This is a genomic window from Kitasatospora sp. NPDC005748, from assembly GCF_040630735.1.
GTDB lineage: Bacteria > Actinomycetota > Actinomycetes > Streptomycetales > Streptomycetaceae > Kitasatospora.
Genome location: NZ_JBEXYD010000045.1, coordinates 1 through 56,841, shown reverse-complemented (window position 1 = coordinate 56,841; position 56,841 = coordinate 1). Strand labels below are relative to the sequence as shown.

Below are 56,841 nucleotides of genomic sequence, written 5' to 3'. Positions count from 1 at the left end.
AAGCGGTGCTCGGCGAGCTGGTGCCGGAGGCGGCAGAGGCGGTGGTGCTACCGGTGGTGGTACCGGCCGTGGTGGAGCCGGTGGGGCGGGCTGACGCGGCAGTGGTGGTGGTCGTGGCGACGGCGAGTTGTTGGGTCACGGGTCATACGATCTTCCGTCCGACAACCTGGTACCAGAGTGTGCTTATCCAGGTATCAGAAGTACCTGGCACCCGGCTCCCGCATGGCGCATGCTGAGTCCATGAGCCTGACCACCGCGTCCGTCCGAAGCACCACCGCGTCCGCCGGGTCGACCGCGACCGCGAGCCCCGCAGCCGCTCCGTCGACCCCGCTCGCCGCCGAGGCCCGACGGCACGAGCTGGCGGCGTTCCTGCGCAGCCGCCGCGAGCGGATCGCACCGGAGCAGGTGGGCCTGCCGACGACCGGCCGCCGCCGGACGCCGGGGCTGCGCCGCGAGGAGCTCGCGCAGCTCGCCGCCGTGGGGGTCACCTGGTACACGTGGCTGGAGCAGGGCCGGGACATCCAGGTCTCCACCCAGGTACTGGACGCCGTCGCCCGTGCACTGCGGCTCGATCCGGCCGAGCGGTCGCACCTGTTCGCCCTGGCGGCCGCCGAGGACCCCGCTCCGGTGCTGGAGTGCCCGACGGTGACCCCGGCGGTGCGGCTGGTGCTGGAGCAGATGGCGCCGATGCCGGCGGCGGTGATCAACGCCCGGTACGACATCCTGGCGCACAACCCCTCCTACACCCACCTGGTCGGGAACGTCGACGAGTTGCCGTTCGAGGAGCGGAACCTGGTCTGGATGGCGTTCACACCGTCGCGCTTCCGGGACGTGCTGGTGAACCACGAGCAGGAGCGCGAGGGAATGGTGGCCCGGTTCCGGTCGGGCATGGCGGACCACACCGCCGAACCGGCCTGGAAGGCACTGCTCGCCCGGCTGCGCAAGGCCTCGCCGGACTTCGAGGCGGCCTGGCAGCGGCACGACGTCCAGCGGCCCGGCAACGGACTCAAGCAGTTCCTCATCCCGGGGGTCGGGCTGCTGCACTGCGACTACACGAGCTTCTGGCTCGGGCCCCGCCCCAGCACCCGCCTGATCGCCTACACCCCCAGGGACGAGGAGACCCGGGCACGGATGGCCCTCATGGCGGACGGCCTCTGACCCGGACGGCCGTCGGACCACCCGTCGTACCGCCCGTCGGGCCCGGCCGCCGCCGAGCCGGCCCGTCGCGCCCGGTACCGGCCCCGACACCGGCTCGGCAGCCGCCGCGCCCCGACCGAGCGCCAGGCAGAGGACGGCCAGCGGCAGCTCGACACCGCAGGCCATCACCAGGGCGGCGAGCAGCGGCAGCCCGCGTCCGGCGGTGCCGACGTCGGCCAGGGCGTCGCCCGCGAGCAGCAGCGCCACCACGCAGGCGGGCCCGAGCGCGGCCGGACTGCGGCGGCGCAGCAGCGCGTCCAGCCAGAGCAGGGCGCTCAGCTCGCCCAGGTCGAGGACGACCCAGACGGTCTCGTGGCAGAGCACCAGCACGGCCAGCCAGGGCAGCAGGGCCAGCGCCGCCAGGGCGGGCACCTGCGGAGCCCAGCCGGGCAGCGCCGGGGCGGTCGGCCGGCTCGGCCGGATGCGCGGAGCCGGCCAGGTGAACGACGTCGGCCAGGCTCCCGGCAGGACAGCGGCGCTCACCGTGCGCTCCGGCCGGGCGTGCGGACCCGCTCCAGCGACCGCCGCACCCGGCCGGTCGGGTGCTCCACCAGGACGCCGCCGAACGGGCCCCGCGCCCAGGCGAGCCAGAACTCCCCGGCCACCGTGACCACCTCGGTTGCCTCGACCACCCCGGCCCGCCGCACCGCCCGGCGCAGCCGCCCGGCGGTGAAGCCCACGGCGGGCACCGGGCCGCCCTGCGGCAGCCGGCCCCAGACCAGCCCGTACGACTCCCGCGCGCCGATGGCCGGGCACCGCCGGGCGCCGCGCAGCAGCTCCGGGGCGAGCCGGGCCGCGACCACGACGTCGACCAACTCGCCGTGCTCGTACACCTCCAGCGCGGCCCGCCCCCGGGACGCCGGGACGCCCCGCACCGACCAGGGCCCGAGCAGCCCGAGCGGGCCCGCCGACCCGAGCGGGCCGACCGGCCGCGCCCACGCGGCGCCGGCGTCGCCGAGACCGGCGGCGGGCCGCAGGTGCGGCGCGGTGGTGGAGTGCGAAGGAGTGCTCGTCATGCCGTCAAGACTTCCGTGGACGGCGCTCGCTGTCGGTAGTGCACCACACCGAATCAGGGGTGTACCCAGCTACACCCCAGGTCTCCACTCCCCTTCATGGCGGCCGTCGATCTTCGCGCCCTACGCTGTCCGTCATGCCCTCCACCCCGCTGCGCCGTGCGCTCGCCAGGAGCGTCGGGCGGCCGCTGTGGGCGGCCGTCTGGCGCGACACCCGGTTCATAGCCGCCGGCGTCCCACTGGCCGCGCCGATCTGGCTGGCCGTCCTCTACCTCAAGGTGTTCCTGCTGGTCCTCGGCCTGAGCCTGGCCGGCATGCGCCTGCTGACGACGGCCCAGCGCGGCCGGTTGCGCGCCCTGCGCGGGGTCGAGGTGCCGCCGCTGCTCCGTCCGGTCCGGACCTCGGCCGGTCCGCTGACCGGGCTGCGCACGGGGGTGAGCTGGCGTCAGGTCGGCTACCACCTGCTCGCGGGCCCGCTGCTCGCGCTCGGCGCCGTCGGGCTGCTCTACGCCTGGGGCGCGGGCCTGGTGATGGCCACCGTCTACGGCTGGACGTGGCTGATGCCGTCGTCGAGCCCGGTCCGCGGGCAGCTGGTCACGCTGGACGTCGCGGTCACCGTGGGCGGCGTGCTGCTGCTCCTCGTCCTGCCGTGGGCGACGGTCCTGCTGGCCCGGCTGGAGGAGTGGACGGCCCTGCGGCTGCTCGGCCCCGGCCGGGCGGAGGCCCTGGAGCGCCGGGTCGAGGAGATCGCCGAGAGCCGGGCCGGCCTGGTCGACGCCGTCGACGCCGAGCGCCGCCGGATCGAGCGCGACCTGCACGACGGCGCCCAGCAGCGGCTCACCTCGCTGGCGATGAACCTGGGCCTGGCCCGGCGCACCCTCAAACACGCCCCGCCCGAGGTCATGCAGGTGATAGTGGACGCGCACGAGGAGGCCCAGGCCGCCATCGACGAACTGCGGGACCTCGTGCGCGGCCTGCACCCCGCCGTTCTGGAGGACCGCGGCCTGGACGCGGCGCTGTCCGGCATCGCCGCCCGCTCGCCGCTGCCGGTGCGCGTCGACGTCGCCCTGACCGAGCCGGTCGCCCCGACCGTCGAGGCGGTCGCCTACTTCACCGTCTCCGAGGCGCTGACCAACGTCGCCAAGCACGCCCGTGCCTCCCGGGTCGACCTCTCGGTGCGGACGGCGGGCGGCCGGCTGCGCCTGGTCGTCAGCGACGACGGTGTCGGCGGCGCGGACGCCGCGCGCGGCACCGGCCTGACCGGGCTGCGCAAGCGCGCCGCCTCGGTCGACGGCACGCTGTCCGTTCTGAGCCCCCTCGGGGGCCCCACCACCATCACCGTGGAGTTGCCGTGCGTGCTGTGATCGCCGAGGACTCGGTCCTGCTGAGGGTCGGTCTGGTCAAGGTCCTGGAGGCCGTGGGCTTCGAGGTGGCGGCCGCGGTCGGGGACGCCGAGGCGCTGCTCGCCGCCGTCGAGGAGCACCGTCCGGCGGTGGTGGTGGCGGACGTCCGGATGCCGCCCGACTACACCGACGAGGGCGTCCGGGCCGCACTGATGATCCGCCGGCAGTGGCCGGAGGTCGCGGTGCTGCTGCTCTCGCAGTACGTCGAGGAGCGGTACGCGGCCGATCTGCTGGCCACGAACACCAGTGGGGTGGGCTACCTGCTCAAGCAGCGGGTGGCCAACGTGGACGACTTCGTGGACGCCCTCCAGCGGGTGGCCGAGGGCGGCACCGCGCTGGACCCGGAGGTGGTCGCCCAGCTGCTGGTCCGCCGCCACCGCGATCCGCTGGAGAAGCTGACCCCGCGCGAGCGGGACGTGCTCGGCCTGATGGCGGAGGGCCGCTCCAACGCGGCGATCGCCGCCGCCCTGGTGGTCAGCGACAGCGCCGTGGCGAAGCACATCAACTCGATCTTCACCAAGCTCGAACTGCCGCCGGCCGACAACAGCCACCGCCGGGTGCTCGCGGTGCTGCGGTTCCTGGAGGTCGGGTAGCCGTGGGCGCACGTCGGGCCTGGCAGATCACCGGGACGCTCACGCTGGCCTTCGCCATGCTGTTCGGCGCCGTGCAGACCTGGGCGGTGGTGGTGCAGCAGAAGGCGGTGTCCGAGCACTCCTACCAGGTCGCGGTGACCAGGGTGGAGCTGGACACCGGGACGGCGGAGGTCCGGATCAAGCCGGGCGTCCCCGGACGGGTGACGATGAGGCAGTACCTGGACTGGACGGTCCGCAAGCCCACGGTCTCGGCGATCTTCCAGGGGGATGTCCTCACCGTCCGGATGCGCTGCAACCAGCTGCTGCCGGCGGTGGACGTCGGCTGCGGCGCCTCGATCGATCTGGAGGTACCGGCCGCGGCCTCGGTGTCCGGCGGGGGGACGTCCGGTGCCCTGGAGGTCCGGGACCTCACCGGGGACGTCCGGCTCACCGCGACCTCGGGCGCGATCCGGCTGACCGGGCTCTCCGGACAGCTGTACGCACGCACCACCTCCGGGGAGCTGAAGGCCGCCGGCCTCGGGTCGCCGCGGGTGGAGGTGAGGGCCTTCTCCGGGGAGATCGACCTGGGCTTCGTGCGGCCGCCGCAGCTGGTGGACGCCGGTGCCACCTCCGGGTCGGTGGCGATCGGACTCCCGAAGGGCTCCCGGTACGCCTTCGACTTCAGCGGCGCCGCCGGTCCGGGCGACCGCCACATCGACCCCGAGCTGGCCGACTCCACCAGCTCCGACACCGTCCGGGTGGTGACTACGTCGGGTTCGGTGCGCATCGTCACCGCGGCGGGCTGACGGACAAGGGCCGACGGACGTGGGCCAACGGACAAGGGCCAATGGACGCGGGCCAACGGACAAGGGCCGACGGAGGCGGGCCCACGGACGAAGGCCAACGGCCAAAGGCCCACCGCCCGGCCCCCGGAAGGGCCCGGTGAGCAGCGCCGACCGGCCCCGGCGCGCGGTGGGGGACAATGAAGAGTCCCGAGCCCCCGTCCACGAGGTCAGCCGCGCATGACAGCCACGCTCGACACCACCGCGTCCGCCCCGGCATCCGCGCCCGCGCCCGCCACGGCACCCGCCGCCGCGAACGCGGCCGCCGGCGAGCCCGCGGCCGCCCCCGCGCCCGCGACCAGCTCCGAGTTCGCGCCGCTGACGATCGGCCCGATGCGGGTGTGGCCGCCGGTCGTCCTGGCACCCATGGCCGGCATCACCAACGCGCCCTTCCGCACCCTCTGCCGCGAGCAGAGCGGCGGCAAGGGCCTGTACGTGAGCGAGATGATCACCACCCGGGCCCTGGTCGAGCGCAACGCCAAGACCATGCAGCTGATCAAGTTCGACGCGAGCGAGAAGCCGCGCTCGATCCAGCTGTACGGAGTGGACCCGGTGACCGTCGGCAAGGCCGCCCGGATGATCGCCGACGAGGGCCTGGCCGACCACATCGACCTCAACTTCGGCTGCCCCGTCCCCAAGGTGACCCGCAAGGGCGGCGGCTCGGCGCTGCCGTACAAGCGCAACCTGCTCCGCGAGCTGTTGCGCGAGGCCGTGGCGAACGCGGGGGACCTCCCGGTCACCATGAAGATGCGCAAGGGCATCGACGACGACCACCTCACCTACCTGGACGCGGGCCGGATCGGCGCCGAGGAGGGCGTGGCCGCCATCGCCCTGCACGGGCGCACCGCCGCCCAGCACTACGGGGGCACGGCGGACTGGTCGGCGATCGCCCGGCTGCGCGAGTCCGTCCCGGCGCACATCCCGGTGCTCGGCAACGGCGACATCTGGTCGGCGGACGACGCGGTGCGGATGATGCGCGAGACCGGCTGCGACGGGGTGGTGGTCGGGCGCGGCTGCCTCGGCCGGCCGTGGCTGTTCAAGGACCTGGTCTCGATCTTCGAGGGCGAGGTCGACTACGCCCGCCCGAGCTTCGCCGACGTGGCGCGGGCGATGGTGCGCCACGCGCAGCTGCTCGGGGAGTGGCTGGGGGACGAGACCCGCGGCGTGATCGACTTCCGCAAGCACGTCGCCTGGTACACCAAGGGCTTCTCGGTCGGCTCCGAGCTGCGGGTGAAGCTGGCGAACTCCTCCTCCTTGGCCGAATTGGCCGAAACCCTGTCCATGGTGGAGCAGTCGCAGCTCTGGCCGGCCGGCGCGGACGGGCCGCGCGGGCGTACGAGCGGCAACAACCGGGTGGTTCTCCCGGAAGGCTGGTTGGACGATCCGTATGACTGCGCTCTTCCCAGTGCAGACGCCGAATCGGACACCTCTGGCGGTTGATCTGGCCGCTTCGGCAAAAATGGCGCTCAGCGACCCCTTGCCACCGCGTCCCAGCCCTCTTGTCCCATCTGGACAAGAGGGCTCCTTTTTGGTGTACGAGTATCACGGAAAGAGCACGAATCCGGACGCAGTGCGACGATCGGCCGAGGAGACCTACGCCCGACGGGCGAGATGCGTCCGTGACGCTTGCCACATACGGTGGCGACTGACGGCCCTTCAGGTGACGAAATGGACAGGTCGGCAGGGAATCGCTTCCCGAAGGGGGTGGCGCGGGATCGGGTGCTCGGGGTGCAGGAAATCAAGCCGGGGCAACGCGCTGGACCGTCGACCGCTACCCTGCGTCCCTCTCGTGTGATCTTCCTGTTTCCTTGAGTTCAAGACTTGAAGGAATGCTCGCGTCATCCGGACGATTTCACCAACAGAGGTGAACGCCTTTACGTGCATTCGATCTGTTGGGTTACCACTGGGTACCGGCCTCATACGGCCTATTGGCGGCGCAGAAGCGCCTTCGAAATGGGTATGTTCTCCGGCGTCAGGGCAACCGTGTGCGAGGAGACCGACCCGTGCCGTCCCAGCAGAAGTTTGTTTACTCCTTCACCGAAGGAAACAAGGACCTCAAGGATCTTCTCGGCGGCAAGGGCGCGAACCTGGCCGAGATGACCAACCTGGGCCTCCCCGTCCCTCCGGGGTTCACCATCACCACCGAGGCCTGCAAGGTCTTCCTGGAGACCGGCAGCGAGCCCGCCTCCCTCCACAAGGAGATCAGCGCCCACCTGGACGCCCTTGAGCAGGAGATGGGCAAGCAGCTCGGTCAGGCCGACGACCCGCTGCTGGTCTCGGTCCGGTCCGGGGCCAAGTTCTCCATGCCCGGCATGATGGACACCGTCCTGAACATCGGCCTCTCCGACACCTCGGTGGTCGGTCTGGTCGCGCAGTCCGGCAACGAGCGTTTCGCCTGGGACTCCTACCGCCGCCTGGTCCAGATGTTCGGCAAGACCGTGCTGGGCGTCGACGGCGAGCTGTTCGAGGAGGCCCTGGACGAGGCCAAGCACGCCAAGGGCACTGTCAACGACCTGGACCTGGACGCTTCCGACCTCCAGGAACTGGTCGAGGTGTTCAAGGGCATCGTCCAGCGCGAGACCGGCCGGGCCTTCCCGCAGGACCCGCGCGAGCAGATGGACCTCGCCATCCACGCCGTCTTCCACTCCTGGAACGGCGACCGCGCGCGGCTCTACCGCCGCCAGGAGCGCATCCCGAACGACCTGGGCACCGCCGTCAACGTCTGTTCCATGGTGTTCGGCAACCTCGGCGAGGACTCCGGCACCGGTGTCGCCTTCACCCGCGACCCCTCCACGGGCGCCGTCGGCGTCTACGGCGACTACCTCTCCAACGCCCAGGGCGAGGACGTCGTCGCCGGCATCCGCAACACCCTGCCGCTCGCCGATCTCGAACAGCTCGACAAGAAGTCGTACGACGAGCTGATGACGATCATGCAGAAGCTCGAGAACCACTACCGCGACCTCTGCGACATCGAGTTCACCATCGAGCGCGGCAAGCTCTGGATGCTCCAGACCCGGGTCGGCAAGCGCACCGCCGCCGCCGCCTTCCGGATCGCCGTCCAGCTGGTCGACCAGGGCCTGATCGACCTGGACGAGGCCCTGATGCGGGTCACCGGCGGTCAGCTCTCCCAGCTGATGTTCCCGCGCTTCGCGCCGAACGCCGAGTCCAAGCAGATCGCCTGGGGCCTGGCCGCCTCGCCCGGCGCCGCGATCGGCAAGGTGGTCTTCGACTCCTACACCGCCGTCAAGTGGTCCCGGTCCGGCGAGAAGGTCATCCTGGTCCGCCGCGAGACCAACCCGGACGACCTGGACGGCATGATCGCCGCCGAGGGCATCCTCACCTCGCGCGGCGGCAAGACCTCGCACGCCGCCGTCGTCGCCCGCGGCATGGGCAAGACCTGTGTCTGCGGTGCCGAGGAGCTGGAGGTCGACACCAAGCGCCGCCGGATGACCACCTCCGACGGCCTGGTGCTGGAAGAGGGCGACATCGTCTCCATCGACGGTGCGAGCGGCAAGGTCTACCTGGGCGAGGTACCCGTCCTGCCGTCCCCGGTGGTCGAGTACTTCGAGGGCACCCTGCACGCCGGCGCCGACGTCCAGGGCGGTCTCGTCCAGGCCGTGCACCGGCTGATGTCGCACGCCGACGGCCGCCGCCGGCTGGCCGTGCGGGCCAACGCCGACAACTCCGAGGACGGCGGCCGCGCCCGTCGCTACGGCGCCCAGGGCATCGGCCTCTGCCGCACCGAGCACATGTTCCTCGGCGAGGAGCGCCGCAAGGAGGTCGAGCACCTGATCCTGGCGGACAACGACAAGGACCGCGAGACCGCGCTCTCCACCCTGCTGCCGCTGCAGAAGGGCGACTTCCTGGAGCTCTTCCAGGCGATGGACGGGCTGCCCGTCACCGTTCGCCTGCTCGACCCGCCGCTGCACGAGTTCCTGCCGGACATCACCGAGCTCTCGGTGCGCGTCGCCCTCGCCGAGGCCCGCAAGGACCCGAACGAGAACGACCTGCGACTGCTCCAGGCGGTGCACAAGCTGCACGAGCAGAACCCGATGCTCGGCCTGCGCGGCGTCCGCCTCGGCCTGGTCATCCCCGGCCTGTTCGGCATGCAGGTGCGGGCCATCGCCGAGGCCGCCGCCGAGCGCAAGCTGGCCGGCGGGGACCCCCGCCCCGAGGTGATGATCCCGCTGGTCGGCACCGTCCAGGAGCTGGAGCTGGTTCGCGACGAGTGCGATCGCGTGCTGGCCGAGGTCGCCCAGTCCACCGGCGTCCAGCTGGACATCAAGCTCGGCACCATGATCGAGCTGCCCCGGGCCGCCCTGACGGCCGGCCAGATCGCCGAGGCCGCCGAGTTCTTCTCCTTCGGCACCAACGACCTCACCCAGACGGTCTGGGGCTTCTCCCGGGACGACGTGGAGGCCTCGTTCTTCACGGCCTACCTGGAGAAGGGCATCTTCGGGGTCTCCCCGTTCGAGACCATCGACCGCGACGGTGTCGGCGCGCTGGTCAAGCACGCCGTCGAGGCCGGCCGGGCCACCCGCCCCGACCTCAAGCTGGGCGTCTGCGGCGAGCACGGCGGCGACCCGGAGTCGGTGCACTTCTTCCACGAGGTGGGGCTGGACTACGTCTCCTGCTCCCCCTTCCGGATCCCGGTGGCGCGCCTGGAGGCAGGCCGCGCCGCCATCGAGACGGCGGGCAGCGACTCGCGCTGACGCGGAGCCCCGGCCAGGCATCGGCCGGGGCGCCGCCGACGCGGTCGCTGACCGCACCCCCTCCCACCGGGGAGGGCGTACACCGGAGCTCGGCGCAGGAGAACCGGCGTACGTAACGCGAGCGGGGCGGGAACGGACAATGGCGTCCGTTCCCGCCCCGCTCGTCTGTCTGTGCGGAAGACCCGCGGGGAACGGCGGGCAACGGCGGGCAACCGCGGGGACTCTGCCCGAAGGTCTGCCCGCCCGGCCGCCCGGGTCTGCCCGTCCGGTCCGCCATGCCGTTCCTCTGCCCACCCGCGCCGCCCACCCGCGCCGCCCGCCCGTCGCACCCGACGGGCGGCCGCGGGTGTGGCCGCGGCCACGCGTGTGGCTGGCCGGCCACGGCCCGGCCGGCTGCCAAGCTGGAGCGCATGACCAGCAAGAACCGCCTGTTCACCCTGGTGGCCGTCCTCCTCTGCGCGCTCGCCGCGCTCGCCGGGTGCCAGCTCTCGAACGACGGGGCGGACAGCCCGAAAGCCACCGCCGCCGCCTCCACCGGAGCGAGCGCCACCGGCCCGAAGCCCTCCGCTCCGAAGTCCTCCCCGCCCGCCGGCACCACTCCGCCCCCGGCCGGCGGCTGGGTGCCCACCGACGCCGCGCTGGCCGACGTCTGCCGCACCAAGCTGCCCGCCCAGGCCGTCGACACCCTCGGCCTGATCGCCAAGGGCGGCCCCTACCCGTACCGCTCGGACGGCATCGTCTTCGAGAACCGGGAGAACCGCCTCCCGCGCAAGGCCTCCGGCTACTACCACGAGTACACCGTCGTGACCCCGGGCTCCGGCGACCGCGGCGCCCGACGCGTCGTCACCGGCGGTACCGGGGAGCAGTACTGGACGGCCGACCACTACGGCTCCTTCCTGGAGATCGACGCCCGCTGCTGAGTCATCGGCCCTCGAAAGTACTTTCCACATCGGAAAGTAGATGCCATAGTGGAAGTACCAGCCACGCCGGGGCGCCCACGGGGGCCCCGGGCACTCCAGGGGGATCCATGAACGCCGCCGAACCCGCCGACCCGTCCGCCGCCGACCTGCCCGCCGCCGAGGCGCTGCGCCTGGCCGACCGGGCCAGGGCCGCCGCCCAGGCACCGGGCCGCCTTCCCGGCTGGTACGGACCGGCCTTCGCGGTGGCGTTCACCGTCTACGGCACCGGCGTCGGACAGGCGATCGGAGCCGGGATGGGCTGGCTGGGCGGGCTGTTCGGGGCGCTCTTCGCCGCCCTGACGGGCGCGCTGGCCCGGGTCGCCGTGAACCAGGGCGGCATCGTGCACCGCATGGCGCCCGGCATCGGTCGGCCAGTGGTCCTGGCCGTCCTCGCGGTGATCCTGGTGGGCCTGGCCGCCCTGCTGCTCGCCTGGCTGGCGGGCGGCGGTGCGCGCTGGATGGGCGCGGCGGCGGGCTTGGCGGCGGGCGCGGCCTTCTGGGTGGCCACGGACCGGCTCACCGCGTCGATCCGCCGGATGCCGGCGGCCCGCTGATGCCGGCCGCGCTCGACCCGCTGCTCCAGCACCCGACCCGGCTGATCGTGCTGGCCTTCCTGAGCGCCTGCACCGAGGCCGAGTTCGCCACCGTCCGGGACCACTGCGAGGTCTCCGACTCGACGCTCAGCAAGGCGGCAGCCGCCCTGGAGGACGCCGGATACGTGGTGGTGAAGAAGGGGTACGTCGGCAAGCGTCCGCGGACCTGGCTCGGCGCCACCAAGGCCGGCCGCAAGGCGCTGGCCGCCCACCTCGCCGAACTCCAGCGGCTGGTGGCCGCGGCCGAGTCCGCCGGCGCCGCCCAGGACCCGGCCTGAGCCCACGCGCCGACCGGACCGCGCCCGCCCACCGGTACGCCCGCAAGTCGCTACGCCCGCACACCGCCGCCCCCGCAGGCCCGCCGCCCTACCGGGCCCGCCGCCAGCCGATCCGCGCGTGCGGCCCGTGCGGGCCGGTGGCGAGCAGGGTCCGCAGCTCCCGCAGCACGGGCTCCGGCTCCCGCCGCAGCTGCACCGGCGTGGCGCGGACGACCGGGAGTCCGGCGGCGGTGAGGCGGTTGGCCCGCGCCAGCCCGCGCTCGTGGTCGGCCGGGCGCAGGTGCCAGGCCCGGGAGTCGATCTCCAGTGCCACGCAGGCCTGCGGCCAGTAGGCGTCGGGGACGGCGAGGAAGCGCCCGTCCAGGAACAGCACCGGGTTCCAGAGCGGCTCCGGCAGGCCGGCCCCGCGGACCAGCTCACGGGCCTCGCCCTCGACGACCGAGCGCACCCCGGCGGTGAGGTCCTCCACCACCTGGGCGACCTGCGGCAGTGCGAGCGCCCCCGGCCGGGTGAGCAACTGGTCCAGCAGCTCGCCGAGATCGCAGTGCCGCCGCTGGACCGCCTCCGCGCAGAGCGCCCGGAACCGGCGCCGACCGCCCTCCCGCGGTACGAGGTCGGCCAGGGCCCGGGCGACCGTCGTGCTCCAGAGCCCGTCGTCCCGCTCGAACCCGCCCGGCAGTGGCCCGGCGGCCCGGTGGATCCGGACGAAGCCCCGGTCCGAGACCCGGCGCGGGCCCGCGATCAGCACGTCGACGTCCCCGAGGTCCGCCGGGTGCCCGGCGGACGGCAGCCCGGCCGAGGCCAGGACCGCCTCCCCGGTCAGCAGCACCTCGCCGGGCCGCGCCGACCGCCCCTTCGGCGCCGCGTACGCGAGCGCCGCGCGCAACCGCTGATGCGGGGTCAGCCGCCCGCTCTGCAGGCAGATCACCCGGGGCAGCACCTGCTGCCAGGGCCCGCCGGGCCGCAGCCGGTGCGCGATGGTGCCGGACGGCACCCCGAGCCGGCGCAGCTGTGCCCGGGTGACGATGTGCTGCTGGTCGGCGCCGAGCAGCAGCAGGGGGTCGAGGAGGTCCGTGCGGGTCAAGCCGGGGTGCTTCCCGCCCGGGTCGGGGGTATGCGAAACATCGCCCGTCGGGGGAGCGGGCCGCCAATCGGGTTGACGCGGCGCCGGCCGGCCGGGTGGGCTTGGCCGCGATGACTTCCCTCCACGCCGGCCCCGGGCTGCTGGCCCGGGCTGCTGGGGCACGCCGCGACCGGCGGGCCGCCGGTCAGGCGGTGATCAGCTGCCCAGCACTGCCGCCGTGTCTAAGGCACTCCTGGTTGATCGCGCGTTCCGGGGCGCTCGGCGAGGTGGCGGCGGCGATCCGCAGCTCGATGATGTCCCGCACGGCGGGCCACTCGGAGTCGAGGATCGAGTAGAACGCGGTGGAGCGCACCACCCCGTCCAGCCCGCGCGAGTGTGCCCGGCGGACGCCCTCGGACGTCGCGCCCAGGCGCTCGATCGCGGCCCGGGAGCGCAGGTTGCGGGCGTCCGCGCGCATCGAGATCCGCTGCACCCGCCACTCCTCGAAGGCGTACCGCAGCATCAGCAGCTTCGCCTCGGCGTTGACGCCGGTGCCCTGGGCACGCGGGGAGAGCCAGGTGTTGCCGATCTCGGCGGCGTCCGGGACGGCCGTGGCCGGATCGCCGAACGGCACGCCGGGCACCGGCGGCCAGACGACCGGGCCCTGCCAGTAGTCGAGTTCGAGGAACCGGGTGGAGCCGACCACCCGGCCGTCCGCGAGGTTCACCGTCGCGAACGGCAGCGCCCGGCCCGCGGCCCGGTCGGCGAGGGCGCGCGCGATGTAGTCGCGGGCCGCCTCCAGGCCGTGCGGGACGGGGGTGAAGGCGTAGGTCGTACGGTCCTCGGCGCCGGCCTCGGCGATGGCCTCGGCATGGTGCGCGGCAAGGGGCTCCAGCCGCACGGTGCGGCCGGTGAGGATGACAGGTACGGGCACGGAACCATCGGTCCTTCATCGGTCGGAGGGCGCGTCCCGCGCCTGGGTGCGGCTCGGGCTGCGTGGACGTTCGCCCCGGCCCCGGAATCCGCCCGCCCGGGACCGCGCACGCCGGAGGACCGGTCGGACGGGGTGGGGGCGGCGGCCCGGAGGCGGGCAGCGCGGTGCCGGAACGGACACGGGTCGACGGACCGGTCCGGCGGGATGAGCGAGGGGACAGTGTGCGTCCGCGAGATGGCCGAAGAGGAAACGTGAGCGCGAAGGGGAGCAGGCGGCCAGATGAAGGCAAGATGCGTCGTGGGTGACTGGCCGAGCACCGGGCCGGGACGTGATCGACGGCGTTACGGACGACGTGACGACGACGCGGCGATGCGAGGCAGCGAGAGGACGATACCCGCCAGAAGGCGGTGCGTCACCTCGCAGCACACGAATGGGCGCGCGGGCCTTCCGGACGCACGCCCGGGAGGGGCTTCGGGCACCCGTGACCAGCGGGTTTGCCGCCGGGTGCGATCATGGTCCGGAGGGCATCGCGGCGCGCCGCCGGGGCACCCCGGCGGGTCGCCGGGCGTTCCCCGGGGAAGCGGCCGCGCGACGGCCGCGGCCGGCGGGAATTCCGGCGGCGTCCGGCACGCTGGAGACGACGACAAGCCGGTACCGGTCGACGAGTAGAGAACGGGGTGTGGGTGCGCGGTGCGTGATCCCCAGGAGCTGTACGAGCTGGATCAGCAGGGCGTGGCCGCCGTGGCCGCGGCGAAGGCCGCGCTGGCCGACACCGGCGCGGGCCTGGTGCTGCTCCACCACTTCGAGGGCTTCATGGACGCCGGCGAGGCTGGCGGCCAGGTGGTCGCCCACCTGCTGGAGGAGGGCGAGCCGCAGGTGGTGGCCCGCTTCGACCACGACCGCCTGGTGGACTACCGGGCCCGCCGCCCCGCGATGCTGTTCGACCGCGAGCACTGGGCCTCCTACGCGCCGCCGGAGATCCTCCTCCAGCTGGTCCACGACGCGGCCGGCTCGCCGTTCCTGCTGCTCACCGGGCCCGAGCCGGACGTCGAGTGGGAGCGCTTCGGCGCTGCCGTGCGCCGGCTCGTCGAGCGCTTCGAGGTCCGGCTGACGCTGGACTTCCACGGCATCCCGATGGGCGTGCCACACACCCGCCCGGTCGGCCTGACCCCGCACGGCACCCGGCTGGACCTCGCCGCCGGCTACCCGCAGTGGTTCGAGCAGGCCCAGGTGCCGGGCAGCGCGCAGGCACTGCTGGAGTACCGGCTGGCCGAGGCCGGGCACGACGTGCTGGGCTTCGCCGTGCACGTGCCGCACTACGTGGCGCGCTCGGCCTACCCGGCGGCCGCGGTGCTGATCCTGGAGGCCGTGCAGTCCGCCACCGGCCTGGTGCTGCCGGGCACCCGGCTGCGCGAGCGGGTGGGCGAGGTGTACGCCGACATCGAGGAGCAGCTGGCCCACGGGGACGGCGAGTTGCGCTCCGCGATCCGCGGCATGGAGGGCCAGTACGACGCCGTCGCGGGGGCGGAGGGCCGGGAGAGCCTGCTGGCCGAGCCGGTCGACCTGCCGTCGGCGGACGAGCTGGGCCGGCGCTTCGAGCAGTTCCTGGCCGAGCACGAGCGCGGCCCCGAGTAGTCCGCGCGCCGGCGTCCGCCGGACTCTCCGCCCCGGGCGGGAGAGTTCGGGCGCCGTCGTTCGTTGGCGGTGAGGTGCCCGGGGGACGGGCCGCCGTGAAGAGATGCGTCGCCGGCTCCGGCCCCCGGGGGGATTCCATGTCCGTGTCCACACGCCCGACCGCGGTTCTGGCCACCGGGCTGGCCGCGCTGCTGCTGGCCGCCTGCAGCGGCGGCGGTGCCGCGGGTACCGCCGCCCGGTCACCGGGCGGCCCCGAGCCGGTGCGGGCCACCCCCACCCCGACCCCGCTCCCCACCGGCCCCTACGTCGCCCTCGGGGACTCCTACACCTCCGGGCTGAAGATCGCCCCGCAGGTGGGCGAACCGAGGGGCTGCGCCCGCTCGGCCGTCAACTACCCGTCCCTGGTGGCGAAGGCCCTCGGCCTGGCGGACGGCCGGTTCAAGGACGTCAGCTGCAGCGGTGCCCGCACCGGGGACCTCACCGGCTCCCAGGAGACCGACGGCGGCGGGGTCAACCCGCCGCAGCTGGACGCGCTCTCCCCGGCCACCCGCCTGGTCACGGTCGGGATCGGCGGCAACGACGCCGGGTTCATGGAGGTCGTCGGCGAGTGCGCCAAGGAGAACCTGGCGGACGTGGTGAAGAGCCTGATCGGCTCGGGGCGGGCGCCGGCGCCGTGCAAGGACCACTACGCCTCCGCCGGCGGCGCCGCCGACCAGGTGCAGCGCAAGGTGGACACCGCCGGTGAACGGCTGGGCCAGGTGCTGCAGGAGGTCAAGCGCCGCTCCCCGCAGGCCCGCGTCTACGTGGTCGGCTACCCGGTGCTGCTGCCGGCCGACCCGGCGAGCTGCGTGCCGGTGCTGGGCCGGGCCCTGGCCGCGGCCGACCTCGGCTTCATCGCCGAGAAGGAGCAGCAGTTGAACGCGATGCTCAAGCGGCGCGCGGAGACGGCGGGCGCCGTCTTCGTGGACGCGGCCGCGCCCTCGGCCGGTCACGACATGTGCGCCGGCGAGGCGGCCCGCTGGGTGGAGCCGCCGTTCCCGGCCCCCGGGCTGGCGGCGATCCACCCCAACGCCAGGGGCCAGGAGGGCGTGGCGGCAGCCGTGTTGAAGGCCGTCCGGGGCTGAGCCCCCGCCGGCCGGGGCGGTCCGGCACCCGGCCGGACCGGCCCCGGACGGACGGCCAGGGTTCACGTCCCGGCCCGCACCCCTTCGCGCGCGGCACATCCCGGCTGTCGGAGCGGCGGCGTACGGTGATTGGCATATGGACGACACTGCACACCGCCTCCCCGACGCCCCGTTCCCGTACGACCACGCCGCCGAGGCCCGCTGGGTGCCCGAGCCGGACAAGCGCCCGGGCCGGACGGCCTTCCAGCGCGACCGCGCCCGCGTGCTGCACTCCGCGGCCCTGCGCCGACTCGCCGGCACCACCCAGGTCGTTGCCCCGATGCGCAGTGACTTCCCCCGGACCAGGCTCACCCACTCGCTCGAATGCGCCCAGGTCGGGCGGGAGTTGGGCGCCGCCCTCGGCTGCGACCCGGACCTCGTCGAGACGGCCTGCCTGGCCCACGACATCGGCCACCCGCCGTTCGGCCACACCGGCGAGGAGGCCCTCGACCAGGCCGCCGAGGCCTGCGGCGGCTTCGAGGGCAACGCGCAGTCGCTGCGCATCCTGACCCGCCTGGAGCCCAAGCGCTTCGCCCCGCAGGACGAGCAGCCCGCCCGGCTCGCCCCCTGGCCCGGCCGCAGCGTCGGCCTCAACCTGACCCGGGCCGCACTGGACGCCGCCACCAAGTACCCCTGGACGTACGGCGCGCACCCGGTCGACCCGGCCTCGTCCAAGTACGGCGTCTACGCCGACGACCTGCCGGTGTTCCGCTGGCTGCGGGCCGGCACCCCGCCCGGGCGCAAGTGCTTCGAGGCCACCGTGATGGACTGGTCCGACGACGTCGCCTACTCCACCCACGACGTGGAGGACGGCCTCCAGGCCGGCCACATCGAGCCGGCCGTGCTGCGCGCCCCGAGCGAGCGCGCCGAGCTGTTCAAGGTGGCCGAGCGCTACGCGCCGGACGCCGAGCCCGAGGAGCTGGCCGCCGCGCTGGACCGGCTGCTCGGCCAGGAGTGGTGGCCCAGCGCCTACGACGGCTCGGCCCGCGCCCGGGCCGGCCTGAAGGACCTCACCAGCCAGCTGATCGGCCGCTTCTGCCTGGCCGCCGAGCAGGCCACCCGGGCCCGCTACGGCCCCGGCCGGCTCAGCCGGTACGCGGCCGAGCTGGTGGTGCCGCGGGACGTCCGGCTGGAGTGCGCGGTGCTCAAGGCCGTCGCGGTGCGCTTCGTGATGCAGCGCGACGAGCAGGCCCAGCTCCGGGCCCGCCAGCGGATCGTGATCGCCGAGCTGGCCCACGTCCTCGCCGAGCGGGCGCCCGAGGGCCTGGACCCGGTCTTCGCCACCCTCTACCGCGAGGCGGAGGACGACCGCGGGGCCCTCCGTGCGGTGATCGACCAGATCGCCACCCTCACCGACGCCTCCGCCCTGGCGCTGCACGCCCGACTGGTGGGGCCGCCCCGGTCGTGAGGAGGCCGCCCCGGCGCGGTCGGTAACCCGCGCCGCCCCAGTAGACTTCCGGGGTGGCCGGGCGGATCAGGGACGAAGACGTACAGGCGGTGCGGAGCGCACTGCCGATCGACGTGGTGGTCGGCGACTACGTACAGCTCACCAACGGTGGCGGTGGCGAGTACAAGGGCGTCTGCCCGTTCCACGACGAGAAGTCCGCCTCCTTCTACGTGAACCCCGCCAAGGGCGTCTTCCACTGCTTCGGCTGCCAGGAGAACGGCGACACCATCGCCTTCCTGATGAAGATCGAGCACTTCACCTTCGCCGAGGCCGTCGAGCGGATGGCCGCCCAGGCCAACATCACGCTCCGCTACGAGGAGGGTGGCTACAGCCCCCGCCACCAGCAGGGCGAGCGCACCCGGCTGGTCGAGGCGCACAAGGTGGCCGCCGCCTGGTTCCGGGAGCAGCTCGGCTCGCCGGAGGCCGAGATCGGGCGGCGCTTCCTCGCCGAGCGCGGTTTCGACGAGGCGGCGGCGGCGACCTTCGGCGTCGGCTACGCCCCGGCCGGCTGGGAGAACCTGGTCCGCTACCTGCGCGGCAAGGGCTTCAGCGACAAGGAGATCCTGCTCGGCGGCCTGGCCTCGCAGGGCCAGCGCGGCGGCCTGATCGACCGCTTCCGGGGCCGGCTGGTCTGGCCGATCCGCGACATCGCCGGTGAGACGGTCGGCTTCGGCGCCCGCCGGCTGCGCGAGGACGACAACGGCCCGAAGTACCTCAACACGCCCGAGACGCCGATCTACAAGAAGTCCCACGTGCTGTACGGCATCGACCTGGCGAAGAAGGAGATCGCCAAGTCGGGCCGGGCGGTGGTGGTCGAGGGCTACACCGACGTGATGGCCTGCCACCTGGCCGGGGTCACCACGGCGGTGGCCACCTGCGGCACCGCCTTCGCCGAGGACCACATCAAGATCATCCGCCGGCTGCTGATGGACACCTCCCAGTACCGCGGCGAGACGGTCTTCACCTTCGACGGCGACGCGGCCGGCCAGAAGGCCGCCCTGCGGGCCTTCGAGGACGACCAGAAGTTCGCCGCCAAGACCTCCATCGCGGTCAGCCCCGGCGGCATGGACCCCTGCGACCTGCGCCTGGCCAAGGGCGACGAGGCGGTCCGGGAGCTGATCGACAACCCCGTCCCGCTGTTCGAGTTCGCGCTGCGCTCGGCCGTCGCCCGGCACCGGGTGGAGAACCCGGAGGGCCGCTCGGCGGCCCTGGAGGAGGCCGCGCCGATCGTCGCCAAGATCAAGGACCGCTCGATCCAGCACGAGTACGCCGTCCGGCTGGCCGGCATGCTCGGCATCCTGGACGAGCAGTTCGTGGTCCGCCGGATCTCCCAGCTGGCCCGCTGGGAGCGCGAGCGCCAGCAGAACCCGCGCGCCAACGGCCAGCAGCGCCGCCCCGAGCAGGCCCAGCCGGTCCGCTCCGCCCCGCCGGCCTTCCGGCTCAACCCGCGGGACCCGGCCCAGTTCGTCGAGCGCGAGCTGCTCAAGCTGGCCCTGCAGCACCCGGACCTGGTCAGCCCGGCCTTCGACCACTACGGCGAGGACGAGTTCCCCACGCCGCCGTACACCGCCGTGCGCCGCGCCATCGGCCAGGCCGGCGGCGCCGCGTACGGGGCCACCCTGGCCGACTTCACCAGCACGGTCCGCGAGGCGGCCCCGGACGACCGGGTCCGTTCGCTGGTCACCGAGCTGATCGTCGAACCGGTGCGCTCGCGCCGCAAGGTGGACGCGATCTACGCCGGGGAGTTCCTGGTCAAGCTGCGGCTGCTGGCGGTCGACCGCCGCGTCGAGGAGGTCCGCGGGCACCTCCAGCGGCTCGGCACCCGGGCCTCCGCCGAGGAACTGCACGCGGTGCAGACCGAGCTGTGGCAGCTCCAGCAGTACGGGCAGAGCCTGCGCAGCCGGGGCGCCGCCGCGCTCTGACGCCGGGTCCGGTCCGGCGCCGGCGCGGGTGCCTCCCGGAGGAGCGGCCCTCGCGGCCCGCCGGAGAAAGTCCGCGCACGAGTCTCGGCCACGAAGCGTGGCGTACCGCACACTGGAGGGCGTCCCACCTCCGTCCAGCGCGCGGGTCCGCCAGAGTCGCGCCCGCCCCGAGGGATGCCCGTGGACCAAGGCCTCGCCGCGACCCCCCGCCCGACCACCGATCCGCTCGCCCCCCACGACGACGACCACGGCCGGGCCGGCCCGCCGCCCGCCGACGGTGCCCGGGTGCCCGTGCAGGGCCTCCCGGAGGGCCACCCCGGGGCCGCCGACCCCGATCCCGATCCCGTGCCCGCCGCCGGTCGGGCGGCGGAGCCGGGGTCCGAGGCCGAGCCGGACCTCGACGCCGAGCCCGACCCCGGCCCGGCGGGCGCCACCGGCCCGGCGGCGGACCTCTTCCGCCAGTACCTGCGCGAGATCGGCCGGATCCGGCTGCTGAACGCCGCCGAGGAGGTGGAGCTGGCCCGCCGGATCGAGGCCGGCCTGTTCGCGGAGGAGCGGCTCAACCGCGAGCCGCCGCCGCCCGACCCGCTGGCCGGGGAGCTGGACACCCTGGTGGTGACCGGGCGGATCGCCAAACGGCGGCTGATCGAGGCCAACCTGCGTCTGGTGGTCTCGGTCGCCAAGCGGTACATCGGCCGCGGCCTCACCATGCTGGACCTGGTCCAGGAGGGCAACCTCGGCCTGATCCGGGCGGTGGAGAAGTTCGACTACGCCCGCGGGTACAAGTTCTCGACCTACGCGACCTGGTGGATCCGCCAGGCGATGAGCCGGGCGCTGGCCGACCAGGCGCGGACGATCCGGGTGCCGGTGCACGTGGTCGAGCTGATCAACCGGGTCATCCGGGTGCAGCGCGCGCTGCTCCAGGAGAGCGGGACCGAGCCGGGCCCGGCCGAGATCGCCGTCGCCCTGGAGCTGACCGAGGCCCGGGTGCGCGAGCTGCTCCGGCTGGCCCAGGAGCCGATCTCGCTGCACACCCCGGTCGGCGAGGAGGACGACGTCGCGCTCGGCGACCTGATCGAGGACGCGGACGCGGCCTCACCGGCCGAGTCCGCCACCTTCCTGCTGCTGCGCCAGCACCTGGAGGCGGTCCTGGCCACGCTGGGGGAGCGCGAGCGTCAGGTCGTCCAGCTCCGCTACGGCCTGGACGACGGCCGCCCGCGGACCCTGGAGGAGATCGGCGTGCTGTTCGGCGTGACCAGGGAGCGGATCCGCCAGATCGAGTCCAAGACCCTGGTCAAGCTCCGGGAGCACGCCTTCGCCGAGCAGCTCCGCGGCTACCTCGACTAGGAGCTGGGCACCGGGGCGGCGGGGGTGGCCGGCGGCGAGGCCGGGCCGATCGGGATCGGGGTCGAGGCGATCATCTCGGCCAGCCCCGAGACGCCCGCCGTGCAGGCGTCCCCGGCCGGCTGGTGGCCGCAGACCCGGAAGGTGGCGTTCGGGTCCGCCGCGTTCACCATCGCCGAGTAGTTGTCGTACCCCCAGTGGATCAGCGCCGTCTCGGTCTCGCCGCCGCTGCTGGTGATGGTCGCCCAGTCGTCCGGCGCGCCCTCGGTGATGGCGGCCCAGGCGGCCTGGCAGCGCTGGCTGTAGCGGAGGTAGATCACCACCTTGCCGATGTTGCCGGTCAGCAGGGTGCGGGCGTCGGCGCCGCAGCCGGTCGCCTTGGGATCCTTGTGCGAGCAGCCCATCGCCTGGCAGGACGACTCGGTCGGGGCGGTCCGCGCGGTCGGGGTGGCCGTGGCCGTCCCGGCCCCGGTGACCTGTGCGACGGCGGCCGGTTCGGCGCCGTCGCCGCGGGTGTAGTGGACCCCGGCCAGCACCATCAGGGCGGCCACCGCGGCCGCGCAGCCGACCAGGGCGACCGGCCGCCGCCACCAGCGGACGGACGGCGCCTGGTCCGGCCGGTCCTCGACCACCGGTTCGGCGCCGTCGGGCTCCGCGGGTTCCGGCTCCGGCTCCGGCTCCGGGTCCGCCCCGGCCCCTTCCACCGCCGGCTCCTGGACCGCCGGGCCGTCCGGGTCCGGGTACGCCTGCGCCTCCGTGTCCGCCGGCACGCCGTCGGTGCCGGCCGCGTCCCGCGCACCCGCCGCGGTCTGCTCCCAGAGCGCCCGCAGCGCGGGGCCGTCGCACTCGACCGCCCTGATCAGGGCGTCGAGCGCCTGCTCGGTGATGACCCGCTTGCCGTTCAGCCAGCGTTCCCAGGAGGCCCGGCTGTAGTGGGTCCGGGAGGCGAGCTCGGAGAGCGAGAACCCGGTGGCGTCCTTGACCGCACGGAGCTCCTCCGTCAGGCGCCTCGCAGGCACGGAGAGGTCGTCCGGCAGTTGCTTCCAGGCGGAGCCCATTCGGTCAGTCCCAACATCGGAGGCGGGCGGCGGAGGCGCCGGAAGGGCCTGAAGGGGCTCCGGCCCGGGCCGTGGGGGCCGCTCCCGTGTCTCCAACCTCATCGGCATGTTGTCCCAAACACCAGGTCCTGGCCCTGAGACGGACGGAAGTGTCTCACAACCCCGGCTGACGCTCGAACAGGTGCCTGGTCGTCATGCAGAGTTCTCTCACCGGTGCGTTTCGCGGTCCGGATGTTTCGTCCGGACCCTGCTTTCCAGGCCGGTCCCCGACGTCCCGATCCCCCACCGGACATGGCAGCCTCGCGGGGGGAGGCTGCCCCGTCCGAGGGACGTACGGCGGGGGAGGGCGCTTCTGTGCGCCCTCCCCCGCCGTGATCACGGGCCCGCCGGCGCCCGCCTCGGCCGAGCCGGTGTCAGTGGTGGAAGGCCGTCCTGGGCGGCACCCCGTACTCCTTGAGCGGGCGGGGCTGGCTCCGCAGCTCCGGCAGCAGCCGGTCGAGGTCGGCGAGCAGCAGGTCGGCCAGGTCCCGGGAGAAGCCGTTGCGGCAGACCACCCGGAGCACCGAGAGGTCCTCCCGGTCGGCGGGGAAGGTGTACGCCGGTACCTGCCAGCCGCGCTCGCGCAGTCTCCGCGAGACGTCGAACACGTCGAAGCTCACCTCCTCGGAGGTGGTGAAGGCGAAGACCGGCAGTTCGTCGCCCCGGGTCAGCAGCCGGAAGTCGCCGAGCGCCTCGATCTGCCCGGCGAGGTAGACCGCGACCTCCCGGCAGGCCCCCTGGACGGCCGTGAAGCCGCTGCGGCCCAGCCGCAGGAAGGTGTAGTACTGCGCGATCACCTCCGCGCCGGGGCGGGAGAAGTTCAGCGCGAAGGTCGGCATCTCCCCGCCGAGGTAGTTGACCCGGAACACCAGCTCCTCGGGCAGCGAGTCGTGGTCCCGCCAGAGCGCCCAGCCGACCCCGGGGTAGACCAGGCCGTACTTGTGGCCGGAGGTGTTGATCGAGGCGACCCGCGGCAGCCGGAAGTCCCAGACCAGCTCGGGGTCCAGGAAGGGCGCGACCATGGCGCCGGAGGCGCCGTCCACGTGGACCGGGATGTCCAGCCCGGTGCGCTGCTGCAGCGCGTCGAGGGCGGCGCTGAGCTCCGCCACCGGCTCGTAGGAGCCGTCGAAGGTCGAGCCGAGCACGGCCACCACCCCGATGGTGTCCTCGTCGCAGAGCGCCAGCGCCTCCTCCGTGCCGAGGTGGAAGCGCTCGCCGGCCATCGGCACGAGGCGGGCCTCGACCTCCCAGAAGGTGCAGAACTTCTCCCAGCAGACCTGGACGTTGACGCCCATCACCAGGTTCGGGCGGGCGCCGGCCGCGTACCGGTCGGCGTTGCGCTTCATCCAGCGCCGCTTGAGGGCGAGGCCGGCCAGCATGCAGGCCTCGCTGGAGCCGGTGGTGGAGCAGCCGACCGCGGTGCTCGGGTCGGGCGCGTGCCAGAGGTCGGCGAGGATCGCCACGCAGCGCCGCTCCAGCTCGGCGGTCTGCGGGTACTCGTCCTTGTCGATCATGTTCTTGTCGAGGCACTCGGTCATCAGCCGGGTGGCCTGGACCTCCATCGACGTGGTGACGAAGGTCGCCAGGTTGAGCTTGGCGTTCCCGTCCAGCATCAGCTCGTCGTGGATCAGCTGGTACGCCGTGTCGGCTGCCACCGGGCCGTCGGAGAGGCGGTGCAGCGGCGGGGCCAGCTCCATCGCGCTCAGCGGATCGGCGGAGCCGACGAACGGATTGACGGACAGCCGGCGGTCGTCGCCGGTCCCCTTGTGCAGCGCCATGTGGTCCTGTCGCCCTTCGCTCCGGTGACCGCGTCGCTCCTCACGCTGCCACCGGCCACCGGAAGGCGCATCTCCACGGCGGCGCGGCACGCCGGCTCCCGGGGGCCGCCGGGCGGATCAGGCGGCCGTCTCCGGGTGGATCTGCTCGCGGGCGGCGCGGTACTGCTGACGGACCGCCGAGCCGACCGGCAGGTCCTGCTCGGCGTCCGGCGTGACGGTGACGGCCTCCGGAAGCTCCCAGCGCGGCGGTTCGGGGGTGCCGGCCAGCGCCCAGGCGGCCTGCCGGGCCGCGCCGCGCGCCGCGTGGGCGCCCGGCGGCGGCACCACGACCGGGATGCCGAACAGCTGCGGGGCGATCTGTCGCACGGCCGGCAGCCGCCCGGTGGCGCCCAGCAGGAAGACCCGCTTCACCCCGACGCCCTGGGCGCGCAGCACGTCCAGCGCGTCCGCGATGTTGCAGAGCATGCCCTCGACGGCGGCCCGGGCCAGGTGCTCGGGGGTCATCGACTCGGCCCGGAGCCCGGTCAGGGTGCCGGCCGCGTGGGGCAGCGCGGGCGTCCGCTCGCCGTCCAGGTAGGGCAGCAGCACCAGGCCGTACGCCCCGGGGGAGGAGCGCAGGGCCAGGTCGCTGAGGCCGTCCAGGTCGCAGCCGAGCATCGCCGCCGTGGAGCGGAGCACCTGGGCGGCGTTCAGGGTGGCGACCATCGGCAGGTGGCGGCCGGTGGCGTCGGCGAAGGAGGAGACCAGCCCGGTGGCGTCCACCACGGCCTGCTCGTTCACCGCGAAGATCGTCCCGGAGCTGCCCAGCGAGACCACCGCGTCGCCGGGCCGCAGGCCCAGCCCGAGCGCGGCGGCCATGTTGTCGCCGGTGCCGGCCGAGATCAGCAGGCCCTCGGGGGTGTGCCCGGCGGGTTCGGCGGGGCCGAGCACGTCGGGCAGCCTCAGCTCGTGGCCGAGCGCGAGCTCCACCAGGTCCTGCCGGTACTCACCGGTGATCGGCGACCAGTAGCCGGTGCCGGAGGCGTCGCCCCGGTCGGTGGTGCGCCGCTTGGGGTGGCCGAGCAGTTGCCAGACCAGCCAGTCGTGCGGCAGCAGCACCTCGGCCACCCGGCGGGCGTTGGCCGGTTCGAACTCGGCCAGCCAGCGCAGCTTGGCGATGGTGTACATCGGGCCGGGGACGGCCCCGATCGCCGCTGTCCAGGCCGCTGGGCCGCCGAGCGCGTCCAGCAGCGCGGCGGCGGCGCCGCTGGAGCGCGGGTCGTTCCAGAGGATCGCGGGGCGGACCAGGACGCCGCCCGCGTCCAGGCCGATCATGCCGTGCTGCTGCGCGCTGACGCCGATCGCCCGGACGCCCTCCAGCAGACCACCGGCGGCGGCGTCCCCCAGCGAGTGCAGCCAGACCTGCGGGTCGGCCTCGCCGGCCCGCAGGTCGGCCGCCTGCGGCACGGGGTGCGGCGCCTTGCCGGACCGCAGCACCGCGCCGGTCTCGCTGTCGCACGCGACGATCCGGGTGCGACCGGTCGAGCTGTCTATCCCCGCGACGATGGCCATGTCGAGATCATGCCTCAGCGCACGTCCGGACGCTGCCAGGCCCGGTAAGTGTTGCTCGTTCGGTACCGCTCCGGAGCCGTCCCGGCCGCCCCGCCCGTCACCGCCCGGTCACGGGCGGAAGGTACCCCAGCTGTCGTCCTCGACCCGGGTGCGGTTGAAGTACGACACCCGGTCGGTGACGGCGTTCGGCAGCTTGTCGCCGACCTTGTCGGCGACGGCACCCGCCGCCTTCCCGGCCACCGCGCCGGCCTGCTGCTTGGCCTTGTCGGCCGCGCCCTGCACCTTGGGGTTGCGGGCCACCTGCCGGGTGGCCTTGGCGATCTGTTCGTACCGCTGGCGCCCGGCCCGCGAGCCCAGGATGTAGCCCGCCGCGAGTCCCACGGTCAACGACAGCTTCCACATGATCGGATTCCACCCTCTCCTGGCGGCCATTGCCGCAATGCTCTACCCGTTCAGCGGGGCGGCGAACCGTCCGCGCTCCTCAGCATCCCCGGGTGCCGCGCCGGGCGCGCGCGGGGCACGCCGGGCAGGGGGTCCGCCGGGGCGGCCGGGGAAAGCGATTGGCGGACCACCCCCCCGAGTGCGCTAATGTATGTCCCGCAGCGAGCGCCGAGGAGCCCGGGGAACCGGGGGCCGAAGCGGAAGCTCGATCCCCCATAGCTCAATTGGCAGAGCAGCCGACTGTTAATCGGCAGGTTATTGGTTCGAGTCCAATTGGGGGAGCTCAGGTGGCGGGCCTTCGGGTCGGCCGTCCTGGCCGTGGTGCGACTGTGGTCCACCGCGATCCCGCATAGCTCAATTGGCAGAGCAGCCGGCTGTTAACCGGCAGGTTTTTGGTTCGAGTCCAAATGCGGGAGCTTCACCGGGCCCGCCCGGTGAGTGCTCAGAGCGAAGGCCCCCCGGTCACCGGGGGGCCTTCGTGTTTCCGCGACCCGACCTGACCCGACCGGGCCGGATCGGGCCGGATCGGGGCAGTCGGGGTCAGGCGGTGGCTTGCCGGTACAGCTCGGCGACCCGCTCGTCGAAGGTGACGCTGTACGAGGTGCCGGGCGTCTCGCCGCCCTCCTGGTAGCCGCCGATCACGCCGACCACCGCGCCGGTCGTGGTGACCCAGGGGCTCCCGCTGGTGCCGTCGGTGTAGCCGCCGCAGTCGAAGCGCTCCTGGGTCGGACTCTGTGAGCGGGTATGTGCCGAACAGGTGATCGGTTCATCGCTTCCATTGGGATAACCGGTCACCGAGACGGCGAGGCCGAAGCCCTGGCCGGTGCCGAGCGGGTTGCCGCCGACCGCGTCCTCGACGTCCCGCCCGCCCGCCGCCCGCAGGGTGACGAAGGCCACGTCGTACTCGGGGTCGTCGTCGGAGGCCCAACGCGGATCCACCGTGATCGACTCGACCGGCCAACTCCCGTACGGCGAGTACCCGTTGCGATAGCCGGGGGTGAACACCAGGCCGTCCAGCAGGCCGATCCGGCGGCTCTGCACGCAGTGCGCGGCGGTCACCAGCAGATTGCGCCCGGGGCTCTGCACCACGCTCGCCGTACAGGCCCGCGGGCCCTGCGGGGTCCGCACCGAGAGGGTGCCGATCCGGTCGCCCACCGGGCTCCGCGGCGCCACCTCGGCGGTCGGCGCCCGGTCGCTCCCGCCGCAGGCGGCGCCGGCCAGCAGCAGGGCCGCCAGGGCGGCCGCCTGGGCCGCGCGCGCGGGCCGTACCGGGCGGGAGTCCATCGGGGCTCCGTCTCGTCCTCGGGGCGGGCCCTGCCGGTCCTGCGGTCCGCCGTTCGTGAGGAAGATCTACCAGGCCGGGCGCGGCGACGCCAGCCCGGCCCGGTCAGCCCGTGGCCCGGTCGTAGAGGGCCCGCACGCGGTCGCCGAAGTAGCAGCTGTACGAGGTGTCGGGGCTGTCGCCGCCCTCCTGGTAGCCGCCGATCACGCCGACCACGGTCCCGGTCCGGGTGTCCGGGTCGAAATCCGTCACCCAGGGGCTGCCGCTGGTGCCGCCGGTCCAGTCCGGGCAGTCGATCCGCAGCTGGGAGGGGCTCTGTTCGGAGGTGGTGTTGCTACAGGTGATCGGGACGTCGCTGGTGCCGGGGTAGCCGGTCACCTTCACCGGCAGCCGGTGGCCGCGGTCGATGCCCAGCCGGTTGGCGCCGAGCACCTGCTGCACCTGCCGGCCGCCCTGCGGCTGGACCACGGCGAAGGCGACGTCCACGTCCGGGTCGGCGCCGTCCTTCCAGGCCTGGTCGACGGTGACGGCCAGCAGGGGCCAGACGCCGCTCGGCGTCTCGCCGTCCCGGTAGCCGGGGACGAAGACCAGGTCGCCGCGCTGACCGAGCTTCGGGTCCCAGACGCAGTGCGCGGCGGTGACGATCAGGTTCAGCCCGGCGCTGTCGACCACGCTGGCGGTGCAGAAGTGGTCGCCGTCCGCGTTGCGCGTGAAGACGGCGCCGACCAGGCCGTTGAGCACGGTGGGCTTGGCGGTGCGGGTGACGCCGGTGTGCCGGGCGAGCGCGCCGCGCAGCCGCTCGCTGCTCCAGCCGTGGCTGTCCGCGGGGGCCGTGGCCGGGTGGGAGCTCACCGTCGGGGTGGCGCCGCCGGGGCCCGCCGCCGTGGTGCAGCCCGCCGCCAGGACCGCCAGCGCGGCGCCGGCCGCCGCCAGCTCACGTACCGTCATCCGCCCAGGCTCCCGGGGCTGCCAAGGGCCCGCCAGCGGGGCTGCTCCGGCCGGGGAGGCGTGAGTGGCCGGGCGCACCCATGTGCGCCCCCGGCGCGCACCACGGGTGATCGACCGGCTATGCTGCCCGGGACGGCCTTCCGGGGCCGTCTGCTGCTGCCGTGACCGGGTCACCGGCGCGCGCGGCGAACCGGGGCGGTAGCTCAGCCGGTTAGAGCAGGGGACTCATAATCCCTTGGTCGTGGGTTCGAGTCCCACCCGCCCCACCTTTCGCCCGGACGACCGGGCTTGACCAGGTGTGGTCATCTGCACGAACTCTAGTGACCGGCGACGGCGGCGACTGTACCGACAGGCCGGGAATCACCCGAATAGGGCCGCTTCGAAGCCACGTTGACGCCCCCGGGCGGCCGCCGCGCCCGTTCCCCGCCTTCGTGGCGCTCGCCGCCTTCGCGTTCCTCCCCGGCTTCCGCGGTAAGTACCGGCCCACGGGGCGGGTCCGCCGGGCACGGTGGCGGCCCCGCACAAAGGTGTGGGGCCGCCAGTACCCGGTGACGTCCCCACGCCTTGGACGCGGCGTCGGCGGCTCAGCCGAGCTTGGCCGGCTGGACGGTCAGGCCGCCGTGGCCGTCGGGCGTGAGGACGGAGACCGCCAGCTCGGGGTGCTTGCCGCCGGCCGTCAAGGCCCTGAGGTCCGCGAGCACCGGCGAGGCGTCGTCGACGTAGAAACGCAGCGGCGTCGGCGACGCGGCGGCGAACTTCACCACCTCCTCGGCACTGCGGCGGGTGAGCGACCAGGCCCACGGCTCCCAGGCACTGCCCTGGTTCCGGTTCAGCACGCTGAGCCAGAGGTTGTCCTCCGCCGAGCCCCAGTCCCCGTCGTCCTCGTTCCAGGCACGGGTGCCGGCGAGTGAGACCGCGATCCGGCCGTCCTGCGGGTGGCTGGCCTCGATCACGGCGATCCGTTGGGCGATCGCCGGCTGGGCGTCCTCGCCGCGCAGCAGTGCGCGGCCGGGGCTGCCCGACCAGCCCGGCAGTTCACTGCCGGGGCCGGCGTTGCTCAGGACGGCGAAGCCCAGGCAGCCGGTGGCCGTCAGCAGGGCCACCCCGGTGCGGAGCCGGTCCGCCCGGGGCCGGCGCGCTCCCGGCACCGTCCGCTCGCTGCGGCCGGCGAGCACCCGGCGGCCGAGCAGCGGCAGCAGGGCTGCGCCGAAGCAGATCACCCCGACCACCATCAGCTGGTGGATCATCTTCTCGTAGAAGTAGGAGGTCGAGCCGACCGTGACCAGCTGGTACTCCATCACTCCGAAGCAGAGTGCCGAGACCGCGGCGAGCGTGAGCAGGGCGACCCGGCGCGGCCTGTCGGCCAGCGAACGCCGGGTCAGCAGGGCCCCGAACGCCGAGACCACCAGCGGCATGAGCAGGTGGCGGCCGACCGGGGCTATGCCGCCGGGCAGGGTCAGCACGTCCGCCGAACCGGCCGACTTGGCGTTGACGAACGGCGGGAACAACACGAGCGCGCCCGCCACCACGGCGACGGCCAGCACGGTCGGCCAGTGCCGACGCCAGCCGCGCCAGTGCACGACCGCCCAGGCGAGCACGGTGGCGGCGGCGGCCGGCAGCAGCAGGTAGTGGCCGAAGGAGACGCCCACCGACAGGGCCCCGAGGGTGACGACCTGTTCCCGGACGCGATCCAGCGGCCGGATCGCCAGGCCGACCAGCAGGGCCAGCAACCCGAGCGCGAAGATCTCGCTCAGGAAGCCCCGGGCGTGCATCCGGGGCAGCTCGACGACCACCAGGTACACGGACGTCGGCAGGGCGAGGGCCAGGCCCCGCCAGCCGCGCAGTGCCGGGCCGGCGGCGCGCTGCACCGCCCAGAGGACGGCTGCCGTGAGGCAGGCGGTGACCATCGCGAACAGTGCCACGAAGAGCGAGATCTGGGTGAGCGCCGAGCCCCGGTCGGTGCCGCCGTGGAGGAAGCTGGTGACCACGGCCATGGTCAGGTGGCTGCCCTGCGGATAGGTGCCGAGGCCCAGCGTCACGGTCGCGGCCGCGTCGCCCTGGTGCAGGGAGGTGAGGCCGCCCAGGCGGAGGATGGTGTCGTAGAGTGCGGCGTGCCTGGCGAGGTCCTCGGCCGTGATGATGCCGGCCAGCCGCTCGACGGCGTTCCGGCGGACGACCGGGTAGAGCAGGAACGCCGAGGACGCGGCGACACAGAACAGCAGGGGGAGGTCCCGGGTGGGGACCAGCAGGCGGAGCCGGTCGCGGAGCGGGTGCCGCCGGCCGGCCGGCCGGGGGCCCTGCGCGAGCAGGACGGCGACCAGCAGGACGGCGGTGGCCTCGGCCAGCGCGACCGGGTGCAGGCCCCAGGGCCAGTAGCCGGCCAGCAGGCCGAGCGCGCAGGTCCAGCCGATCAGCACGGCGCCGGAGATCATCAGCCGGTCGAAGGCGGAGGCCCGGGAGCGGATCAGCGACGCGGCGGCGAACCAGACGAGTGCGAAGGTCACGAGGTCGGCCGAGGCCAGGTGGAGGACCGGCGGGAGCCCGAGGAGGGCGGCGGCGAACCAGAGCTGCCGGGAGTCCGGGCGGCGGCGGTCCCGCGGAACGCGGAACCGTCCACCCCCGGCGGAACCCTGTCCCGTCGTCACCGGATCCTCCACAGATCTGACGGGCGTCGCGATCGACATCTATCCCCCATGGACATGATGAAATGTTGAGAATATTGAGCAGTAAGTATGAATATCCGTGCCAGCACTAGTGTGAGCCATGGTGCGTGTGCTCAGCGCACCGGGGAGGCCCGGGCGGGCGCCCCCCGCCCCCCGGTCGGACCGCTGTCCCGTCCGGCCCGCGGCCGCGGGGGCGTCGCCGTCGGCTCCGTATCCTGGCCCGATGCTCGAACCCGCACTGCTGCCGACCCCGCTGACGGACTGCACCGACGAGGCGTTGGCGCGGGCCGGGGTGGAGCTCCGGCTCAAGCGCGACGACCTGCTGCACCCCACGGTGCCGGGCAACAAGTGGCGCAAGCTCGCACCCAACCTGGCGGCCGCCGTGGAGCAGGGGCACACCCGGCTGCTGACCTTCGGCGGTGCCTACTCGACCCATCTGCGGGCGGTGGCGGTGGCGGCCGGCGCACTCGGGCTGGAGAGCGTCGGGCTGGTGCGGGGCGAGGAACTGGCGGGCGCCCCGCGCAACTGGTCGCTGCGGGCGGCCGAGGCGGCGGGCATGCGGCTGGAGTTCCTGCCGCGGTCGGTCTACCGGGAGACGGCCGGCCGATGGGCGGCCGACACCGGGGTCGAGGCCGCTCTGCGGCGGCGCTGGGGCCCGTGCCTGGTCCTGCCGGAGGGCGGCTCCAACGCCTTGGCGGCGATCGGCGCGGCGGCCGTCCCGGCGGAGCTGCCCGACCTCGGCGCACGGGACGTGGTCTGCTGCCCGGTCGGCACCGGCGGCACCCTCGCCGGGATCGCGGCCGGACTGCCGCCCGGCGCGCGGGCGCTCGGCGTGGCGGTGCTGCGCGGCGGCGCCGGCTACCTGGAGGGCGAGGTCGCCCGGCTGCACCGGGCCGCGTACGGCCGCGAGTTCGACAACTGGCGGATCGACCACGACCACCACGGCGGCGGCTACGGCAAGGTGCCGGCCGCGCTCGCCGCCTTCGCCGAGGACTTCGAGCGGCGCCACGGGATCGCGCTGGAGCACCGCTACGTCGCCAAGCTGCTCGCCGCCCTGACGGAGCTGGCCGCCGCCGGTGCCTTCCCGGCCGGCACCCGGCTGACCGCGGTGGTCACCGGCCTGCCCGACCCGCAGCAGGGCCGGCCCTCGCCGACCTGACGGGCCCGGGACGCCCGCTGGTGCGACCACGCGTCCCCGGCCTTCCGGCGGGAGGTGTCGCCCTCGCACGGATCTCCTCCGCCCGCGCCGCGCGGACCCCGACGCCGCCGCTCCCTAGCCGAAGGTCAGGTTGGCGCAGGGGTCGGTGTCGGCCCCGCGGGCGTTCTCGGCGATGCCGGTGGGGACGCCGGTCGGGGTGCCGGTGGCGGCGGCGCCCGGTGCGGCCGTCCGGTCGGCCGCCGGCCCGGCCGGGGCACCGGGGGCACCCGCGACACCGGGGGTGCCGGGGACGGGCCCGGTGGCCGCGGTGGGGTGGTAGTCGCGGCCGAGCGTGATGACGATGCCCCCGGCGCCCGGCTCCTCGACGGACCGGGCCTGCGGGAAGACCAGCGCCAGCTGGTCGGCGGCGGTCTTGAAGGCCGGGTCGTACGCGATCTCGGTGCGCAGCCGGCTGCCGCCGGTGGCGTCCAGGGTGATGTTCTGGAAGCCCTTGGCGCGGACCGCCTCGGCGCCCTTCCCGGCCAGCCCCGGGGTGCCGACCCCGTTGACCACGGTGATCGGTACGGCCGACTGCTCGGGCGAGAGCGCGGTGGGCGAGGCGTCCGGGGCGGCGGAGGGGGCGGCCGGGTCGGCCGCCTGGCCGGTGCTCTGCCCGTCCAGGGTGCGGTCCTCGCGCAGCAGCTTCCAGAGGGTGTCCACGTCGGGGTGGACCAGCGCGACCCGTTCGCCGGAGAAGCGCCAGGGGGTGGTGACGAAGGTGATGTCGGAGAGCTTGATGCCCTGCAGCGACTGGGCGAAGTCCACCAGCTTCATCGCGGTGCCCAGGCCCTCGTCCACGGTGAGCGAGCGGGTGGCGGCGTCGGCCAGCGGGAGCAGGGTCGGCAGCGAGAAGCCGAGCCCCTGGATCTTGCTGATCATCGCGGAGAGGAAGGCCTGCTGGCGCTTCATCCGCCCGATGTCGGAGTTGTCGCCGAAGCCGTACCGCGCCCGCAGGTAGTCGACCGCGGGCTGCCCGGAGAGCTTCTGCAGCCCCTTCCTGAGCTTGATGTTGTGCGAGTTCACGTCGTTCGGGACGCAGACGTCCACGCCGTTGATCGCCTCGGTCATCGCGGCGACGCCCTTGAAGTCGACCACGATGGTGTGGTCCACCCGCAGGCCGGTGAGCGCCTCGACGGTGTTCTGCGTGCAGGCGGGGTTCCCCTGGGGGAACTCGCCTATGGTGAACGCCGAGTTGAACATCTGGTTGGTCCGGGGCTCGGTCCACCGGCCGCTGGGCAGCTTGCAGGCCGGGATGGTCACCAGCGCGTCGCGGGGGATCGAGACGCCGACGGCGTGCTTGTGGTCCGCGTACACGTGCAGCAGGATCGCGGTGTCCGAGTGGCCGACGCCCTCCTCGCCGCCGCCGAGGTCGGCGTTGCCGTCGGTGCGGGTGTCCGAGCCGAGCACCAGGACGTTGACCGGGACGGACGCGCCCGGGGTGACCGGGACGGGGGCCGGCGGCCGCTCGGTCGCGACGCCGCCCGCGTCGAAGGTGGTGATGTTGCTGTCCAGCCGGTGGTAGAACCACGCCCCGGCCCCCGCCACCGACAGCACGAGAACGGCGGCGAGGCCCACGGCGGTCTTCACGATGCGCCGCCGGCGCGAGCTGCTGCTCATCCCCCGGGCCCCCCGTCTCCTGATGTCGTCCCCGCACGCACCGGCCCATGGGCAGGCCCGTGCGAATCTCGAACGTTAGACGTTTCGGGGGAGGGTTCGGTTACAGCCGACGGGCGGCCAATTCGGCCGGATCGGCCCCGGGGCCTGTGATGCTTCTCACCCGGCCGCTTCTCACGCGCCGGGGCCGGAGGCTCCCGCCAGCATCCGGCGGAGCAGGTCGCGCAGCGCCGTCCGCTCGTCCGGGCCGAGCGCGGCCAGCGGTTCGCGGGCGAAGTTCAGTGACTCGCGCAGCTCCTCGGACGCGGCGGAGCCGGTCTCGGTGGCGGCGACGAGCTTGACCCGGCGGTCCTGCCGGTCGGCCTCCCTGGTCACGAAGCCGCGCGACTCCAGGCGGTCGACGATGCCGGTGATGTTGGAGGGCTCGCAGCTGAGCGTCTGGGCGATGTGGCGCATCGGCATCGGTCCGCGCCGCAGCAGGGCGAGGACCTTGGCCTGGGCGCCGGTGAGCGAGCGGGCGGCGGCGGCCTCCTCGTACTCGCGGTGGAAGAGCGCGACCAGATTGGCCATCAGGTCGACGACCTCACGGGTGATCTCGTCGGGCTGCGGCGTGGCGGCCCCGGTCGGCTGGGTGTCCATGGGTGACAGTCTACCTGAACAGTTGACAACCTGAACCTTTCATGTCCATCGTTACTTCAGTCGCTCAACCTTTCAGGTCGCGCGGCATCACCGGGGGACCACCCAGACACCTCAAGGAGCACCACCGATGGCAACGCAGGAAGCGCCCGCCACCGCCCGCGAATGGCACCTCGCCGCCCGCCCGCAGGGCTGGCCGGTCCCGACGGACTTCGCCCTGGTCGAGGCACCGGTCCGGACCCCGGACCCCGGCGAGATCCTGGTGCGCAACGCCTACCTCTCGGTCGACCCCTACATGCGCGGCCGGATGAACGACGTGAAGTCCTACGCCCCGCCGTTCCGGCTCGGCGCGCCGATGGACGGCGGCGCGGTCGGCTACGTGGTCGCCTCCGCGGCCGAGGGCTTCGCCCCGGGCGACGCCGTGCTGCACGGCCTGGGCTGGCGCGAGTACGCCACCCTGCCCGCCGAGCAGGCGGTGAAGGTCGACCCGGCCGCCGCACCGCTCTCCGCCTACCTCGGCGTCCTCGGCATGACCGGCCTGACCGCCTACGCGGGCCTGCTCGCGGTCGGCGGTCTCAAGGAGGGCGACCGGGTCTTCGTCTCCGGCGCGGCCGGCGCGGTGGGCTCGATCGTCGGCCAGATCGCCCGGCTCAAGGGCGCCTCGCTGGTGGTCGGCTCGGCCGGCTCGGCGGAGAAGGTCGCCCGGCTGGTCGAGGGCTTCGGCTTCGACGCCGCGTTCAACTACAAGGACGGCCCGGTCCACGAGCAGCTCGCCAAGGCCGCCCCGGAGGGCATCGACCTCTACTTCGACAACGTCGGCGGCGACCACCTGGAGGCCGCGATCGGCGCGCTCGGCGTGCACGGCCGCGCGGTGCTCTGCGGCGCGATCGCCCAGTACAACGACACCACCGCCCCGGCGGGTCCGCGCAACCTGGCGCAGGCGATCGGCAAGCGGCTGCGCCTGGAGGGCATGCTGGTGCGCGACCACGCGGCCCTCCAGCCGCAGTTCGTCGCCGAGGTCGGCGGCTGGCTGCGGGAGGGGAAGCTGCGCGAGGAGCAGACCGTGGTGGACGGCTTCGAGAACACCGCGGAGGCCTTCCTGGACCTGCTGCGCGGCGCCAACACCGGCAAGATGGTGGTCCGCCTGAACGGCTGACGCCGGATCGGCCCGTCGACCGCCCCGCCGCCCTCCCCGGGCGCGGGGCGGTTTGCGTACCGGGCGCAGGGCAGCGGGCCGCACTACCGCATTCCGGCCCGATCCGAAAGTGCGTCAGTCATGGTGCGGGACGGCGCGGTACGGTGGTCCCGCCTGACGATGGGGCCGTTCGGGGGAGAGATCCCACCGAGGGGTGGACCTCCTTGGGGATTCGATTAGCATTGAGCGAAAGCCTGTCCGTTTTGCTCAATTTAGTGGCTTAATGTCGGCTAACGTGGGTAACTGTGGATCAACTACAGGCGCGAACGCGAGGCAGCTGGGGAAGGCGACCCTCGTCCACAGCCTGGAGGTCCCGGTGACGACACGTGGAGTCCTGTACGTCCACTCCGCGCCCCGCGCGCTGTGCCCGCACGTCGAGTGGGCCGTCGCGGGGGTGCTCGGTGTGCGGGTGAGTCTGGACTGGATCCGCCAGCCGGCCGCGCCCGGGCACTGGCGGGCCGAGCTCTCCTGGCAGGGAGAGACCGGTACGGCCTCGAAGCTCGCCTCCGCGCTGCGCGGCTGGCAGTTGATGCGGTACGAAGTCACCAGCGAGCCCTGCGCCACGGCGGAGGGCGAGCGGTACAGCAGCACACCCGCGCTCGGCATCTTCCACGCCGTCACGGGCATCCACGGCGACATCCTGATCCCCGAGGACCGGCTCCGCGCCGTCCTGCTGCGGGCCCGCAGCGAGGGGGCCGACCTGGAGGCGGAGATCGCCCGGCTGCTCGGCAAGCCCTGGGACGACGAACTGGAGCCCTTCCGCTACGCCGGCGAGGGCGCTCCGGTGCGCTGGCTGCACCAGGTGGTCTGAGGCAGGGCTCCGAGCCAGGTGGTCCGAGCCAGGTGGTCCGGGCCGGAGCCGTCCGGCCCGGACCATGACGAAGGGCCGGCGCTCGTCACGAGCGCCGGCCCCTTCGTCATGGGCGTCGGAGCGGGCCTCAGACGGTGCGGAAGGCCAGCACCACGTTGTGGCCGCCGAAGCCGAACGAGTTGTTCAGCGCGGCGATCCGGCCCTCGGGCAGCTTGCGCGGCTCGTCCCGGACGATGTCCGCGTCCACGTCGTCGTCCAGCTCGTCGACGTTGATGGTCGGCGGGGCGATCCGGTTGTACAGGGCCAGTACGGTGGCGACGGTCTCGATGCCGCCGGCGCCGCCCAGCAGGTGGCCGGTCATCGACTTGGTCGCCGAGACGGCGATGTGGTCGAGGTGCTCGCCGAGCTCCTTGCGCAGCGCCTTCAGCTCGGCCGTGTCGCCCTGCGGGGTCGAGGTGGCGTGCGCGTTGACGTGCACGATCTCGGCCTTGTCGAGCGGGTTGCGCTCGAACAGGTCGGCCAGCGCACGGGCCACACCGGCACCGGTGGGCTCGGGCTGGGCGATGTGATGGGCGTCCGAGGAGAGGCCCTGACCCACCGCCTCGCAGTAGATCCGGGCGCCGCGGGCCTCGGCGTGCTCGACCGACTCCAGCACGACCACGCCCGCGCCCTCGCCGAGCACGAAGCCGTCGCGGCCCTTGTCGTACGGGCGGGAGGCGCCCTCGGGGTCGTCGTTGTTCTTGGACATCGCCATCATGTTGGCGAACGCGGCGATCGGCAGCGGGTGGATCGCGGCCTCGGTACCACCGGCCACCACGACGTCGGCGCGGCCGCTGCGGATCATCTCGATCGCGTAGCCGATCGCCTCGGCGCCGGAGGCGCAGGCGGAGACGGGGGTGTGCACACCGGCCCGGGCGCCGACCTCCAGGCCGACGTTGGCCGCCGGGGAGTTCGGCATCAGCATCGGCACGGTGTGCGGGGAGACCTTGCGGGCGCCCTTGTCCTTCAGCACGTCGTACTGGTCGAGCAGGGTGGTGACACCGCCGATGCCCGAGGCGATCACGGCGCCCAGGCGCTCCGGCGCGAGCTTGGAGGACTCGTCGGTGGCCGGCGTCTCGTAGCCGGCGTCGGCCCACGCCTCGCGGGCCGCGATCAGCGCGAACTGCGCCGAGCGGTCCAGCCGGCGGGCCAGCGGACGGGGGAGGATCTCGCCCGGCTCGACCGCGGTGCGCGCGGCGATCCGGACGGGCAGCTCGGTGGCCCACTCCTCGGTCAGGGCAGCCACTCCGGAGCGCCCGGCGACCAGGTTCTCCCAGGTGGTGGCGGCGTCGCCGCCCAGCGGCGTGAAGGCGCCGATACCCGTGACGACCACGGTACGGTTTTCAGCGGTCACTGGATCTTCTTCTCTCACGTTTGTGCGGGGGCGGCGGCGAGCCGTGGATGGCCCGGCCGGGCGCCCGGTGGGGCGTCCCGGCCGGCGTGTCGGCCGCCTGCTGGAGGCGGCCGACGTCAGGCGTCGAACGAGTCGAACGCTCAGGCGTTGGCGAGGATGTAGTCCACCGCGTCGCCGACGGTCTTCAGGTTCTTGACCTCGTCGTCCGGGATCTTCACGTCGAAGCGCTCCTCGGCGGCCACGACGACCTCGACCATGGAGAGCGAGTCGACGTCCAGGTCATCGGTGAAGGACTTGTCGACCTCGACGTCCTCGGTCGGGATGCCGGCGATCTCGTTGACGATCTCAGCGAGACCTTCCAGGACCTCGTCCTTGGTAGCCATACTGGCTGCTCCTCTTCGGTGTTGAATGCGCCGCCCGGCGGACGGACGCAGGCTTGTGGATGGGTTGGGGCGAAAGTTGCCTAGGGGAGCGTAACGACTGCTGCCGCGTAGACCAGACCCGCCCCGAACCCGATGATCAGCGCGAGGTCCCCGCTGCGGGCCTCACCGCTTTCCAGCATGCGTTCCATCGCCAGCGGGATGGAGGCCGCGGAGGTGTTGCCGGTCTCGGTGATGTCGCGTGCGACGGGCACCGATTCGGGCAGCTTCAGCGCCTTGATCATGGCATCGGTGATGCGCATGTTGGCCTGGTGGGGGATGAACGCGCCCAGCTGGTCGGCCGTGATCCCGGCGGCGTCGAGCGCCTGCTGGGCCACCTTGGCCATCTCCCAGACCGCCCAGCGGAAGACCGACTGGCCCTCCATGCGCAGGGCCGGCCACTTGATCTCCTCGCCGGCGCCGTTGACGGCGTCCTCCTTGGCGAAGGCGGTGTCCCAGGCCTGGGTCTGCGAGATGACGTCCTTCTGGGAGCCGTCCGAGCCCCAGATGACCTTGCCGATTCCGGGCGTGTCGGACGGGCCGACGATCGCGGCTCCGGCGCCGTCACCGAAGATGAAGGCGGTCGAGCGGTCCGACTGGTCGGTCAGGTCGCTGAGCCGCTCCACGCCGATCACCAGCACGTACCCGGCGCTGCCGCCGCGGATCATGCCGTCGGCCAGGCCCAGGCCGTAGCCGAAGCCGGCGCAGGCGGCCGAGATGTCGAAGGCCGGGGCGGTGCCGCAGCCCAGCCGCTCGGCGATCTCGGTGGCGATCGCGGGGGTCTGCTTGAGGTGCGAGACGGTGGCGACGATCACGCCGCCGATCTGCTCGGGGCTGATCCCGGCCTGCGCGATGGCCTTGCCGGCGGCCTGCACCGACATCTCGGCGACGCTCTCCTCCGGGCCGGCCCAGCGCCGCTCGGCGATCCCGCTGCGGGTGCGGATCCACTCGTCCGAGGAGTCGATCCAGTTCAGGACCTCGGAGTTGGGGATCACCCGGACCGGGCGGTAGCCGCCGACGCCGTGGATGCGCGAGTAGCGGGCACCGGTGACGGGCTTGATCTGGGGCTGGCTCATGCCTTGTTCTCCTGATCCTGACCGCCGTGCTCCGCGACGAGGTCACGGGCCTTGTCCAGATCGGCGGGGGTCTTGAGGGCAAGCGTCGCCACACCCTTGAGGTTGCGCTTGACCAGTCCGGTGAGGGTACCCGCAGGCGCGAGCTCGATGACCGCGGTCGCGCCCAGCCGCTGCAGGGTCTCCATGCAGAGGTCCCAGCGGACCGGGTTGGAGACCTGCGAGACCAGCCGGTCCAGCACCTCGGTGCCGTCCGTCACGACCTCGCCGTCCCGGTTGGACACGTAGGTGACCTCCGGGTTCGCGACCGTCAGGGTCGGGGCGAGCTTCGCCAGCCGCTCGACACCGGGCGCCATGTGCTCGGTGTGGAACGCGCCGGCGACCTTGAGCCCGATCAGCCGGGAGACCGGCGGCGGGTCGGCCTTCAGGGCCTCCAGCTGGGCCAGCGTGCCGGCCGCGACGATCTGGCCCCCGCCGTTGTTGTTGGCCGGGGTCAGGCCGTGCTCCGCCAGCTTGGCGGCGACGACCTCGGGGTCGCCGCCGAGCACGGCGAGCATGCCGGTCTCGGTGGCGGCGGCGGCCTCGGCCATCGCCAGGCTGCGTTCGCGGACGAAGGTCAGCGCGTCGTGGGCGGACAGCACCCCGGCGCCGGCGGCGGCGGTGATCTCACCGACGCTGTGACCGGCCACGGCACCGACCAGCGCACGGGCGCGGTCCTCGTCCGGGAACAGCGCGCGGGCGGTCACCAGACCGGCCGCGACCAGCAGCGGCTGGGCGACGGCGGTGTCCTTGATCTCCTCGGCGGACGCCTCTGTGCCGGCGTGCACCAGGTCGAGCCCGGCGACCTCCGACCAGCCGCGCAGGCGGTCGGCGACGCCGTCGAGCTCCAGCCAGGGGCTGAGGAAACCGGGGGACTGGGCACCCTGTCCAGGGGCGACGATTACGAGCACGGTTCAACCCTCTCTCGCCAGGCGCCCGGGGGCGGGTAGGCGACGGTAACGAAGAAAAGCATCCGGGATTGTCAGTTCCCTACATCGGGGTCAACTCTGCTCCCCGGCTGCGGCGAGTCGGCCCAGCGCCAGTGCGATACGCAGCGTGAAGGCCGAACGTACGTCGGAGGGAGCGTAGCCCGTGACGTCTGTCACACGTCGGAGCCGGTAGCGCACCGTGTTGGGGTGGACGAAGAGCATCCGGGCGGCTCCCTCCAGGGAGGAGGCCTGCTCCAGGTAGACACTCAAGGTCTCCAGCAGTGCCGAACCGGCCTCGTCGAGCGGTGTGTAGATCTCCTCCACCAGCTGACGGCGCGCCGCCTGGTCGCCGGCGAGCGCCCGTTCGGGCAGCAGGTCGTCGGCCAGGGCCGGGCGCGGGGCGTCGGGCCAGGCGGCGCAGGCCCGCAGGCCGGCCGCGGCGGCGTGCGCCGAGCGGGTCGCCGACAGCAGGTCGGGCACGGTCGGACCGACCACCACCGGCCCCGGCGCGAACTGGCCGATCAGCGCCCGGGCCGCGTGCACCGGCTCCTTCTCGCCACCGACCACCACCACCAGGCGCTTGCCCAGCACCCCGGTCAGGACGTGCAGCTTGGCGTAGCGGGCGGCCCGGCGGATCGCCTCGACCACCAGCTCGCTGTCGCCGTCCGGCGCGCTGCCCATGACCACCCGGACCTGGCTCGGCTGGCCCCAGCCGAGCGCGGCGGCCCGCGACAGCACGCCCTCGTCCGCGTCGCCGGACAGCAGCGAGTTGACGACCAGCGCCTCCAGCCGGGCGTCCCAGGCCCCGCGAGCCTCGGCGGCCTGGGCGTACACCTGGGCGGTCGCGAAGGCGATCTCCCGGGCGTAGACCAGGACGGACTCGCGCATGTCCGCCTCGTCGCCGGGCGAGGCCACCTCCTCGATGGCCTCCTCCATCACCTCGATGGTGGTGCGGATCAGCTCGACGGTCTGGCGCAGCGTGATCGCCCGGGTCAGCTCGCGCGGCGCGGTGCCGAAGACGTCGGTGGAGATCGCCTGCGGGGCGTCGGGGTGGCGGTACCACTCGGTGAAGGCGGCGATGCCGGCCTGGGCGACCAGGCCGATCCAGGAGCGGTGCTCCGGCGGCATCCGCCGGTACCAGCCGAGCTGGTCGTCCATCCGCGCGATCGCGGCGGTGGCCAGCTTGCCCGAGGACTTCTCCAGCCGCTTCAGCGTCGCGACCCGCCGTTCGGCCCGGTCGGCCGCGAGTCTGCGCTCCTGCGCGGTCAGGCGTGGCGCCGCCCGCCCGGGCCGGTCCCGCCCGGAGCCGGGCGTCGGGCTCTTCCCGTTCTTGTCGGGCTTGGCGGTCGGATCGTTCTTGGAGTTCGCGGAGGCGGCTGGCACAAGGACAAGACTGCCTCACCGGAGTGACTGCTCGTGCACAGCCCCCGGCGGAGCGGCACGACGGCGGGCGTCGCGCGCCGCGGCCGCGCCGGCCCCGCCCCGGCCACCGGGCCCGCCGGGGAGCGCCGCCGCCGGGGCCGCGGTGCCCGCGGACCGGCCGCGGACCACGCTACGGTGAAGCCCGTGACCGACGCCCCCGCCCGCCCCCGCGCCGACCTGCGCCGCACCGCCGAGCGCTACCGCTCCACCCCGGCCGAGGGCATCGAGACCAGACACGCGTTCTCCTTCTCGGGCCACTACGACCCGAAGAACACGCACTTCGGCGCGCTGCTCGCCTGCAACGAGGAACTGCTCGCCCCCGGGGCGGGGTTCGAGGAGCACAAGCACCGGGACACCGAGATCCTCACCTGGGTCCTGGAGGGCGCGCTGGCCCACCGGGACTCCCGGGGCCACAGCGGGGTGGTCCGCCCCGGGATGCTCCAGTACCTCGGCGCGGGCTCCGGCGTCAGCCACACCGAGCGCAACGTCGGCGGCGCCGACGGGCCGGTCCGCTTCGTCCAGATGTGGCTCCAGCCGGACGTCTTCGACGCGCCCCCGGCGTACGGGCTGCGCCGGGTGGAACCGGCGGACGGCGGGTTGACGCTGCTCGCCTCCGGGCTGGCACGGGACGCCGGGACGGACGCCCTGCGGCTGCGCCGCGGCGACGCCGCGCTCTGGCTGGTGACCGCCGACCCCTGGCAGCCGCTGCCCGCGCTCCCGCCCGCCGCCTGGCGGTACGCCCACCTGACGGCCGGCTCGCTGGGCTTCAGGACGGTACCGGGACCGCAGGGCGGCGGCCGCTCGATGGTGCCCGGCGACAGCGTGCGGATCACCGGCGAGGCCTTCGCCGACCCGACGGCGGGCCAGGACGGCGCCGCTCTGCTGCTCTGGGAGATGCACTCGCCGGTCTCGTACGGCTGAGGGCGGCCCGGTCGGCGCGCCGCCGACCGGGCCCGCCGGGCTCAGCCGCGCAGCTCGGCCAGCACCGCGTCGCCGAGCGCCGGCCAGACCTCGGCGGCCCACGGCCCGAAGTCCCGGTCGGTGAGCGCGACGCAGGCCACGCCGGCTTCCGGGTCCACCCAGAGGAAGGTGCCGGACTGGCCGAAGTGGCCGAAGGTGGCGGGGGAGTTGGCGGTGCCCGTCCAGTGCGGCGCCTTGCCGTCCCGGATCTCGAAACCGAGGCCCCAGTCGTTCGGCCGGCGGTGGCCGAAGCCCGGCAGCACGCCGCTCGTCCCGGGGAAGGCGACCTCGCGGGTGGCCGCGCGCAGGGTGGACGGGTCCAGCAGCTTGGGCGACTGCAGCTCGGCCGCGAACAGCGAGAGGTCCGCCACCGTGGAGAGGCCGCCGGCGCCGGCCGGAGACTTGTGCGCGGTGTTGATCAGCGTGGAGTGCATCCCGAGCGGTTCGAACACGGCCTCGGCGGCGTAGCGGCCGAACTCGATGCCCGAGGCCTCCTGGAGGGTCCGCGCCAGTACGTCGAACCCGGCGTTGGAGTAGAGCCGGCGGTTGCCCGGCGCGGCCATCACCCGGTGCTCGTCGAAGGCCAGCCCGGAGGTGTGCGCCAGCAGGTGGCGGACGGTCGAGCCGGCCGGCCCGGCCGGGTCGTCCAGCTCGAAGACGCCCTCCTCGACCGCGACCAGCACCGCGTACGAGGTGAGCAGCTTGGTCACCGACGCGAGCGGGAACAGGTGCTGCCGCGGGCCGTGCCCGCCCAGGACCGCGCCGTCCGCGCCCCGCACCACCGCCGCCGCGGCGTTGGGCACCGGCCAGGTCTCGATCATCCGCAAGCTCTCCATGGCGCCGACTCTAACGGGCGGCCGACGGCGGGTGCCGGGTCACCCGGGTGGCAGGCTTGCCTGGAGTGCACTCCAACTCACTAGCGTCGTCGTCATCGTTCACCACTGGGGGTACCGATCATGGCCACACTCGCACCGGTCGCCGTCGACCTGCGGACCTGCTCCGAGGTGTTCAGCACACCGGTCGGCGAGCCGAACCGGACTCCTCGGCACACGATCAGCGAGGTGGCGGCGGCCAGCGGACTGACCGCCCACACCCTGCGCTGGTACGAGCGGATCGGCCTGCTCGACCCGGTCGACCGCTCCGCCTCCGGCCAGCGCCGCTACTGCGACGCCGACCTGCACCGGCTGGCCTTCCTCGGCCGGCTCCGGCTGACCGGCATGACGGTCGCCGACATGCTCCGGTACGTGGAGCTGGCCCGCCGCGGCGAGCGGACCCTGGAGGACCGGCGCGGGCTGCTGCTCGCCCACCGCGAGGAGGTCCGGCAGCGGATCGCCGACCTGCACGCCACCCTCGCCGTCATCGACTACAAGATCGACCTGTACGCCGGAATGATCGCCGACCGCGGCGCCGCCGCGGACGCCCCGGACCCGGCGGACGGCCCGCGGGGGAGGAAGCGGAGCGCCTGACCCGCCCCTGCCCGCCGGCCGGCCGCGAACCGCCCGCCCGGTGCGGGGGTTCAGACCGCGCGGCCCGTCCAGGCGGCCAGCCGGGTGTAGGTGTCGGCGCCGTCCGGCACGGGCTGCACGGCGGCGAACGGCACCGGGCCGCCGCGGTACTCGGGCGACAGCACGGCCTCGGCGACCGCCAGCGCGGTCAGCGCCAACCGCTCGTCCAGGGCGAGCCGGCTGCCGAGCGCTTGGGCGATGTCCCAGGAGTGGGTGACCGTCTCCATCACGTAGCCGCCCAGCGCGGCCCGGCCGGGCACCTCGCCCCAGGGGGCGACGGCGGGGCGGTCCAGCTTCGCGTCGTCCGCCCAGGCGGCGACGGCCCGGGCGCGGGCCCGGTCGAGGGCGGCCGGCCAGGCGTCGTCGGCCAGCTCGCCGGTGGCCGCCACGACGTCCTCCGCCCGGCCGCCCTCGCCGATGTAGGCGAGCCGGTGCACGCCGCCGACCACGTGGCTGAGCAGCTGTCGCAGGTCGTACTCGGGGCACGGGGTGGGGCGGTCCAGCGCCTCCGGGGTCACCTCGGCGATCAGCTTCTCCAGCTGGCCGAGCGCGAGCAGGTACTGCGGGCGGGGGTCCTGGGTGGTGTCCATCGGTGATCGGCTCCGTCGAGTGGAAGGGGTTTCGGCTCTCGGGAGGCAATCTCCCGGTAAAACCTGACAACTGCCGTCAGGGTTTCTGGAACCCTCGTGCCATGAAGGCCGACCGCCTGCTCTCGATCCTGCTGTTGCTCCAGACCCGCGGCCTGGTGTCCGCCACCGAACTGGCCGAGCGCCTGGAGGTGTCGGTCCGCACCATCTACCGCGACGTCGAGGCGCTCTCGTCGGCCGGCGTCCCGGTGTACACCGAGCGGGGCCGGCACGGCGGGATCGCCCTGCTGCCCGGGTACCGCACCGACGTCAGCGGCCTGACCGCCGACGAGGCCCGGGCGCTGTTCGTGCTCTCCGCCCAGGGCGCGCACAGCGATCTCGGGCTGGACGGCGCGCTCGGCTCCGCGCTGCGCAAGGTGATGGCCGCGCTGCCCGCCCCGCACCGCCCGGCCGCCGAGCGGATCAGCGAGCGGATCCTGGTGGACCCGGCCCGTTGGCTCCAGGCCGGCGCACCCGCCGGGCCCGACCTCGGCGAGCTGCAGTACGCCGTCTTCGCCGACCGCCGGCTGCGGCTGCGCTACCGGCACAGCGGCGCGCCGGCCCCGGCCGAGTACACCGTCGACCCCTACGGCCTGGTGAGCAAGGCCGCCGTCTGGTACCTGGTGGCCGATCTGCGCGGTGAGCCCCGGCTGTTCCGGGCCGACCGGGTGCTGGCGGCCGAGGCCACCGAGGAGCCGGTGCGCCGGCGCCCGGGGCTGGGGCTCGGCGAGGTGTGGGCGGTGCTGCGCGAGCAGGTGGAGCGGCTGCCGAAGGAGGTGCTGGTGAAGGTCCGGGTGCGGCGCGGGCGGCTGGACCTGTTCGTCCGGATCCACGGCAGCCGGCTCACCGCGCCGCCGCCGGAGTCGGGCGCGGGCGCCCCGGACGAGTGGGTCGAGCTGGCGATGGGCTTCCCGGCGCTGCCGGCCGTCCGCGCGCTGCTCTCCTTCGGGCCGGACGCCGAGGTGCTCGCGCCGCCGGCCGCCCGGCGGGAGCTGGCCCGGGCCGCCGTCGAGGCGGTCCGGCTCTACCAGGAGTGACCGGGGTGGGGCCGAGCGGCCGTCAGGCCTCGGGAGCGGGCCGGACCACGTCCTCGTAGTGGCCGAGCGAGATGGCCGCGAAGTTGTGCAGGCTGTCGGTGCCCTCGGTGAAGTAGCCGTTGTGGCCGGAGGAGCGGGCCGAGGAGATCTGCTCGGCGCCGAACTCGGCCGAGGTCGGGTCGGCGCCGTGGCCGAGCCCGCCGACCTCCAGGTACGGCACGTTGCCGATCCAGTCGCTGCCGTTGCGGGTGGCCCAGACGTGTACGCCGGCGCCCAGTTCGGAAGTGCTCTGCACGCCCATGCCCGGGCTGCCGAACACCATCAGGTCGGTGATCCCGGAGGTGTCGGACGGCGAGGCGGCCGCCCGGGGGATCTCGGGGGCGGCGGTGCCGCAGACCACCGAGCCGTAGGAGTGGCAGAGCAGCGACGGCGGCGCGTCGGGCCGGGTGGTCTCCTTGAGGCCGGCGAGCAGCCGCTCCAGCCGGGGCGCGCCGACATCGGCGAGCCGGGAGGTGACGGCGTCCGGGCCGAGGCCGGAGGGCGTGACGTAGCCGGTCCAGGCGATCACCGCGGTCCGGGTGCCGGGCGACTGCCGCCGCTCCTCGGCATACAGCGCGCGGGCCATCCCGGCGGGGGAGCGCAGCGGGTCGGCGGCCTGGTCGAAGTGGCCGAGGTCGGCGTCGGAGCCGGGCACGAGGACGGAGATCCGGTCGGCGTCGGTGAGGTCCCCCCAGACCTCGCTGACCAGGCCGCGGCCGCGCGGGTCGAAGGCGAGCACCTGGCGCTCGGGGGCGAGCAGATGCTCGACGTCGTTGGCGCGGGAGACGGCGAGCGCGCGCAGGTCGGAGTCGAGGGTCCGGTCGGCGGCGCGGGCCCGGGCGCGGTCCCGCTCGGCGGTGAGGGCGATCCGGTTGGCGCGGAAGCGCAGCTCGACCGGGGCGCCGTCGAAGTTGCCGACGACCAGCGGGTAGTCCTGGATCAGCCGGTCCAGCTCGGTGGGCGCCAGCGAGGCGAAGAAGTCGGCGGCGGCGGCCGGCGTGGTGAGGGCCGGATCGGGCAGGGTGCGGTCGAAGGAGTGGTCCTCGACCCAGGCGGCGCTGCCGGCCGGGGGGGTGGAGATCGCCAACTGCTCGGTGGACGCGGCGGCCTGGGCCGCGGCGGCGCCGGCGTCGGCCAGCACGGCGCATCCAGCGAAGGCACCGATCAGTACACGCTTCCACCGCCGACGGCGCATCGCCTCAACTCCCTAGGGGCCCGTGACCGTTCTGCGGGCGGGGCCCGGAGGTGGTACGACTGCCAACTTCCCTGGGTAAGCGTAGGGGGCGTGGCGCGGTGTCGGGCCCGCTCAAACTGTGGGATGGATCACATGAACCGGCGGTGTCCTTTCGGCGTCACCGGTCCTGCGCCGCGTCGAACTCCCTGACCATGCGCTTGGGAGCGGTGCGGCGCCAGGCCTCGGTGAGCAGCTCGCGCAGCTCCTCCGGGTCGACCAGGTCGAGCCGGACACCGACCCAGCCGTGCCGCCCGACGTACGGGGGGTAGGAGAACACCTCGGGCGCGGCGGCGAGCAGCTCGCTCTGGTCCTCCGGGGAGGCCTTGACGCTGACGCCGGTGCCGTCCGGCGAGCCCATCGCGAAGATCTTCGTGCGGACCCGCAGGGTCTCGATCTCCCAGGTCGGCTGCTGCACGGCCTCCGGCAGGGCGAGCGCCATCGCGCGGAACTCATCGAACGTCACCATGGCGGCAGCGTAGGGCAGTGGACCGACACCGCGCCCCCGGCACGCGTCACGGGCGGGGGCGCGGTGACCGGCTCAGACCAGGGAGGCCCAGCCGTCGCACGAGCGGTCGTCGGCGATCTTGCGGTCCGGGTGGCCGCTGCCGTCGGCCACCGAGATCTTGCGGTAGTTCTCGCCGTGGAACACCCAGTACTCGCTGCGGCCGCCGACCCGCTGGACATCGGGCACCGGCAGGAAGCAGTCCACCTCGGTGATGCCGTCCAGCGAACTCCACCGCGAGAGTTCACGGTCGGTGCGCTCGCAGAGGTCGGTGTGCGCGGCGCCGTCCGCCACCGAGATCAGCCGGTACCGCTGGCGGCCGCCGGTGGTGTGGAACGCCCAGTACCAGCTCTTGCCGCCGACCCGCTGCTGGTCGGGCACCGGGAGGAAGCAGTCCATCCGCTCGACGCCGACGAGCGAGTTCCAGGCCGAGAGGCCGCGGTCCGGGCGCTCCAGGGCGTCGGTGTACGTCCCGCCGCCGCAGGTGATCGAGACGGACCGGTACTGCTGGCGGCCGCCGGTGGTGTGGAACACCCAGTACCAGCTCTTGCCGGCCGGGTTCTGCAGATCGGCCATCGGCAGGACGCAGTCGATCCGCTCGACCCCCCGCAGGCAGGGCCAGGTGGTCAGCGCGGCGTCGCGCTCGACCGGGTGGTCGGTGTGCGCGGCGCCGTCCTCGACCGCGATCCGGCGGCACTGCGGGCCGTGGAACGCCCAGAACTGGCTCCGGCCGCCCTTGCGCCACTGGTCCGGGACGGCGACGAAGTCGTCGCACGGGTAGCCCCTGTCCTGCCGCGAGGAGGTCTGGCCGCCCTGTCGGCCCTGCGACTGCCCGGTGAGCCGCCCCTCGGCGAGCGCCTTGAGGGTGCTGATGGACGGCGCGAAGGCGTACACCGAGCCCTGGGTCTGCACGAACTGCTGGAAGTGCAGCGGGGTGTGCTTGATCGCGCCGTCCGGGCCGCGGCTCTCGAAGTCGACGTCGTCGGCCTCGGTGATCACCGGGTCCTTGCCGGGGACGGGGTTGCGGCCGGGCGGGAAGTCCGGCTGGTCGATCCAGTCGGCCTGGATGAACTCGAACTGCCGGGCGATGTCGGCCTGGTAGCAGACGAAGAGCAGGCCGCGCGGGTCGTCGGGCCCGCCGGGGCCCTCGGAGGCCGGGTCGAACGGGAACCCGTAGGGCGCGCCGCGCCGCATGATCCGCCGGCCGTCGAGCTCCTTGGCGTCGAACGGCGGCCGGCTCGGGTCGGGGGCCTGCAGCCCGGCCCGCGGGCTGGACTTGCGCAGGTGCGAGAAGAGCGGGGTGACCAGGCCCTCCAGGTCGTCCCGGAAGTCGAAGTCGTTGTCCGAGGACGCCTTCGGGTCGTTCGGGACGTCGCGGTCCTGGTGCTTGCAGACCGGCGCCCCGGAGCGCCAGCGGCCCACCAGCCGGGCGGCCAGCCACTCGGCGGTGGCGGTGTCCGGGACGGCCTTGGCCTGCTTGAGCTCCTTCAGCTTGACCGAGACCTGCGACCACCAGCCGGGGACGTCCTGGGAGAGCCGGCGGACGACCTGGAAGGAGCCGTCTCGGGCCCACGCGGGGAAGTCGGTGAAGCTGCCGGGGGCGGGCTGCTCGCCGACGACGAACTCGCCGGCCGGAATGATCCGGGTGCCCGGGTGGCCCTCGACCTCCTCCTCGTTCGCCGGGTTCGGCGGGTCGAAGAAGCGGACGCCGGGCTCGCTGATGCCGTCCTTGAAGCCGAAGTGCTCCTTGCCGCGGCGGCTGCCGAGCAGGGTCTTGGCGTTCTGCTGGAAGATGGTGACGATCTTCGCCTCGGCGGCCGCCTCGCGCTGGGCGGTGACGGTGGCGGTGAGGTCCTGCTCGGTGTCCGAGGCGATCGTCAGCACGGCGTGCACCTGCTGGTTCCTGCCGTTGCCGAAGAGCCAGTTCTCCGGGGAGTTGTCGCCGGTGTCACCGAGCGCGCCGGCCCGCTTGGCCGAGCCCTCCTTGAACGCCTCCAGGCCGCTGCCGACCGGCGGGGCCTGTTCGAACGGGTCGGTGGCGGAGAGCTGGCGCATGCCCTCGTAGGTGAGGCTGAGGCCCAGCCAGGTGGCCTTGAGGGTCTTGGGGTCGTCGCCGCCCGAGCTCTTGCGGGCCTCGCTGAACGCCGCGTTGAACTCGGCGACCTGCCGGGTGGTGGCGATCTGCGGGGCGAGCGCGCGCAGCCAGTCGCGGGCCCTGGCGGCGTCCTCGAACTTCAGGAACAGCAGGGTGACGTTGTCCTTCTTGAAGCCGGCGACGATGTCGCCCTGGATCTCCTCGCTCCGGCGCAGTCTCAGATCCGTTGCCATGGGGTTCCTCCGTGGGGTGGGTGGGGGAGGCCGGGATCAGGCCGGGGAACCGAGCTGCACCCACTGCGCGACGCTGGGCACGCCCTTGTCGTTGAGCAGGAAGAGCATGTACCAGCCGGGGGGCGCGGCCTTGGCGTCCGGCGGCGCCTGGAACTCCAGCCGGTTGCCGGCCCGGCTGCTGAGCCGCAGTTCGATCTGGCGCTGGCTGGTGTTGACCGAGTGGGTGGCGGTGGTCGGCGCCAGCAGGACGGCCTTGGCGGCCCGTTCCGGGGTCGAGGTGGTGACCAGGAACTTCTTGTCGTAGCCGACCGGGGAGGTGGGCCCCCGGTCGAGCGAGGGGCGGTCGGCCTGGTGCAGGTAGGCGGGCTCGTAGATCTCGATGGTGCCGTTCATGGTGACGGGTCCGGTCGTGCCGGGGATGCCGCTCACCGTGCCGTCGATGTCCGGGTTGTTGGCGATCTGCTGCAGCTCGTCGCCGGTCACCATGACCCGTCCGTCGGGCAGCACGACGGCGTTGGAGTGGTAGCCGCGCGGCAGCCGCTGGACCGGGCCGAGCTTCCAGTTGCCCTGGTCGTCGCGGAGTTCGACCTGGCGGTACTTGAGGTCGGCGTTCGGGTTGTAGGGGCCGTTGCCGTAGTCCCGGATGTCGTAGGCGCCGTTGACGGTCATCAGCTTGCCGTCGGGCAGCAGGATGGTGTCGTCCTGGGTGCGGCCGAAGGCGCGGGACTTCTCGGCGGTCCAACTGCCTTTGGAGAAGCGCAGGGTGCTCGGGTTGTCGCGGTCCCCGCCGAGGACGAGGGCGGAGTCCGGGCCGTTGACGCCGCCGGGCAGCATGACGGCCGAGCCGTAGTTGCGCTTGCGGCCGTCCGGGCGGGCGGTCAGGTCGCTGCGGGTCTCGTTGACCGGGTCGAACTTCCACTGCTCGGCGGCCTGGCGGCCGAAGCCGTAGATGTTGCCGTCGTTGAGCGAGAACAGGTGCGGGTAGTCCAGGGTGAACGGCGCGTCCGCCTTGAACCGGTCCACCGGGGTGTTCCTCGGCGTCTCGGTCTTCAGGTGCGGCACCGGGTGGCCCTTGGCGGGGAAGCGCTCGACGACCGGGGTCGGGGTGCCCCAGCCGAGCTCGGACTGGCCGGACATGATCAGCTGCCGGCCGTCGGCGCCGGTGACCACCGAGGGGTACCAGCGGCCGACCGACATGTCGGGGTTGCGGGTCCAGGTCTCGGTCCACGGGTCGAAGATCAGCGAGAGCTTGGCGCCGGTGCCGCCGTTGCCGCCCAGGTTGCCGCCGAAGACGCCCAGCATGCCGTTGGGCAGGTAGGAGTGCCCGGCGCAGAAGAACGGCGCCGGGCGCTCCTGGCCGAGGCCGTCCGGCATGTCGACGACCGGCGGCGTGACCTGCTTGAAGGCGGCGGTGCCGGTGCCCTTGGCCGGGTCCCAGAGGAAGGCCCGGCCGGCGTTCTCCCGGCCGATGGTCTGGGTGGGGGCCGGCTCCTTCTCCGGGTTGGTCTCGATCCGTTCGAAGGAGAACAGCAGCACCTTGCCGGTCGGCAGCAGGGCGATGTGGTCGCCGAAGTCGGGGGAGGGGAAGTACGCCTTGAACGCGCCGAAGGTCGCCGGGTCGAAGCCGGCGTTGGCGGCGGTCTGGGAGTCCGTCAGCGCCTTCAGCCGGTTGGTCCGGGTGGTTTGCGGGTAGTCGCCGACGCCGCGGACGGCCGCGCGCATCCGGGCGTGCTCCTCGGCGTGCTCCGGGCCGAGCGCGGCGACCTCGTCGTCGCGCATCTCGGCCAGCACCCGGGGCGCGGTGATGTGAGGGGCGGTGTCGGCCGGGACCGCGGCCTCGTCGTGGCCGCCGCCGTGGGCGAGGACCAGGGCGACGGCGGGGGTGGCGGCGGTCAGGACGGTGCCGGTGGTCAGCGCGCAGACGACGGCGGTGGCGACGGCGGCGAGCCGGCGGCCGGATCTCGGCCGTGGTCGGGACAGGGACATGGGACTCCTCGGAAGGGGGTGTGGGGGAGAAGCCGGCGGGTGCGGACGGCCCGGCCGTGGGCGGGCGGGGGCGACCGATCGTCGCCGACCGTCACAGGACATCACAGTGCGTGTCGGTTCGCATGCGGATCCATCCCCCGGCCGGGTGCGTGTCGCCGACGGACGGGGCGTGGGCCCGTGCGGCTCACGTCCCGTCAGTTCCCCGGCTGCGCCGACCGGCTCACACCACGCCCAGCGCGTACGCGGCGAACAGCGCCGCGGCGGCGCCGGCCACCGTCTTCCAGGGGCGGGAGAACGCCGTCCAGGGGCCGTCGAAGCGGCGGGTGAACCACCCGATCGCGACCAGGACGGCGCCGAACAGCGGTAGCAGCGCCACCCGGGCGGCCGCCCAGGCCAGCGAGTCCGGGGCGCCGGTCAGGCCGGGCACGGTGCCCAGGACGGCCGCGCCCGGTACCGCGACGGCCAGCATCGCGCTCTGGTGCCAGCAGAAGATCGTCATCGCCGAGAGGTTGACCGCCACCACCGGCAGCCAGAGCAGCGGGCGGCGCAGAAGCCGGCCGAGCCGCTCGCGCAGCAGCACCGCGGCGCCGATCTGCACCGCCGCCAGCGCCAGGACCAGCAGGGACGGCGGGTGCGAGTTGGTCCGCCCGGCGCTGGGCACGCCGACCATGCTGGCGGGGTAGTGGAAGACCAGCAGCAGCGCGGTGAACAGCGCGCCGCCGCCGAGCAGCAGCAGGCGCGCGGCCGGACGGCCGAGCCGCCCGTGGGCCCAGAGCACGCCCAGCTGATAGCCGAAGAGCCAGCCCGGCAGGATGTTCAGCAGCCCGACCCAGGACGGCACCGCGTCCGCCCACGGGCCGTAGCGCAGCAGGTCGACCACCGCGACCACGGCCGCCAGGACGCCCGCCGACCAGCCGCGCAGCCGCCGGGCGGCGGCCACGCAGAGCGGGGTCAGCGCGGTCAGCCCCAGGTAGACGCCGATGTACCAGAGCGGCTGCACCACCAGCACCGAGCCGGTCCGGACGGTGTCGCCGGGGACGCCGAGCCGGCCCAGCAGCGGGATCAGCAGCGCCCAGACCGCCGCCACCCCGAGGACCGGGCGCAGCAGCCGCACCGAGCGGGCCCGCAGCCAGCCGGCGTGGCCGACCCCGCGGGCGCGGGCCCGCTCCAGCGAGCGGACCGAGGAGTGGCCGCCGACCAGGAAGAACACTCCGAGCATCTGGAGCACCCAGCTGGCCGGGGCGAGGAAGCCGAGCGAGCCGAGCGGGCTGGCGTTGTGCAGGGCGCCGTCGGCGGAGAGGGTGAAGCCGCCGAGCAGCCAGTGGCCGACGGGGACGGCGAGCAGGGCGAGGGCGCGCAGCCCGTCCAGGGCGCGGTCGCGGGTCTCGGGGGTGCGGGTGTCGACCTGGTGCGCGGCGCGGCGCAGGGCGGTCAGCGGGTGGGGCATGGCGTTGCTCCTCGGGAGGTGGTGGGGCTCAGCGGCCGAGCGTGAGGGCGGCGTAGGCGGCGAGCGAGGCGGTGCCCGGGGTGAAGTAGCCGGTGTGGCCGTGGGATCCGGTGGCGGGCAGCGGGCGGGCGCCGAACGCGGGACCGGTCGGATCGGCGCCGTGGCCGAGGCCGAGGAGCGAGACGTTGGGCACGTCGCCGATCCAGTCGGAGCCGTTGCGCCGGGTGGCCCAGAGCGGCACCCGGGGGTCGAGGTCGGCGGCCGAGCCGACGCCCATGCCGGGGGAGCCGAGCACCACCAGGGCGGCGGCCTGCTCCGGCCCGGGGCGGGCCAGGCCGCAGACCACCGAGCCGTAGCTGTGGCAGAACACCGTGGCGGGCGCGGCCGGCCGGGTGGTGACGGCGAGCCCGTCCAGCAGCCGGGTGAGCCGCCGGGCGCCGGCCCGGGCGAGGGTCTCGGTGGCGGCGTCCGGGCCGAGGCCGACCGGGGTGGTGTAGCCGGCCCAGGCGATCACGGCGGCCTGCCGGCCGGTGGCCTCGTACAGGGCGCGGGCCATCCCGGCCGGCGTCCCGTACGGGTCGGTGGGCCGGTCGAAGCTCCGCAGGTCGATGTCCGAGCCGGGCACGACGACGGCCGTCCGGGGTGCGGTGGCCAGGTCGCCGAGGACTTCGGCGACCTGGCCGCGTCCGCGCGGGTCGAAGGCGAGGATCCGCCGGTCGCCGTCCAGCAGGGTGCGGTAGCGCTCGGCGCGTTCGCGGGCGGTGGTGCGGTCCTGCGGGGTGAGCGCCGGGTCGGCGGCGCGGGCGAGTTCGCGGCCGCGCTCCTCGGCCAGGGCCAGGGCGTTGGCCCGGTAGCGGAGGTCGACGGGGGCGCCGTCGAGGTTGCCGACCACCAGCGGGTGGCGGACGGCCAGCGCGTCCTGACGGGCGGTCGGCAGTTCGGTGAAGAAGGCGGCCACCGCGGCGGGGGAGGCGGTGGCCGGGTCGGGCAGCCGGAGGCCGAGGGTGGTGTCGGCGACCCAGCCGGCGGTGCCGGGCGGTGGGCCGGTGACCGGGTGCTGGGTGTCGCAGGCCCAGCCCCCGGCGCCCAGTACGGCGGCCAGGGCGACCGCGGCGGCGGCGACCGTGCGGGCGAAGCGCCGGGGTCGGGGTCGGTGCTCGGTGCGAGGCTGCCGCATGTGCGTGTTCTCCCTTGTCCGTCGGGTGTCGACGGAGAGGAAGGTAGAAACGCGGCGGCCCCGCGGACGTCACTCCGCGGGGCCAACTCCCGGGTACTACCCGGGTAGCAGGAGGGGGACGGGACCGGCCGGGGCCGGGCCGTTCACTGACCCGGCGTCACCAGGCCGGACTCGTAGGCCAGGACCACCGCCTGGGCGCGGTCGCGCAGGTCGAGCTTGGCGAGGATCCGGCCGATGTGGGTCTTGACGGTCTGTTCGGCGAGCACCAGGCCGGCGGCGATCTCCTGGTTGGACAGACCGCGGGCGATCAGCTCCAGCACCTCGGTCTCCCGGGGGGTCAGGCCGTTCAGCCGCAGCTTGGGTTCGCGGCGCCGGGCCGGCCTGGTCCGGGCGAAGTCCTCGATCAGCCGGCGGGTGACCGAGGGGGCGAGCAGCGCGTCGCCGGCCGCCACCACCCGCACGGCGGCGATCAGGTCGGCGGGGGGCGCGTCCTTGAGCAGGAAGCCGCTGGCCCCGGCTCGCAGCGCCTCGTACACGTAGTCGTCCACGTCGAAGGTGGTCAGCATCAGCACCTTCGGCCGGTGGGCCCCGGGGACGGCCGGGTCGAGCAGTCGGCGGGCCGCCTCCAGGCCGTCCATCACGGGCATCCGGACGTCCATCAGCACGACGTCGGGGTGGGTGCGGCCGCAGACCTCCAGGGCCTGCGCGCCGTCCGCCGCGTCGCCCACCACGTCGATGTCGCTCTGGACGCCGAGCAGGGCGGCGAAGCCCGCCCGCACCATCGCCTGGTCGTCGACGATGATCACGCGGATGGTCATGCGGTGGGCTCCCGGGGGGTGTCGATCGGCAGGACGGCGGCCACCTTGTAGCCGCCGTCGGGCAGTGGGCCGGTGTCCAGCTTCCCATCCAGCAGCCGCACGCGTTCCCGCATGCCGACCAGCCCGTGACCGGTGCCCTCGGCGGCGGCCTCCAGCGACGCGGCGCGCGCGGGCGGGGCCCCGTTCACCACGGTGACCAGCAGGGCCGGGCCGTCGACGGCCAGCGACACCCAGGCCTCGGCGCCGGGCGCGTGCCGGACGACGTTGGCCAGCGCCTCCTGGACGATCCGGTAGACGGAGAGGTCGACGGCCTGCGGCAGGGCGTCGACCAGCTCCGGGAGCACCGCCAGCTCGGCCGGCACCCCGGCCCGGCCGACCGTCTCGACCAGCTGGGCCAGGTGCGCGATCCCGGGCTGGGGCGCCTTCTCGGTGCCGGACTCCTCGCTGCGCAGCACCCCGAGCAGCCGCCGCATCTCGGACAGCGAGTCGCGGGCGGTGCCGGCGATGGCGCCGAACTCCTCGGCCGCCTCGGGCGGCACGTCGGCGATCCGGTACGGGGCGCTGGCGGCCTGGACGGCGATCACCGACATGTGGTGGGCGACCACGTCGTGCAGCTCGCGGGCGATCCGGGCGCGCTCCTCCAGCAGGGTGCGGCGCTCGCGCTCGGCCTCGCTGATGTGCTCCTGCTCGGCGAGCAGCCGCTGGGCCTCGGCCCGTTCCCGCAGGGCGCCGCCCAGGACCAGGACGGCCCCGGTCAGGGCCACCGCGAGCAGGCTGTTGTCGCTGCCGACGTCCGCGCCGATGCCGAGCAGCGACAGCGCGAGGCTCGTGGCGGTGGTGGCCAGCCAGACGGAGAGCAGGGTGCGGCGCCGTTCGCGCAGCGCGAGCGGCAGCATCAGCAGCAGGTAGCCGACCACGCCGGGGGCCGGCCACGGCCAGGAGGAGGAGGTGTCCCGGCCGGTGGTGAGGATCAGCAGGGAGGTCAGCAGGTCGGCGGCGCCGATCATCCACCAGGCGGGCAGCGGGCGGTTCACGGCGAGCAGCAGCGGCACGGTCTGGGCGATCGAGAGGGCCGCCGCGAGGCCGACGTTGAGGCCGTAGTCGGTGGCCAGGACGTTGGTCGCGCTGGGCAGCAGGGAGCTGATCGCGGCCAGCGCGAGGACGTACGGCAGCCAGCGGACCCAGCGGGCGGCGGCGTGGGCCAGCAGCGGGGTGTGGTCGGTGGACGGGCGGGCGAGCGGGGCGAGCAGACCGGGGAGCAGGCCGCCCCGGGCCGGCCCGGTGGGCGGATCGATCATCCCGTCAGCCTAGGGCGGCCCGTGCCGACGGGCGTCGGACCGGGGACCGGACTCCGCCGTAGTACTCCGGTATGACCCGGTGGCCGCCGGGGCCGCTCCCGGACGGGGTGCTAGGGCCTGTGTGATGTTGTGATCAATCTTCGGGTTCTGCCCCTGCTCCAGGGCAGAACCCGGTAGGAATGTTGGCTGTGACGCGCAGACAACTCACCGACGAGCAGTGGACTTTGATCGAGCCCTATCTGCCGATCGGCAGGTTCGGGCCGTACCCCGAACGGCTTCGTGACCAGTTCGAGGGGGTGATCTGGCGGTTCCGTTCCA

The 56,841-nt window shown here is 74.0% G+C and carries 46 protein-coding genes, 3 tRNA genes and 1 pseudogene; 24 read left to right on the top strand and 26 right to left on the bottom strand.

The features are described 5' to 3' along the window. Positions 1 to 240: 240 nt before the first annotated feature. Complete coding sequence (locus tag ABZ495_RS26865; protein ID WP_359838492.1) at positions 241 to 1,158, top strand: helix-turn-helix transcriptional regulator; 918 nt, start codon at positions 241 to 243, stop codon at positions 1,156 to 1,158. Positions 1,159 to 1,676: 518 nt separating this feature from the next. Here the strand turns inward: ABZ495_RS26865 and ABZ495_RS26860 are convergent. Further along, on the bottom strand, positions 1,677 to 2,213 hold the full coding sequence (locus ABZ495_RS26860) for a hypothetical protein (RefSeq protein ID WP_359838490.1): 537 nt from the start codon (positions 2,211 to 2,213) through the stop codon (positions 1,677 to 1,679). Positions 2,214 to 2,347: 134 nt separating this feature from the next. On the opposite strand from ABZ495_RS26860, the gene ABZ495_RS26855 reads away from it, so the two are divergent. The 8 genes from ABZ495_RS26855 (at position 2,348) to ABZ495_RS26820 (ending at position 11,569) form a co-directional block, all read left to right on the top strand. Beyond that, complete coding sequence (locus ABZ495_RS26855) at positions 2,348 to 3,574, top strand: histidine kinase (RefSeq protein ID WP_359838488.1); 1,227 nt, start codon at positions 2,348 to 2,350, stop codon at positions 3,572 to 3,574. Further along, on the top strand, positions 3,562 to 4,206 hold the full coding sequence (locus ABZ495_RS26850) for a response regulator transcription factor (protein ID WP_352289806.1): 645 nt from the start codon (positions 3,562 to 3,564) through the stop codon (positions 4,204 to 4,206). The genes ABZ495_RS26855 and ABZ495_RS26850 overlap by 13 nt, the downstream gene beginning before the upstream one ends. Before the next feature lie 2 nt (positions 4,207 to 4,208). After that, positions 4,209 to 4,991, top strand: a complete 783-nt coding sequence (locus ABZ495_RS26845; RefSeq protein ID WP_359802952.1) for a DUF4097 family beta strand repeat-containing protein — start codon at positions 4,209 to 4,211, stop codon at positions 4,989 to 4,991. A gap of 369 nt (positions 4,992 to 5,360) precedes the next feature. Then, on the top strand, positions 5,361 to 6,467 hold the full coding sequence (dusB, locus tag ABZ495_RS26840; protein WP_329492091.1) for a tRNA dihydrouridine synthase DusB: 1,107 nt from the start codon (positions 5,361 to 5,363) through the stop codon (positions 6,465 to 6,467). Positions 6,468 to 7,030: 563 nt separating this feature from the next. Continuing rightward, a complete protein-coding gene (ppdK, locus tag ABZ495_RS26835) occupies positions 7,031 to 9,739 on the top strand; it encodes a pyruvate, phosphate dikinase (protein WP_359802950.1) in 2,709 nt (902 codons plus the stop codon). Positions 9,740 to 10,149: 410 nt separating this feature from the next. Continuing rightward, positions 10,150 to 10,659: a ribonuclease gene (locus ABZ495_RS26830; RefSeq protein ID WP_359838486.1), complete on the top strand. Its 510-nt coding sequence runs from the start codon at positions 10,150 to 10,152 to the stop codon at positions 10,657 to 10,659. 107 nt (positions 10,660 to 10,766) lie between these two features. Next, a complete protein-coding gene (locus ABZ495_RS26825; protein ID WP_359802947.1) occupies positions 10,767 to 11,252 on the top strand; it encodes a hypothetical protein in 486 nt (161 codons plus the stop codon). Next, a complete protein-coding gene (locus ABZ495_RS26820) occupies positions 11,252 to 11,569 on the top strand; it encodes a transcriptional regulator (RefSeq protein ID WP_359838484.1) in 318 nt (105 codons plus the stop codon). Before ABZ495_RS26825 ends, ABZ495_RS26820 begins: the two co-directional genes overlap by 1 nt. An 88-nt stretch (positions 11,570 to 11,657) precedes the next feature. On the opposite strand, the gene ABZ495_RS26815 is transcribed toward ABZ495_RS26820, so the two are convergent. After that, entirely contained in the window at positions 11,658 to 12,653 is a 996-nt protein-coding gene (locus tag ABZ495_RS26815; protein WP_329487533.1) for a hypothetical protein, read from the bottom strand. 184 nt (positions 12,654 to 12,837) lie between these two features. After that, complete coding sequence (locus tag ABZ495_RS26810) at positions 12,838 to 13,566, bottom strand: GNAT family protein (RefSeq protein WP_359838482.1); 729 nt, start codon at positions 13,564 to 13,566, stop codon at positions 12,838 to 12,840. A 690-nt stretch (positions 13,567 to 14,256) separates the two neighbouring features. Between ABZ495_RS26810 and ABZ495_RS26805 the strand changes: the two genes are divergently transcribed. The 5 genes from ABZ495_RS26805 (at position 14,257) to ABZ495_RS26785 (ending at position 21,080) form a co-directional block, all read left to right on the top strand. Next, complete coding sequence (locus tag ABZ495_RS26805; protein WP_359838481.1) at positions 14,257 to 15,201, top strand: PAC2 family protein; 945 nt, start codon at positions 14,257 to 14,259, stop codon at positions 15,199 to 15,201. A gap of 143 nt (positions 15,202 to 15,344) precedes the next feature. After that, positions 15,345 to 16,325 carry an SGNH/GDSL hydrolase family protein gene (locus tag ABZ495_RS26800; protein WP_359838479.1) on the top strand — a complete coding sequence of 327 codons (981 nt, stop codon included), beginning with the start codon at positions 15,345 to 15,347 and terminating at the stop codon, positions 16,323 to 16,325. Between the two features lie 136 nt (positions 16,326 to 16,461). Continuing rightward, positions 16,462 to 17,772: a deoxyguanosinetriphosphate triphosphohydrolase gene (locus ABZ495_RS26795; protein WP_329487526.1), complete on the top strand. Its 1,311-nt coding sequence runs from the start codon at positions 16,462 to 16,464 to the stop codon at positions 17,770 to 17,772. A 53-nt stretch (positions 17,773 to 17,825) separates the two neighbouring features. After that, entirely contained in the window at positions 17,826 to 19,733 is a 1,908-nt protein-coding gene (dnaG, locus tag ABZ495_RS26790; RefSeq protein ID WP_352289783.1) for a DNA primase, read from the top strand. Positions 19,734 to 19,913: 180 nt separating this feature from the next. Then, complete coding sequence (locus tag ABZ495_RS26785; protein ID WP_359838478.1) at positions 19,914 to 21,080, top strand: sigma-70 family RNA polymerase sigma factor; 1,167 nt, start codon at positions 19,914 to 19,916, stop codon at positions 21,078 to 21,080. Here ABZ495_RS26785 and ABZ495_RS26780 read toward each other — a convergent pair. The 4 genes from ABZ495_RS26780 to ABZ495_RS26765 form a co-directional block, all read right to left on the bottom strand. After that, positions 21,077 to 22,135: a DUF2690 domain-containing protein gene (locus ABZ495_RS26780; RefSeq protein ID WP_359802940.1), complete on the bottom strand. Its 1,059-nt coding sequence runs from the start codon at positions 22,133 to 22,135 to the stop codon at positions 21,077 to 21,079. The two genes, ABZ495_RS26785 and ABZ495_RS26780, sit on opposite strands and share 4 nt — an antisense overlap. Before the next feature lie 413 nt (positions 22,136 to 22,548). Further along, positions 22,549 to 23,952 carry a glutamate decarboxylase gene (locus ABZ495_RS26775; protein WP_359802938.1) on the bottom strand — a complete coding sequence of 468 codons (1,404 nt, stop codon included), beginning with the start codon at positions 23,950 to 23,952 and terminating at the stop codon, positions 22,549 to 22,551. 117 nt (positions 23,953 to 24,069) lie between these two features. After that, on the bottom strand, positions 24,070 to 25,503 hold the full coding sequence (locus tag ABZ495_RS26770; RefSeq protein ID WP_359802936.1) for an FGGY family carbohydrate kinase: 1,434 nt from the start codon (positions 25,501 to 25,503) through the stop codon (positions 24,070 to 24,072). 108 nt (positions 25,504 to 25,611) lie between these two features. Further along, complete coding sequence (locus ABZ495_RS26765) at positions 25,612 to 25,905, bottom strand: hypothetical protein (RefSeq protein WP_359838476.1); 294 nt, start codon at positions 25,903 to 25,905, stop codon at positions 25,612 to 25,614. A gap of 248 nt (positions 25,906 to 26,153) precedes the next feature. Between ABZ495_RS26765 and ABZ495_RS26760 the strand changes: the two genes are divergently transcribed. Both ABZ495_RS26760 and ABZ495_RS26755 read left to right on the top strand, forming a co-directional pair. Then, positions 26,154 to 26,226 (top strand) — tRNA-Asn (locus ABZ495_RS26760). A gap of 61 nt (positions 26,227 to 26,287) precedes the next feature. Further along, positions 26,288 to 26,360, top strand: a tRNA-Asn gene (locus tag ABZ495_RS26755). 124 nt (positions 26,361 to 26,484) lie between these two features. Here ABZ495_RS26755 and ABZ495_RS26750 read toward each other — a convergent pair. Beyond that, on the bottom strand, positions 26,485 to 27,228 hold the full coding sequence (locus ABZ495_RS26750; protein ID WP_359802934.1) for a trypsin-like peptidase domain-containing protein: 744 nt from the start codon (positions 27,226 to 27,228) through the stop codon (positions 26,485 to 26,487). Positions 27,229 to 27,331: 103 nt separating this feature from the next. Continuing rightward, entirely contained in the window at positions 27,332 to 28,174 is an 843-nt protein-coding gene (locus ABZ495_RS26745) for a hypothetical protein (RefSeq protein WP_359838474.1), read from the bottom strand. Positions 28,175 to 28,366: 192 nt separating this feature from the next. Between ABZ495_RS26745 and ABZ495_RS26740 the strand changes: the two genes are divergently transcribed. Continuing rightward, positions 28,367 to 28,440, top strand: a tRNA-Ile gene (locus ABZ495_RS26740). A 2,620-nt stretch (positions 28,441 to 31,060) separates the two neighbouring features. Then, a complete protein-coding gene (locus ABZ495_RS26735; RefSeq protein WP_359838472.1) occupies positions 31,061 to 31,996 on the top strand; it encodes a pyridoxal-phosphate dependent enzyme in 936 nt (311 codons plus the stop codon). Positions 31,997 to 32,110: 114 nt separating this feature from the next. Here ABZ495_RS26735 and ABZ495_RS26730 read toward each other — a convergent pair whose 3' ends face one another. Continuing rightward, positions 32,111 to 33,652, bottom strand: coding sequence for an LCP family protein (locus ABZ495_RS26730; RefSeq protein ID WP_359838470.1), 1,542 nt, complete (start codon positions 33,650 to 33,652; stop codon positions 32,111 to 32,113). Between the two features lie 171 nt (positions 33,653 to 33,823). Next, entirely contained in the window at positions 33,824 to 34,288 is a 465-nt protein-coding gene (locus tag ABZ495_RS26725; protein ID WP_329487507.1) for a MarR family transcriptional regulator, read from the bottom strand. A 127-nt stretch (positions 34,289 to 34,415) separates the two neighbouring features. Between ABZ495_RS26725 and ABZ495_RS26720 the strand changes: the two genes are divergently transcribed. Both ABZ495_RS26720 and ABZ495_RS26715 read left to right on the top strand, forming a co-directional pair. Beyond that, complete coding sequence (locus ABZ495_RS26720) at positions 34,416 to 35,441, top strand: NADP-dependent oxidoreductase (protein WP_359838468.1); 1,026 nt, start codon at positions 34,416 to 34,418, stop codon at positions 35,439 to 35,441. A gap of 355 nt (positions 35,442 to 35,796) precedes the next feature. Next, complete coding sequence (locus ABZ495_RS26715) at positions 35,797 to 36,291, top strand: DUF3145 domain-containing protein (RefSeq protein WP_329487504.1); 495 nt, start codon at positions 35,797 to 35,799, stop codon at positions 36,289 to 36,291. Between the two features lie 127 nt (positions 36,292 to 36,418). Here ABZ495_RS26715 and fabF read toward each other — a convergent pair whose 3' ends face one another. From fabF to ABZ495_RS26690, 5 genes are all read right to left on the bottom strand, one after another. Further along, on the bottom strand, positions 36,419 to 37,684 hold the full coding sequence (fabF, locus tag ABZ495_RS26710) for a beta-ketoacyl-ACP synthase II (protein WP_359802926.1): 1,266 nt from the start codon (positions 37,682 to 37,684) through the stop codon (positions 36,419 to 36,421). Positions 37,685 to 37,824: 140 nt separating this feature from the next. Continuing rightward, a complete protein-coding gene (locus tag ABZ495_RS26705) occupies positions 37,825 to 38,067 on the bottom strand; it encodes an acyl carrier protein (protein ID WP_329487501.1) in 243 nt (80 codons plus the stop codon). Between the two features lie 80 nt (positions 38,068 to 38,147). Beyond that, on the bottom strand, positions 38,148 to 39,179 hold the full coding sequence (locus tag ABZ495_RS26700; protein WP_359838466.1) for a beta-ketoacyl-ACP synthase III: 1,032 nt from the start codon (positions 39,177 to 39,179) through the stop codon (positions 38,148 to 38,150). After that, complete coding sequence (locus ABZ495_RS26695; protein WP_329487498.1) at positions 39,176 to 40,126, bottom strand: ACP S-malonyltransferase; 951 nt, start codon at positions 40,124 to 40,126, stop codon at positions 39,176 to 39,178. Before ABZ495_RS26695 ends, ABZ495_RS26700 begins: the two co-directional genes overlap by 4 nt. A 90-nt stretch (positions 40,127 to 40,216) precedes the next feature. Next, positions 40,217 to 41,413, bottom strand: coding sequence for a helix-turn-helix domain-containing protein (locus ABZ495_RS26690; protein ID WP_329492090.1), 1,197 nt, complete (start codon positions 41,411 to 41,413; stop codon positions 40,217 to 40,219). Positions 41,414 to 41,710: 297 nt separating this feature from the next. On the opposite strand from ABZ495_RS26690, the gene ABZ495_RS26685 reads away from it, so the two are divergent. Continuing rightward, on the top strand, positions 41,711 to 42,487 hold the full coding sequence (locus tag ABZ495_RS26685; RefSeq protein ID WP_359802923.1) for a pirin family protein: 777 nt from the start codon (positions 41,711 to 41,713) through the stop codon (positions 42,485 to 42,487). A gap of 41 nt (positions 42,488 to 42,528) precedes the next feature. Here ABZ495_RS26685 and ABZ495_RS26680 read toward each other — a convergent pair whose 3' ends face one another. Continuing rightward, positions 42,529 to 43,362 (bottom strand): serine hydrolase domain-containing protein, encoded by an 834-nt coding sequence (locus ABZ495_RS26680; protein ID WP_329487495.1) that lies wholly within the window; start codon positions 43,360 to 43,362, stop codon positions 42,529 to 42,531. A 120-nt stretch (positions 43,363 to 43,482) separates the two neighbouring features. Here ABZ495_RS26680 and ABZ495_RS26675 point away from each other — a divergent pair, with 120 nt between their 5' ends. Then, the gene (locus ABZ495_RS26675) at positions 43,483 to 43,992 is read left to right on the top strand and encodes a MerR family transcriptional regulator (RefSeq protein ID WP_359802922.1); all 510 of its coding nucleotides are present in this window, start codon (positions 43,483 to 43,485) and stop codon (positions 43,990 to 43,992) included. 50 nt (positions 43,993 to 44,042) lie between these two features. Here the strand turns inward: ABZ495_RS26675 and ABZ495_RS26670 are convergent, their stop codons facing one another. Continuing rightward, positions 44,043 to 44,621: a TIGR03086 family metal-binding protein gene (locus ABZ495_RS26670; RefSeq protein ID WP_352289733.1), complete on the bottom strand. Its 579-nt coding sequence runs from the start codon at positions 44,619 to 44,621 to the stop codon at positions 44,043 to 44,045. 101 nt (positions 44,622 to 44,722) lie between these two features. Here ABZ495_RS26670 and ABZ495_RS26665 point away from each other — a divergent pair, with 101 nt between their 5' ends. Then, positions 44,723 to 45,694: a YafY family protein gene (locus tag ABZ495_RS26665; RefSeq protein ID WP_329487491.1), complete on the top strand. Its 972-nt coding sequence runs from the start codon at positions 44,723 to 44,725 to the stop codon at positions 45,692 to 45,694. A 22-nt stretch (positions 45,695 to 45,716) separates the two neighbouring features. Here ABZ495_RS26665 and ABZ495_RS26660 read toward each other — a convergent pair whose 3' ends face one another. The 8 genes from ABZ495_RS26660 to ABZ495_RS26625 all read right to left on the bottom strand — a co-directional run bounded on the left by ABZ495_RS26660 (position 45,717) and on the right by ABZ495_RS26625 (position 56,523). Further along, positions 45,717 to 46,874 carry an alpha/beta hydrolase gene (locus ABZ495_RS26660; RefSeq protein ID WP_359838464.1) on the bottom strand — a complete coding sequence of 386 codons (1,158 nt, stop codon included), beginning with the start codon at positions 46,872 to 46,874 and terminating at the stop codon, positions 45,717 to 45,719. A 211-nt stretch (positions 46,875 to 47,085) separates the two neighbouring features. Further along, positions 47,086 to 47,433 carry an MmcQ/YjbR family DNA-binding protein gene (locus tag ABZ495_RS26655; RefSeq protein ID WP_329487489.1) on the bottom strand — a complete coding sequence of 116 codons (348 nt, stop codon included), beginning with the start codon at positions 47,431 to 47,433 and terminating at the stop codon, positions 47,086 to 47,088. A 72-nt stretch (positions 47,434 to 47,505) separates the two neighbouring features. After that, complete coding sequence (locus ABZ495_RS26650) at positions 47,506 to 49,797, bottom strand: Dyp-type peroxidase (RefSeq protein ID WP_359838462.1); 2,292 nt, start codon at positions 49,795 to 49,797, stop codon at positions 47,506 to 47,508. A 36-nt stretch (positions 49,798 to 49,833) separates the two neighbouring features. Further along, positions 49,834 to 51,783, bottom strand: a complete 1,950-nt coding sequence (locus tag ABZ495_RS26645) for a galactose oxidase-like domain-containing protein (RefSeq protein WP_359838461.1) — start codon at positions 51,781 to 51,783, stop codon at positions 49,834 to 49,836. A gap of 220 nt (positions 51,784 to 52,003) precedes the next feature. Beyond that, on the bottom strand, positions 52,004 to 53,230 hold the full coding sequence (locus ABZ495_RS26640) for an acyltransferase (RefSeq protein ID WP_359838459.1): 1,227 nt from the start codon (positions 53,228 to 53,230) through the stop codon (positions 52,004 to 52,006). 28 nt (positions 53,231 to 53,258) lie between these two features. Then, on the bottom strand, positions 53,259 to 54,407 hold the full coding sequence (locus tag ABZ495_RS26635) for an alpha/beta hydrolase (protein WP_359838457.1): 1,149 nt from the start codon (positions 54,405 to 54,407) through the stop codon (positions 53,259 to 53,261). A 143-nt stretch (positions 54,408 to 54,550) separates the two neighbouring features. Continuing rightward, positions 54,551 to 55,225 (bottom strand): response regulator transcription factor, encoded by a 675-nt coding sequence (locus tag ABZ495_RS26630; protein WP_359838455.1) that lies wholly within the window; start codon positions 55,223 to 55,225, stop codon positions 54,551 to 54,553. Next, a complete protein-coding gene (locus tag ABZ495_RS26625) occupies positions 55,222 to 56,523 on the bottom strand; it encodes a sensor histidine kinase (RefSeq protein ID WP_359838453.1) in 1,302 nt (433 codons plus the stop codon). The genes ABZ495_RS26630 and ABZ495_RS26625 overlap by 4 nt, the downstream gene beginning before the upstream one ends. A 188-nt stretch (positions 56,524 to 56,711) precedes the next feature. On the opposite strand from ABZ495_RS26625, the pseudogene ABZ495_RS26620 reads away from it, so the two are divergent. Continuing rightward, a pseudogene (locus tag ABZ495_RS26620) lies at positions 56,712 to 56,841 on the top strand (IS5/IS1182 family transposase); the annotation flags it as partial.

Coding starts and splice junctions, on each gene's coding strand:
- ABZ495_RS26865 (WP_359838492.1), top strand. CDS start 241: ATGAGCCTGACCACCGCGTCCGTCCGAAGCACCACCGCGTCCGCCGGG.
- ABZ495_RS26860 (WP_359838490.1), bottom strand. CDS start 2,213: ATGACGAGCACTCCTTCGCACTCCACCACCGCGCCGCACCTGCGGCCC.
- ABZ495_RS26855 (WP_359838488.1), top strand. CDS start 2,348: ATGCCCTCCACCCCGCTGCGCCGTGCGCTCGCCAGGAGCGTCGGGCGG.
- dusB (WP_329492091.1), top strand. CDS start 5,361: ATGCGGGTGTGGCCGCCGGTCGTCCTGGCACCCATGGCCGGCATCACC.
- ABZ495_RS26830 (WP_359838486.1), top strand. CDS start 10,150: ATGACCAGCAAGAACCGCCTGTTCACCCTGGTGGCCGTCCTCCTCTGC.
- ABZ495_RS26825 (WP_359802947.1), top strand. CDS start 10,767: ATGAACGCCGCCGAACCCGCCGACCCGTCCGCCGCCGACCTGCCCGCC.
- ABZ495_RS26820 (WP_359838484.1), top strand. CDS start 11,252: ATGCCGGCCGCGCTCGACCCGCTGCTCCAGCACCCGACCCGGCTGATC.
- ABZ495_RS26795 (WP_329487526.1), top strand. CDS start 16,462: ATGGACGACACTGCACACCGCCTCCCCGACGCCCCGTTCCCGTACGAC.
- ABZ495_RS26780 (WP_359802940.1), bottom strand. CDS start 22,135: ATGGGCTCCGCCTGGAAGCAACTGCCGGACGACCTCTCCGTGCCTGCG.
- ABZ495_RS26775 (WP_359802938.1), bottom strand. CDS start 23,952: ATGGCGCTGCACAAGGGGACCGGCGACGACCGCCGGCTGTCCGTCAAT.
- ABZ495_RS26770 (WP_359802936.1), bottom strand. CDS start 25,503: ATGGCCATCGTCGCGGGGATAGACAGCTCGACCGGTCGCACCCGGATC.
- ABZ495_RS26765 (WP_359838476.1), bottom strand. CDS start 25,905: ATGTGGAAGCTGTCGTTGACCGTGGGACTCGCGGCGGGCTACATCCTG.
- ABZ495_RS26750 (WP_359802934.1), bottom strand. CDS start 27,228: ATGGACTCCCGCCCGGTACGGCCCGCGCGCGCGGCCCAGGCGGCCGCC.
- ABZ495_RS26745 (WP_359838474.1), bottom strand. CDS start 28,174: ATGACGGTACGTGAGCTGGCGGCGGCCGGCGCCGCGCTGGCGGTCCTG.
- ABZ495_RS26735 (WP_359838472.1), top strand. CDS start 31,061: ATGCTCGAACCCGCACTGCTGCCGACCCCGCTGACGGACTGCACCGAC.
- ABZ495_RS26730 (WP_359838470.1), bottom strand. CDS start 33,652: ATGAGCAGCAGCTCGCGCCGGCGGCGCATCGTGAAGACCGCCGTGGGC.
- ABZ495_RS26725 (WP_329487507.1), bottom strand. CDS start 34,288: ATGGACACCCAGCCGACCGGGGCCGCCACGCCGCAGCCCGACGAGATC.
- ABZ495_RS26720 (WP_359838468.1), top strand. CDS start 34,416: ATGGCAACGCAGGAAGCGCCCGCCACCGCCCGCGAATGGCACCTCGCC.
- ABZ495_RS26705 (WP_329487501.1), bottom strand. CDS start 38,067: ATGGCTACCAAGGACGAGGTCCTGGAAGGTCTCGCTGAGATCGTCAAC.
- ABZ495_RS26700 (WP_359838466.1), bottom strand. CDS start 39,179: ATGAGCCAGCCCCAGATCAAGCCCGTCACCGGTGCCCGCTACTCGCGC.
- ABZ495_RS26680 (WP_329487495.1), bottom strand. CDS start 43,362: ATGGAGAGCTTGCGGATGATCGAGACCTGGCCGGTGCCCAACGCCGCG.
- ABZ495_RS26675 (WP_359802922.1), top strand. CDS start 43,483: ATGGCCACACTCGCACCGGTCGCCGTCGACCTGCGGACCTGCTCCGAG.
- ABZ495_RS26670 (WP_352289733.1), bottom strand. CDS start 44,621: ATGGACACCACCCAGGACCCCCGCCCGCAGTACCTGCTCGCGCTCGGC.
- ABZ495_RS26665 (WP_329487491.1), top strand. CDS start 44,723: ATGAAGGCCGACCGCCTGCTCTCGATCCTGCTGTTGCTCCAGACCCGC.
- ABZ495_RS26655 (WP_329487489.1), bottom strand. CDS start 47,433: ATGGTGACGTTCGATGAGTTCCGCGCGATGGCGCTCGCCCTGCCGGAG.
- ABZ495_RS26650 (WP_359838462.1), bottom strand. CDS start 49,797: ATGGCAACGGATCTGAGACTGCGCCGGAGCGAGGAGATCCAGGGCGAC.
- ABZ495_RS26645 (WP_359838461.1), bottom strand. CDS start 51,783: ATGTCCCTGTCCCGACCACGGCCGAGATCCGGCCGCCGGCTCGCCGCC.
- ABZ495_RS26640 (WP_359838459.1), bottom strand. CDS start 53,230: ATGCCCCACCCGCTGACCGCCCTGCGCCGCGCCGCGCACCAGGTCGAC.
- ABZ495_RS26635 (WP_359838457.1), bottom strand. CDS start 54,407: ATGCGGCAGCCTCGCACCGAGCACCGACCCCGACCCCGGCGCTTCGCC.
- ABZ495_RS26630 (WP_359838455.1), bottom strand. CDS start 55,225: ATGACCATCCGCGTGATCATCGTCGACGACCAGGCGATGGTGCGGGCG.
- ABZ495_RS26625 (WP_359838453.1), bottom strand. CDS start 56,523: ATGATCGATCCGCCCACCGGGCCGGCCCGGGGCGGCCTGCTCCCCGGT.